Origin of the sequence: Hydrogenophaga sp., assembly GCF_050182545.1 — a bacterium.
Taxonomy (GTDB): Bacteria; Pseudomonadota; Gammaproteobacteria; order Burkholderiales; family Burkholderiaceae_C; genus Hydrogenophaga.
Window position 1 is genome coordinate 1 of sequence record NZ_JBFXCD010000017.1, and the last position, 56,871, is coordinate 56,871.

The 56,871-nt window shown below is 67.9% G+C and carries 51 protein-coding genes (1 of these 51 only partly in view); 31 read left to right on the forward strand and 20 right to left on the reverse strand.

Going from position 1 to position 56,871, the window contains the following annotated elements:
* Window positions 1-115: 115 nt before the first annotated feature.
* The 6 genes from AB7P10_RS15790 to AB7P10_RS15815 form a co-directional block, all read right to left on the reverse strand.
* Entirely contained in the window at window positions 116-1,744 is a 1,629-nt protein-coding gene (locus tag AB7P10_RS15790; protein WP_428294803.1) for an antiporter, read from the reverse strand.
* A 27-nt stretch (window positions 1,745-1,771) separates the two neighbouring features.
* On the reverse strand, window positions 1,772-3,040 hold the full coding sequence (locus AB7P10_RS15795; protein ID WP_428294804.1) for an MFS transporter: 1,269 nt from the start codon (window positions 3,038-3,040) through the stop codon (window positions 1,772-1,774).
* A gap of 162 nt (window positions 3,041-3,202) precedes the next feature.
* On the reverse strand, window positions 3,203-3,532 hold the full coding sequence (locus AB7P10_RS15800) for a cupin domain-containing protein (protein WP_428294805.1): 330 nt from the start codon (window positions 3,530-3,532) through the stop codon (window positions 3,203-3,205).
* A 14-nt stretch (window positions 3,533-3,546) separates the two neighbouring features.
* Window positions 3,547-4,236 (reverse strand): response regulator, encoded by a 690-nt coding sequence (locus AB7P10_RS15805; RefSeq protein WP_428294806.1) that lies wholly within the window; start codon window positions 4,234-4,236, stop codon window positions 3,547-3,549.
* Window positions 4,233-6,134: a type IV pili methyl-accepting chemotaxis transducer N-terminal domain-containing protein gene (locus tag AB7P10_RS15810; protein WP_428294807.1), complete on the reverse strand. Its 1,902-nt coding sequence runs from the start codon at window positions 6,132-6,134 to the stop codon at window positions 4,233-4,235. Before AB7P10_RS15810 ends, AB7P10_RS15805 begins: the two co-directional genes overlap by 4 nt.
* Before the next feature lie 9 nt (window positions 6,135-6,143).
* The gene (locus tag AB7P10_RS15815) at window positions 6,144-6,668 is read right to left on the reverse strand and encodes an Rrf2 family transcriptional regulator (protein ID WP_428294808.1); all 525 of its coding nucleotides are present in this window, start codon (window positions 6,666-6,668) and stop codon (window positions 6,144-6,146) included.
* 111 nt (window positions 6,669-6,779) lie between these two features.
* Here AB7P10_RS15815 and ytfE point away from each other — a divergent pair, with 111 nt between their 5' ends.
* The 3 genes from ytfE (at window position 6,780) to AB7P10_RS15830 (ending at window position 8,379) form a co-directional block, all read left to right on the forward strand.
* A complete protein-coding gene (ytfE, locus tag AB7P10_RS15820; RefSeq protein ID WP_428294809.1) occupies window positions 6,780-7,487 on the forward strand; it encodes an iron-sulfur cluster repair protein YtfE in 708 nt (235 codons plus the stop codon).
* Between the two features lie 68 nt (window positions 7,488-7,555).
* Window positions 7,556-7,963: a SirB2 family protein gene (locus AB7P10_RS15825; protein WP_428294810.1), complete on the forward strand. Its 408-nt coding sequence runs from the start codon at window positions 7,556-7,558 to the stop codon at window positions 7,961-7,963.
* Complete coding sequence (locus AB7P10_RS15830) at window positions 7,960-8,379, forward strand: YbaN family protein (RefSeq protein WP_428294811.1); 420 nt, start codon at window positions 7,960-7,962, stop codon at window positions 8,377-8,379. The genes AB7P10_RS15825 and AB7P10_RS15830 overlap by 4 nt, the downstream gene beginning before the upstream one ends.
* Window positions 8,380-8,427: 48 nt before the next feature.
* Here the strand turns inward: AB7P10_RS15830 and AB7P10_RS15835 are convergent, their stop codons facing one another.
* The 4 genes from AB7P10_RS15835 to AB7P10_RS15850 form a co-directional block, all read right to left on the reverse strand.
* Complete coding sequence (locus tag AB7P10_RS15835) at window positions 8,428-9,624, reverse strand: phosphoglycerate kinase (protein WP_428294812.1); 1,197 nt, start codon at window positions 9,622-9,624, stop codon at window positions 8,428-8,430.
* 63 nt (window positions 9,625-9,687) lie between these two features.
* Window positions 9,688-11,451: a phosphoethanolamine transferase gene (locus AB7P10_RS15840; RefSeq protein WP_428294813.1), complete on the reverse strand. Its 1,764-nt coding sequence runs from the start codon at window positions 11,449-11,451 to the stop codon at window positions 9,688-9,690.
* Window positions 11,452-11,531: 80 nt separating this feature from the next.
* Complete coding sequence (locus AB7P10_RS15845) at window positions 11,532-12,923, reverse strand: histidine kinase dimerization/phospho-acceptor domain-containing protein (RefSeq protein WP_428294814.1); 1,392 nt, start codon at window positions 12,921-12,923, stop codon at window positions 11,532-11,534.
* Complete coding sequence (locus tag AB7P10_RS15850; RefSeq protein ID WP_428294815.1) at window positions 12,920-13,627, reverse strand: response regulator; 708 nt, start codon at window positions 13,625-13,627, stop codon at window positions 12,920-12,922. Before AB7P10_RS15850 ends, AB7P10_RS15845 begins: the two co-directional genes overlap by 4 nt.
* A 102-nt stretch (window positions 13,628-13,729) precedes the next feature.
* Between AB7P10_RS15850 and AB7P10_RS15855 the strand changes: the two genes are divergently transcribed.
* Window positions 13,730-16,405: a sulfatase-like hydrolase/transferase gene (locus tag AB7P10_RS15855; protein ID WP_428294816.1), complete on the forward strand. Its 2,676-nt coding sequence runs from the start codon at window positions 13,730-13,732 to the stop codon at window positions 16,403-16,405.
* A gap of 21 nt (window positions 16,406-16,426) precedes the next feature.
* Here AB7P10_RS15855 and AB7P10_RS15860 read toward each other — a convergent pair whose 3' ends face one another.
* From AB7P10_RS15860 to def, 4 genes are all read right to left on the reverse strand, one after another.
* Window positions 16,427-16,762, reverse strand: a complete 336-nt coding sequence (locus tag AB7P10_RS15860) for an AzlD domain-containing protein (RefSeq protein WP_428294817.1) — start codon at window positions 16,760-16,762, stop codon at window positions 16,427-16,429.
* A complete protein-coding gene (locus AB7P10_RS15865) occupies window positions 16,755-17,498 on the reverse strand; it encodes an AzlC family ABC transporter permease (RefSeq protein WP_428294818.1) in 744 nt (247 codons plus the stop codon). The genes AB7P10_RS15860 and AB7P10_RS15865 overlap by 8 nt, the downstream gene beginning before the upstream one ends.
* A complete protein-coding gene (fmt, locus tag AB7P10_RS15870; protein WP_428294819.1) occupies window positions 17,498-18,478 on the reverse strand; it encodes a methionyl-tRNA formyltransferase in 981 nt (326 codons plus the stop codon). Before fmt ends, AB7P10_RS15865 begins: the two co-directional genes overlap by 1 nt.
* A gap of 93 nt (window positions 18,479-18,571) precedes the next feature.
* Window positions 18,572-19,093 (reverse strand): peptide deformylase, encoded by a 522-nt coding sequence (gene def, locus AB7P10_RS15875; protein ID WP_428294820.1) that lies wholly within the window; start codon window positions 19,091-19,093, stop codon window positions 18,572-18,574.
* A 277-nt stretch (window positions 19,094-19,370) separates the two neighbouring features.
* On the opposite strand from def, the gene AB7P10_RS15880 reads away from it, so the two are divergent.
* On the forward strand, window positions 19,371-20,609 hold the full coding sequence (locus AB7P10_RS15880) for a LysM peptidoglycan-binding domain-containing protein (RefSeq protein WP_428294821.1): 1,239 nt from the start codon (window positions 19,371-19,373) through the stop codon (window positions 20,607-20,609).
* A gap of 14 nt (window positions 20,610-20,623) precedes the next feature.
* A complete protein-coding gene (dprA, locus tag AB7P10_RS15885; protein ID WP_428294822.1) occupies window positions 20,624-21,733 on the forward strand; it encodes a DNA-processing protein DprA in 1,110 nt (369 codons plus the stop codon).
* 28 nt (window positions 21,734-21,761) lie between these two features.
* On the opposite strand, the gene AB7P10_RS15890 is transcribed toward dprA, so the two are convergent.
* From AB7P10_RS15890 to AB7P10_RS15910, 5 genes are all read right to left on the reverse strand, one after another.
* Complete coding sequence (locus tag AB7P10_RS15890) at window positions 21,762-24,167, reverse strand: DUF1631 family protein (protein WP_428294823.1); 2,406 nt, start codon at window positions 24,165-24,167, stop codon at window positions 21,762-21,764.
* Window positions 24,168-24,250: 83 nt separating this feature from the next.
* The gene (secF, locus tag AB7P10_RS15895; RefSeq protein WP_428294824.1) at window positions 24,251-25,201 is read right to left on the reverse strand and encodes a protein translocase subunit SecF; all 951 of its coding nucleotides are present in this window, start codon (window positions 25,199-25,201) and stop codon (window positions 24,251-24,253) included.
* Window positions 25,202-25,216: 15 nt separating this feature from the next.
* Window positions 25,217-27,088: a protein translocase subunit SecD gene (gene secD / locus AB7P10_RS15900; RefSeq protein ID WP_428294825.1), complete on the reverse strand. Its 1,872-nt coding sequence runs from the start codon at window positions 27,086-27,088 to the stop codon at window positions 25,217-25,219.
* 119 nt (window positions 27,089-27,207) lie between these two features.
* Window positions 27,208-27,528, reverse strand: coding sequence for a preprotein translocase subunit YajC (gene yajC / locus AB7P10_RS15905; RefSeq protein ID WP_428294826.1), 321 nt, complete (start codon window positions 27,526-27,528; stop codon window positions 27,208-27,210).
* Between the two features lie 113 nt (window positions 27,529-27,641).
* Window positions 27,642-31,241 carry an indolepyruvate ferredoxin oxidoreductase family protein gene (locus AB7P10_RS15910; RefSeq protein WP_428294827.1) on the reverse strand — a complete coding sequence of 1,200 codons (3,600 nt, stop codon included), beginning with the start codon at window positions 31,239-31,241 and terminating at the stop codon, window positions 27,642-27,644.
* Window positions 31,242-31,423: 182 nt separating this feature from the next.
* Here AB7P10_RS15910 and AB7P10_RS15915 point away from each other — a divergent pair, with 182 nt between their 5' ends.
* The 7 genes from AB7P10_RS15915 (at window position 31,424) to AB7P10_RS15945 (ending at window position 37,347) form a co-directional block, all read left to right on the forward strand.
* Complete coding sequence (locus tag AB7P10_RS15915; protein WP_428294828.1) at window positions 31,424-31,933, forward strand: Lrp/AsnC family transcriptional regulator; 510 nt, start codon at window positions 31,424-31,426, stop codon at window positions 31,931-31,933.
* A 202-nt stretch (window positions 31,934-32,135) separates the two neighbouring features.
* Complete coding sequence (locus AB7P10_RS15920; RefSeq protein ID WP_428294829.1) at window positions 32,136-32,693, forward strand: hypothetical protein; 558 nt, start codon at window positions 32,136-32,138, stop codon at window positions 32,691-32,693.
* A gap of 143 nt (window positions 32,694-32,836) precedes the next feature.
* On the forward strand, window positions 32,837-33,496 hold the full coding sequence (locus AB7P10_RS15925; RefSeq protein ID WP_428294830.1) for a hypothetical protein: 660 nt from the start codon (window positions 32,837-32,839) through the stop codon (window positions 33,494-33,496).
* Window positions 33,493-33,954, forward strand: a complete 462-nt coding sequence (locus tag AB7P10_RS15930; RefSeq protein WP_428294831.1) for a hypothetical protein — start codon at window positions 33,493-33,495, stop codon at window positions 33,952-33,954. Before AB7P10_RS15925 ends, AB7P10_RS15930 begins: the two co-directional genes overlap by 4 nt.
* Before the next feature lie 7 nt (window positions 33,955-33,961).
* Window positions 33,962-34,792, forward strand: a complete 831-nt coding sequence (locus AB7P10_RS15935) for a hypothetical protein (protein WP_428294832.1) — start codon at window positions 33,962-33,964, stop codon at window positions 34,790-34,792.
* 8 nt (window positions 34,793-34,800) lie between these two features.
* Window positions 34,801-36,777 (forward strand): carboxypeptidase-like regulatory domain-containing protein, encoded by a 1,977-nt coding sequence (locus AB7P10_RS15940; RefSeq protein WP_428294833.1) that lies wholly within the window; start codon window positions 34,801-34,803, stop codon window positions 36,775-36,777.
* 87 nt (window positions 36,778-36,864) lie between these two features.
* Complete coding sequence (locus AB7P10_RS15945) at window positions 36,865-37,347, forward strand: hypothetical protein (RefSeq protein WP_428294834.1); 483 nt, start codon at window positions 36,865-36,867, stop codon at window positions 37,345-37,347.
* A gap of 261 nt (window positions 37,348-37,608) precedes the next feature.
* On the opposite strand, the gene AB7P10_RS15950 is transcribed toward AB7P10_RS15945, so the two are convergent.
* A complete protein-coding gene (locus AB7P10_RS15950; RefSeq protein ID WP_428294835.1) occupies window positions 37,609-38,049 on the reverse strand; it encodes a helix-turn-helix domain-containing protein in 441 nt (146 codons plus the stop codon).
* A 340-nt stretch (window positions 38,050-38,389) separates the two neighbouring features.
* On the opposite strand from AB7P10_RS15950, the gene wbaP reads away from it, so the two are divergent.
* The 18 genes in view from wbaP to AB7P10_RS16040 are tightly spaced (at most 40 nt apart) and all read left to right on the forward strand, a layout consistent with a single transcriptional unit that may run on beyond the window.
* Window positions 38,390-39,967, forward strand: coding sequence for an undecaprenyl-phosphate galactose phosphotransferase WbaP (wbaP, locus tag AB7P10_RS15955; RefSeq protein WP_428294836.1), 1,578 nt, complete (start codon window positions 38,390-38,392; stop codon window positions 39,965-39,967).
* A gap of 34 nt (window positions 39,968-40,001) precedes the next feature.
* Window positions 40,002-41,009, forward strand: a complete 1,008-nt coding sequence (locus AB7P10_RS15960; protein WP_428294837.1) for a GDP-L-fucose synthase family protein — start codon at window positions 40,002-40,004, stop codon at window positions 41,007-41,009.
* A 40-nt stretch (window positions 41,010-41,049) separates the two neighbouring features.
* On the forward strand, window positions 41,050-42,198 hold the full coding sequence (gene gmd / locus AB7P10_RS15965; protein ID WP_428294838.1) for a GDP-mannose 4,6-dehydratase: 1,149 nt from the start codon (window positions 41,050-41,052) through the stop codon (window positions 42,196-42,198).
* A 15-nt stretch (window positions 42,199-42,213) separates the two neighbouring features.
* On the forward strand, window positions 42,214-43,536 hold the full coding sequence (locus AB7P10_RS15970; RefSeq protein WP_428294839.1) for a lipopolysaccharide biosynthesis protein: 1,323 nt from the start codon (window positions 42,214-42,216) through the stop codon (window positions 43,534-43,536).
* The gene (locus AB7P10_RS15975) at window positions 43,533-45,128 is read left to right on the forward strand and encodes a GMC oxidoreductase (RefSeq protein ID WP_428294840.1); all 1,596 of its coding nucleotides are present in this window, start codon (window positions 43,533-43,535) and stop codon (window positions 45,126-45,128) included. Before AB7P10_RS15970 ends, AB7P10_RS15975 begins: the two co-directional genes overlap by 4 nt.
* Window positions 45,125-46,072, forward strand: coding sequence for an aldo/keto reductase (locus AB7P10_RS15980; RefSeq protein WP_428294841.1), 948 nt, complete (start codon window positions 45,125-45,127; stop codon window positions 46,070-46,072). The genes AB7P10_RS15975 and AB7P10_RS15980 overlap by 4 nt, the downstream gene beginning before the upstream one ends.
* On the forward strand, window positions 46,060-47,346 hold the full coding sequence (locus AB7P10_RS15985; RefSeq protein ID WP_428294842.1) for an O-antigen ligase family protein: 1,287 nt from the start codon (window positions 46,060-46,062) through the stop codon (window positions 47,344-47,346). The genes AB7P10_RS15980 and AB7P10_RS15985 overlap by 13 nt, the downstream gene beginning before the upstream one ends.
* A complete protein-coding gene (locus AB7P10_RS15990; RefSeq protein ID WP_428294843.1) occupies window positions 47,343-48,353 on the forward strand; it encodes an acyltransferase family protein in 1,011 nt (336 codons plus the stop codon). The genes AB7P10_RS15985 and AB7P10_RS15990 overlap by 4 nt, the downstream gene beginning before the upstream one ends.
* Window positions 48,350-49,459 (forward strand): glycosyltransferase, encoded by a 1,110-nt coding sequence (locus AB7P10_RS15995; RefSeq protein ID WP_428294844.1) that lies wholly within the window; start codon window positions 48,350-48,352, stop codon window positions 49,457-49,459. The genes AB7P10_RS15990 and AB7P10_RS15995 overlap by 4 nt, the downstream gene beginning before the upstream one ends.
* Before the next feature lie 14 nt (window positions 49,460-49,473).
* Entirely contained in the window at window positions 49,474-50,622 is a 1,149-nt protein-coding gene (locus tag AB7P10_RS16000; protein WP_428294845.1) for a polysaccharide pyruvyl transferase family protein, read from the forward strand.
* Window positions 50,619-51,194 carry a putative colanic acid biosynthesis acetyltransferase gene (locus AB7P10_RS16005; RefSeq protein ID WP_428294846.1) on the forward strand — a complete coding sequence of 192 codons (576 nt, stop codon included), beginning with the start codon at window positions 50,619-50,621 and terminating at the stop codon, window positions 51,192-51,194. Before AB7P10_RS16000 ends, AB7P10_RS16005 begins: the two co-directional genes overlap by 4 nt.
* Window positions 51,187-52,143, forward strand: coding sequence for a nitroreductase family protein (locus AB7P10_RS16010; protein ID WP_428294847.1), 957 nt, complete (start codon window positions 51,187-51,189; stop codon window positions 52,141-52,143). The genes AB7P10_RS16005 and AB7P10_RS16010 overlap by 8 nt, the downstream gene beginning before the upstream one ends.
* Window positions 52,144-52,153: 10 nt before the next feature.
* Window positions 52,154-53,125 (forward strand): glycosyltransferase family 2 protein, encoded by a 972-nt coding sequence (locus AB7P10_RS16015; RefSeq protein ID WP_428294848.1) that lies wholly within the window; start codon window positions 52,154-52,156, stop codon window positions 53,123-53,125.
* 14 nt (window positions 53,126-53,139) lie between these two features.
* Window positions 53,140-54,051 (forward strand): hypothetical protein, encoded by a 912-nt coding sequence (locus AB7P10_RS16020; RefSeq protein ID WP_428294849.1) that lies wholly within the window; start codon window positions 53,140-53,142, stop codon window positions 54,049-54,051.
* The gene (locus AB7P10_RS16025; RefSeq protein ID WP_428294850.1) at window positions 54,048-55,289 is read left to right on the forward strand and encodes a glycosyltransferase WbuB; all 1,242 of its coding nucleotides are present in this window, start codon (window positions 54,048-54,050) and stop codon (window positions 55,287-55,289) included. Before AB7P10_RS16020 ends, AB7P10_RS16025 begins: the two co-directional genes overlap by 4 nt.
* Complete coding sequence (locus AB7P10_RS16030) at window positions 55,286-55,765, forward strand: VanZ family protein (RefSeq protein WP_428294851.1); 480 nt, start codon at window positions 55,286-55,288, stop codon at window positions 55,763-55,765. The genes AB7P10_RS16025 and AB7P10_RS16030 overlap by 4 nt, the downstream gene beginning before the upstream one ends.
* Entirely contained in the window at window positions 55,762-56,475 is a 714-nt protein-coding gene (locus tag AB7P10_RS16035; protein WP_428294852.1) for a polysaccharide biosynthesis/export family protein, read from the forward strand. The genes AB7P10_RS16030 and AB7P10_RS16035 overlap by 4 nt, the downstream gene beginning before the upstream one ends.
* Before the next feature lie 15 nt (window positions 56,476-56,490).
* On the forward strand, window positions 56,491-56,871 hold the 5' portion of the coding sequence (locus AB7P10_RS16040; protein WP_428294853.1) for a GumC family protein. It continues 2,028 nt past the right edge of the window; only the first 381 of its 2,409 coding nucleotides appear in the window; it begins with the start codon at window positions 56,491-56,493; its stop codon lies beyond the right edge, outside the window.

The following is a 56,871-nucleotide window of genomic DNA, read 5'->3' on the forward strand; positions in this document are numbered from 1 at the left end:
CGTGGCGCTCGGCTGCGTTTGGTAACGGTGGAGCCCACGCCGTGGGCGGGGGACACGAACGAAGCGGCGCGCCACGCCGTCCTGAGTCCCGAAGCAACCGTGGAGCGAAATGTCTTCATGGGTTCTTGATCTCCGCGCCCTTGCGCAGGTAGAACCACCAGTTCAGCACCAGACAGACGGCATAGAAAATCGCGAAGCCGTACATGGCGAACTGCGGTGTGCCGGCCTTGATCTGCGCGCCGATGACCACCGGCGCGACGAAGGCCCCGTAGGCGGCGACGGCCGAGGTCCAGCCCAGCACCGGGCCGGCCTGCTGGCTGTCGAAGATGACGCCGATGGTGCGGAAGGTGGAGCCGTTGCCGATGCCGCTGGCCACGAACAGCACGATGAACAGGCCCAGGAAGGCGGGAAAGTACTGCTCGGGCGTGGCCGAGCCGTAGGCCTGCATCATCACGTAGCCCACCGCGCCCGAGGCCAGCACCATCACCGCCGAGATGACCTGGGTGACGATGGAACCACCGACCTTGTCGGATATCCAGCCCCCCAGCGGCCGCACCGCCGCGCCCACGAAGGGCCCGATCCAGGCGTAGGTGAGGGCCGAGGGTGCGTTGGGGTTTTTCAGCGTGTGCTGCATCACACCGGCCGCGTCGGCCACGTGCTGGAAGCCGAAGATCACCGTGATGGCCAGCGGCAGCACCATGGAGAAGCCGATGAACGAACCGAAGGTGACGATGTAGAGCGCGGTGAGCGACCAAGTGTGCTTGTTGCGGAAGATCGCGAACTGCCTGGCAACGCCATCCTTCATCGGGCCGAAGGCGGCCAGACGCATCACGGCCAGCGCCAGCGCGATGTCCAGCGGGATCGCGACCCACATGTTGAGCAGCCCCAGGCCGGTGGGCGCCGGCAGGTACAGGTACACGATGAAGATCGCGGGCACGAAGGCCAGCGTGTAGAGGTAGGTGACCTTGGCAAACGCCGCCACGGGGTGGCCGGCGTCGGGCGAGACGGTCTTGAGGTTGTTCATGCCGAACCAGCACAGCGCGCCCAGGGGAATCAGCGAGAGCACCCAGGCGAAGCCGGCGTTCTGGATGTAGGTGGGCGTGCCGGCGGCGATCTTGCCGAAGATCCAGCCGCTGTCCTTCACCAGCGTCATGGGCTCGCCGCCGAAAGCGCCGAAGATGCCCACCGTCATCACCAGCGGGATCACGATCTGCATCGTGGTCACACCGAAGTTGCCCAGGCCGGCGTTGAGGCCCAGCGCCGTGCCCTGCAGCCGCTTCGGGAAGAAGGTGCTGATGTTGGACATGCTGGAGGCGAAGTTGCCGCCGCCCACGCCCGACCAGAGCGCGAGCAGCTGGAACACCCACAGCGGCCATTCGGGGTGCTGCAGCGCGATGCCGGTGCCGATGGCCGGCGCCAGCAGCATGGTGGTGGTCAGGAAGATGGTGTTGCGGCCACCGGCCAGGCGCACCAGAAAGGACGCCGGGATGCGCATGGTCGCGCCCGAGATGCCGGCGATGGCGGTCAGCGTGAACAGCTCGGCCGGCGCGAACGGGAAGCCCAGGTTGAGCATCTGCACCGTGATGATGCCCCACATGCCCCAGACCGCGAAGCCGCACAGCAGGGCCGGCACGGAGATCCAGAGGTTGCGGTAGGCGATCTTCTTGCCGGTGCTTTCCCAGAACTTCTGGTCTTCGGGGCGCCAGTCCACGATGTCGGCGCCACTTCGGTTGGGGGTGATCATGGATCGGGCTTTCAGGAAGAAGAGGGTTCAGTTCTGCAGCGAGAACGGTTTGGCGTTGGCGCCCATGACCTCGGTCTGGCGCACCTCGGTCCAGTACATCCAGATGAGCGAGACCCAGACCACGCCGTACATCAGCATGAAGGCACTGGAGCGGATGCCGGTGAGGTCCATCAACGCGCCGAACAGGATGGGCAGCACGAAGCCCCCGAGGCCGCCGGCCAGGCCGACGATCCCGCTGATGGCGCCGATGTTCTTCGGGTAGTCGTCGCTGATGTACTTGAAGACGCTGGCCTTGCCGAAGGCCCATGCGATGCCCAGGATGAACATCAGCGCGGTGAAGACGTAGACGTTGAGTCCGATGTGGAAGGTCTTCGGACCGTTGACCGTGAGCACGGTGAAGTCGGTCTGCGGATACGACAGCAGGAACAGGCAGATCCAGCTCACCCACATCACCCACCAGGTGACCTTGTGCGCGCCGAATTTGTCCGACATCACACCGCCCACCGCGCGCAGCACGCCACCGGGCAGCGAGAAGCAGGCCGCCAGCAGCGCGGCCACGCGGATGTCCAGGCCGAACTCGCCCACGTAGTACTGCACCATCCACAGCGAGAGCGCCACATAGCCCCCGAAGACGATGCTGTAGTACTGGCAGTACTTGAGCACCTTGGGGTCCTTGAGCGACTTGAGCTGGTCCATGAAGGACACGTTGCTCGGCACCAGGTGCGAGGGATCGCTGTGGCTGAACAACCAGAACAGCACCACCGTGCCCAGCATGATGGCCGCGTACACCTGCGGCACCATGGTCCAGCCGAAAGCCACCAGCAGCACCGGCGCGACGAACTTGTTGACCGCCGCGCCCGAGTTGCCCGCGCCGTACACGCCCATGGCCATGCCCTGGCGGTGCCGGGGGAACCAGCGCGCCACATAGGGGGTGCCCACCGAGAAGGAGCCACCCGCCAGGCCGACGAACAGACCGATGGCAAGGAAGTGCCAGTAGGCGGTGGCGTAGCTCATGAGCCAGATCGCCGGCACGGTGATGGCCATGAGGATGGCCATCATGATGCGGCCACCGTAGCGATCGGTCCAGATGCCCAGCGGCACACGCACCAGCGAGCCGGTGAGTACGGGTGTGGCCATCAGCAACCCGAACTGGGTGGCGTTGAGGTCCAGCGCCTTCTTGATCGGAATGCCGATGACGCCGAACATCATCCAGACCATGAAACACACGGTGAAGGCCAGCGTGCTGACGATCAGCACCGACCACGCCTTCTTGTCTTGGTTCAGTTCAGGGGCCATGTTGTGTTCTCCACGCGGGACATGGCATGACTGTCGGCGCTGCGGGCGCGGCTGCCTATCCACCGGCCGGCTTGCCGGTCGCGGCGGAAGAACGATGGCGCGAGGACGCGGCGCGTCCGGAAGAACTACGGCCGCCGGCTTTCGGCTGTCACTTGATCTGGATCAAGGTGCCAGGACGATCGTGAGCAGCACGCTGGCGTCTTCCACCGCGCACAGGCCATGCGGCACGCCGCCGCGCAGGAAGAGCAGTTGCCCGGCCTGCAACCGCCGCACGCCCTCGGGTGTCTCGAAATCGATCGCGCCTTCCAGGCATTGCACCGTGATCTCGCCCGGGACCTGGTGCATCGGCATGGCCTTGCCCAGCGGCAGCCGCAGGCGGATCACTTCCAGTTGCCGCGACTTGAACAGGGCAACGGTCTGCATGCTGAGCGCGTCGCCGCCCTGGTTCGCGAGGGTGGCGATTTCGCCCGATTCGAGGTGGTGCAGGGCCATGGCGTTTCAGGTGGCTAGGGGGCGTGGCGGGCAGCGAACACCGCTGCCTGCACGCGCGAGGTGATGTGGAGCTTGCGCAGGATGTGCTGCACGTGGATCTTGACCGTGGTCTCCGCGATGTCGAGCTTGCGTGCGATGTGCTTGTTGCTGTCGCCGTGCGCGATCAGATCGAGGATTTCGCGCTCGCGCGCGGAGAGCAGGGCAAGTTCGGCCTCGGCTGCGCTCCGAGCCGCGACGGGAGCCTCCTCCAGCGCCTGCCGCCCGGGAGGCTGCGCACGCAAGGCCGCCACGAGCTTGGTGGTCATCTCGGGACTCACCACCGATTCGCCCGCCAGCACCTTCAGGATGGCTTCGCACAGCTGGTCCGACTCCACGGTCTTGAGCAGGTAGCCGTCGGCGCCGGCCTTGAGCGCGGCCACCAGGTCGGCCTCGTTCTCGCTCACGGTGAGCATGAGGATGCGCGTGCCCGGCGCAGCCTCCCGCAGCGCGGGGATGGCGTCCACCCCGAGCACGCCCGGCAGGTGGTTGTCCAGCAGGATCACGTCCGGGCGCTGCCGGGCCACGTAGCGCAGCGCCTCGCCCACGTCGCCGGCCTCGCCGCTCACCTGCAGGCGTTCGTCCTGCGACAACAGCGCCGTCAGGCCGCGACGGAACAGGGAGTGGTCGTCGACCACAAGCAACTGGATGGGAGGGGGCGTGGTCATGCGGTCGTGGCAAGGGCGGATGGCGCGGGTGCGGCCACGGGATGGGGAGGCAGCGTGAGCGTGACGGTGGTGCCCTGGCCGGGCTCGGAGCTCACGTCCACGCGAGCGCCGATCAGTGTGGCGCGCTCGCGCATGATCTTCAGGCCCACGTGGGACTGGTCCGGCAGGTCGCCGGCATCGAAGCCTGCGCCGTCGTCGCGGACGCGAAAGCACCATTGCGGCCCCTTGATCACGTCCAGCTGGATCTGGCTGGCCCCGGCGTGCTTGCGCACGTTGGAGAGCGACTCCTGCAGCACGTGCAGCACCTGCACCTGCACGTCGGCCGGCAACGGCAGGCCGTGGCCCTCGACGTGCAGGCGCGAGGCCAGGCCGGTCTGGTGCTGGAACTTCTGCAGGGTCTCCTGCAGCGCTCGCTCGATGTCGTCGGTGTTGGTGCGGGTGCGGAAATGCACCAGCAGTTCGCGCACGTCGTTGATGCTCTCGCGCAGCCCCTCGTCGAGTTCGTCAAGCGTGAGCCGGACCTGCGCCGACTGCTCCTTCTGCACGGCGGTGCGCAGCAGTTGCACCTGTATCTTGAGGAAGGCCAGCGACTGCGCGATGGAGTCGTGCAGCTCGCGCGCGATCAGGGCCCGCTCCTCGCCCACCGCGGCCTCGCGCTCCAGCGCCGCCGCGCGCAGGCTCTCAAGTGCGTTGGCCAGGTGGCTGGCGAGGGCATCGAGCAGCTCGATCTCGCCCGCGCCCAGGGTGGTGGGCGAGCGGTAGAACAGGTCGATCTCGCCGATGAGCCGGTGCTGCAGGCGCACGGGGACGCTCACCAGCGTCTCGTAGCCCGCGCGCGCGCAATGCCGCACGCCGTCGGCCTCGTGGCTGTGGATGGGGATGACGCGCGTGCGGGCATCGGGTTGCAGGTTGCCGCAGGCGCAGGCGCCCGCCAGCAGGCTGCGCTCTTCCTCCACCATGTCCTGCGGGAAACAGTCGGAGGCCAGCATCAGGTAGCGCTGGTTGGCCTCGTCGCTCCAGCGGATCGCCACCGCGTCCGCCCGGACCACCGCGCGCACGCGCTGTGCAAAGCCGCGCGAAAGCTCCTCGATGCTGCCGGCGTCGACCAGGAAGGCGCTGACTTCGTAGAGCGTCTCCAGCCGCGCGCGCTGCGCCTCGATGTGGCGCGTCTTGGTCTCGACCTGTGACTCCAGCCCGGCGTACATGGACTGCAGGGTGGACGCCATGCGGTTGAAGCCCGCGGCCACCTGGCCGAATTCGTCGTGCGTCTCGACATCCACACGCGCCTTGAAGTCGCCCGACTCCAGCCGTCGCAGGCCCTGGCTCAGCGTGGCCAGCGGGTTGATGACGTACATGTAGCCGGTGTAGAGCATCACCACCGCGCCACCGATGGCCAGGGCCATCATGAGGAACTGGAACAGGTTGAGGATGGCGGTGAAGGCCGAGAGCTGCTTCTCGATCGCCAGCACGAGGCGGTCGATGGCATCCACGAAACGGTCGGCCGTGCCCAGGGCCTGTTCCGCCGGTGGCGCGCCTTCCTGCAACCAGATCGCGCGCTGGCTCTGCCAGAGCGCCTCCACGTTGGCGAACTCGCGGCTGACCGCCTCGTCCCGGGGCACGAACAACGGGCGGCTGGCGTCGCCGCTGCGCAGCAGGCCCAGGCTCTGGTCGAACTGCCCCACCAGCGCCGCCACCTCGGCCATCGGGCGCTGCGCCTGCACGGCGCTGGTGAGGCGCCAGGTCTGCATGCGCATGCGCCCGGCCTCGTTGACGGCCGCAGCGCCGCCTTCGAGCTGCCAGGTGACCCACAGCGTCAGGCCGATGGAGGCCAGGGCCACGATGAGCAGGCCCGCGCCGATGCGCACGAGCTTGGTCGAGAGCGAGGCGGTGGACTGCATGGCGCGAGGCTATCGGCTTTTGCCGTGAGCCGATACCCGCGGCCGTCGGATCGGCCCCACGGGCGGCCCCGGCAAGCCGGGCACCAGCCGCAGGCGATGCACCGTCCGTTCGCCTGGAGCGGTTTCCATGGGCGCGACCAGATCGGCCAGCGTCAGGCCGTCGAGCACCTCCAGGTAGCGTTCCATGGCCAGGCCCAAGGCGCCCTTGAGGCGGCAGTGGCCGTCCAGGCGGCAGGTGTTGTGCGCCGCGTCGAAGCACTCCACCAGGGTGAAGTCGCTCTCGGTCTGGCGGACCACCTCGCCCAGCACGATGGCCTGCGCCGGCTTGAGCAGGCGCAAGCCACCGCCACGCCCGCGCGTGGTCTCCAGCAAGCCCAGACCGGAGAGGGTCATCACGATCTTGGTGAGGTGGCTGCGCGAGATGCCGTGGGCCTCGGCGATCTCGCCGATGGTGGCGGGCTGCTCGCGCTGCGCACTGGCGGCGCAGTACATCAGCACGCGCAGGCTGTAGTCGGTCCATTGGGTCAGTCGCATGGCACATCCTCCTCATGACCGATGGTCGGCTGGCCGTTTGAAATATTCATGTCACGTGCATTTTATGCGCTAATATGTTCATCTCATATGAATGTTTAAAGGAACCACGCCATGAACCAGATCGCCGACCGCCCCGACACCCTGGCCCGCGCCACGCAACCGATCGGACAGATCGCCGTCGACCTGCCGGGCGCCACCGCCGTCTTCCGCCGCCTCAAGCTCGATTTCTGCTGCGGTGGCCAGATCGCCCTGCAACAGGCCTGCGACAACAAGGGCCTGGCGCTGGACGCGGTGCTGGCCGAACTGGACCGGCTGGAGCGGCTGGAGCGGCCCGATGCACCGGTCGCGCCGCAGACACCGCACGACATGATCGACCACCTGCTCACGCGCTACCACGCGGTGCACCGCGAACAGTTGCCGGAGTTGATCCGCATGGCGCGCCGGGTGGAGGCGGTGCACCGGGATCACGCCGAGGTGCCCGCGGGACTGGCGGACCACCTCGAGACCATGGAAAGCGAACTGCTCGACCACATGGACAAGGAAGAGCAGGTGCTGTTCACGCTGCTGCGGGCCGGTGGGCGCGGCATGGCCGCGATGCCGATCGGCGTGATGCGGGCCGAGCACACCAGCCACGGCGCGCAGCTCGAACGCCTGCTGGCCCTGGCGCACGACACCACGCCGCCGAAGGGCGCCTGCAACACCTGGCGCGCGCTGTACGCGGGCATCGCGCAGTTCCGCGACGACCTGATCGCCCACATCCACCTGGAAAACAACCTGCTGTTCCCGCGCTTCGAACCCGCGCGCGCGGCCTGCTGCTGAGGCGACGCCCACGGCGGGAGCGACTATGCTTGTGGCGTCACCCCTGAACGCCACACCCGCCGCCACCCATGCCCGTTTTGGACATCGCCTGGGCCTACCCGCTGCTGCTCAAGACGCATGTGAGCCTGGTCGCGGGCAGCGTGGGCCTGTTCGCGCTGCGGGGCATCGGCGTGCTGTGGCGCCACGCCTGGCCGATGCGGCCGCTCTGGCGCCGCATGAGCGTGGTGATCGACAGCGCGCTGCTGCTCGCCGGCGCCAGCCTGTGGTGGCTGCTGCAGCTCAATCCGCTCCACCAGACCTGGCTGGGCACCAAGCTCGCGCTGCTGCTGGTCTACATCGCCCTGGGCACGATGGCGCTCAAGCGCGCGCGCACCCCGCGCTCGCGCGCGCTGTGCCTGCTCGCCGCGCTGGCCTGCGTGACCTTCATGGCCTCGGTGGCCCTGGCGCGGCACCCGATGGGGTGGTGGGCGCCGTGAGGCCGGCGCGCATCCCGCCGCCCACGAGCGCCGAGCTGCACCGCTCGCGTGTGGTGCGCGGGCTGCTGTGGCTGGCCGGCAGCGTCTCGCTGGCCCTGGGCCTCGTCGGCGTGGTGCTGCCGGGACTGCCCACCACGCCCTTCGTGCTGCTGGCCGCGGCCTGCTACGCCAAGGCCTCGCCGCGCCTGCACGGATGGCTGCTCCAGCACCGCTGGATGGGGCCGATGATCCGCGACTGGGAAACCCACCGCAGCCTGACTCGGCGCACCAAGACCGTGGCGCTGGCGAGCATGGTGCTGATGGTCGGCCTCTCGGCCTGGGGGTTGCGCCACCAGCCCGCGGCGCTGGCAGCGCTGCTGGTGGCGGCCCTGGTCGGTGTCGTGGTCGTGGCGCGCATTCCGACGCGCAAGACCTGAGGCCACGATGAGCCGCTGGCGCGCGGCCCGGTGGCGGATGGCGCGGAATCAGCCCGCCGCGCGACGAGCGAGCACCTCGAACGCCGGCAACGTCTTGCCTTCGAGCACCTCCAGGAAGGCGCCGCCACCGGTGGAGATGTAGCCCACGTCCTTCTCGATGCCGTACTTGGCGATCGCCGCCAGCGTGTCGCCACCGCCGGCGATGCTGAAGGCGCTGCTCTTCGCAATCGCCTGCGCGATGGCCCTGGTGCCGCCTTCGAAGGCTGCGAACTCGAACACGCCCACCGGGCCGTTCCACACGATGGTGCCGGCCTGCATCAGCTGCGCCGCCAGCTTCGCCGCGGTCTCGGGCCCGATGTCCAGGATCAGGTCGTCGTCCGCCACCTCGGTGGCCTTTTTCACCGTGGCCGGCGCGTCCGCGCTGAAGGCCTTGGCGGTCACCACGTCGGTGGGGATCGGCACCTCGGCGCCGCGCGCCTTCATGGCCTCGATCACCGCTTTCGCCTCGTTCACAAGATCGGCCTCGGCCAGGCTCTTGCCGATCTTCAGGCCGGCGGCGAGCATGAAGGTGTTGGCGATGCCGCCACCGACGATGAGCTGGTCCACATTGCCGGCCAGGCTCTTCAGGATGGTGAGCTTGGTGCTGACCTTGCTGCCGGCCACGATGGCCACCAACGGGCGCTTCGGGGCCGCCAGCGCCTTGGCGATGGCGTCCATCTCGGCGGCCAGCAGCGGGCCGGCGCTGGCGATGGGGGCGGTCTCGGCAATGCCGTAGGTCGTGCCTTCGGCGCGGTGCGCGGTGCCGAAGGCGTCGTGCACGAAGATGTCGCACAGGCTGCCGAGCTTTTTCGCCAGCTCGGGGCTGTTCTTCTTCTCGCCGACGTTGAGGCGGCAGTTCTCCAGCAGCACGACTTCACCGGGCGCGACGGAGAAGTCGCCTTCGATCCAGTTCGACACCAGACGCACCGGGTGGTCCAGCAGTTCGCCCAGGCGCGCGGCCACCGGGGCCAGCGAGTCCTCGGGTTTGAAGGCGCCTTCGGTGGGGCGGCCCAGGTGGCTGGTGACCATCACCGCAGCGCCGGCGTCCAGCGCCATGCGGATGGCCGGGATGCTGGCGCGGATGCGGGTGTCCTCGGTGATGCGGCCGGCATCGTCCTGCGGCACGTTGAGATCGGCGCGGATGAAGACACGCTGGCCCTTGACCTGGCCACGGGAACAGAGATCGGAGAATCGGATGAAGGACATGTTGGGCGGGCGCGCGGGCGCCGGAACGGCTGGCGAAGCCCGCATTGTAGGAAAGCCGCCGGCTCACATCGCCCGGGTCGCCCCCGCTGGCCGCGCGCCCGGTGCCTGGGCCAGCGCCGCGGCGCTGCAAGGCATCACAGCGTCCAGCGCAGGCGCGTATGCGCGGGTCTGCACGTCCAGCAGGCCCAGCACGGTGTGAAAGAAGTGGTCGTGCGTGATCGGATCGGCCGCGTGGTCGCGCAGACAGCCCATCGACAGGCCGGCGCGCTGGCGCAAGCCCGGCGAGAACCAGGCCACCATGGGCACGTGCGTCTGCTGATCGGGCGCGATGGCGTAGGGCACGCCATGCAGGTACAGGCCGTTCTCCCCGAGCGATTCACCGTGGTCGGAGACGTAGACCAGGCCCGTGTCTTCGGTGCCGCTGACCGCGCGCGCCTGCAGCCACCGCAGGGTCTGGTCGAGGAAGTGGTCGGTGTAGGCAATGGAGTTGTCGTAAGCGTTGACCAGCTGGTCGTGCGGACAGTCGGAGAGGGTGACGCTGCGGCATTCGGGCAGAAAGGGCTTGCGGTTCGCTGGCGCGCGGTGCGAGTACGCCGGCCCATGGCTGCCCATCTGGTGCATCACCACCACCGTGCCGCGCGCGCGCCGCTGCGGATCCAGCGCGGCCAGGCGCTGGTCCAGCCCGTCGAGCATGGCCTCGTCCAGGCACTCGGCACCCGCACAGAAGCCGGAGGCCGGGTGGTCGCCGGCGCGGGCATGGGGCACACGGTCGCACACGCCCTTGCAGCCGGCCTGGTTGTCGATCCACAGCACGGCCAGGCCCGCGCGCTGCAGCACGTCGAGCAGGTTCTCGCTCTCGGGCGCCTTGTCGCCGCCCTGTTGCCGCGTGAGCGGCGAGAACAGGCAGGGCACGGAGACCTGGGTGTTGGTGCCGCAGGCGTGCACCTCGCTGAAGTTCACCAGATCGCCGCGCGCCTGCCAGCGCGCGAGCGCGGGCGTGGTCTGGCGCGCATAGCCGTCGAGCCCGAAGTTTTGCGCGCGCGCCGTCTCGCCAATCACCAGCACCAGCAGGGGCGGGCGTGCCTGGCGGGCGTAGCTCGCACCCAGGCGGGCGTCCTCGCCCACCGGGCGCAATGGCTGGACCTGGCGGGGCAGCTGGTCGACGGTCAGGCGCACACCCGCATAGACCGTGTTGAGCGGGTTGGCCATGTAGCGCAGGTCCTTGTGGTTGCGCATCAGGGACGCCAGGCCCTGGTAGCCCAGCAGGGCGGCCAGCACCACCAGCGACAGGCCGGCCAGCACACCCGCGGCGTTGCGACCGGCCTGCGCGTGCCAGCGCCGCGGCGCCAGGGGCCGGCGCCACAACCACCACAGCGGCAGGCCCGCGACCGCCAGCACCGTGCCCGGCAGCGACCACGACAGCAGGTCGCGCACCTCGTTCACGTCGGTGTGCAGCACGTTGGCCAGCATGGTGGGGTCGATGACCACGCCGTACTGGCGCATGAAGTGCAGGTTGAGCGCGCTGACGAGGAGCAAGGCAGTGGCCACGGGCCGCCAGAGGCGCGGCCAGGCCGCCAGCGACAGCAGCGCCGCGGTGGCGCCCAGCAGCACCCCGCCCAGGCTACCGATCAGCGCCAGGCGCTGGGCGGCCGAGCCGCCGAGCGCGTCGATGCGTTGCCACAACGCCAGGTTGCCCACGCTGGCGAGCCACAAGGCCAGGCCCCACACCGCCAGCACGGGCGGCGTGGTCCTGCGCGCACGCGCGCTGCGCGCTGCGGTCGGGTTGCGCGAGGCGGGAAAGAACGGGGGCGACAACGTGACCAGCATGGGCAACATCCAGGGGCCGGCACACACCGGCACCCGGACTGTGTCGGGCCGGCGTTAAGCGAACCTTATGGGTCTTGCCATCATGGAGCGGACGCCCCGCCCGTTCCACCGGTTGGCGACGCTGGCCAGCGCAGCGAGAAGCGCGTGGTCATCGGCGCTTCGCCCTGATCGGTCACAAGGCGAGCGCCGAGCTGGTCGGCAATGCGTTCGACCAGACGCAGGCCCAGCCCCAGGCCTCCCGAACCGGCTGCGTGGGACGCAACGCCCTCGGACCTGCGTCCGTCGTCGCTGACCGAGACCCCGCGTTCGTCTGCGGTCTGCCAGACGTCGATCACGACCTGTGTGCCTGTCGGCGTGTGGCGCAGCGCGTTTTCGATCAGATTGCGCAAGGCCAGCTCAAGCAGCATGGACTGGCCCGCCACGAACACCGGCTGATCGGGTTGCTGCAGCGAGAGTTCGTGCCCGCTGGCATCGGCCCCGGGCGCATGCGTGGCGATCAGGCGCGCGGCGAGCTCGCCGAGTGCCACGCGTTCGGGTTTCGGCACCACCATGCCCGCGGCACCACTGCGCTGGGCGCGCGCGAGGTCCAGCAACTGCTGCAGGATGCGGCCCGCGCGCAGGGACTCCTGCTCCAGCCGCGCCAGGCGGTCAGGGGACGGATCGTGTTGCGCCGCGCGGGCCTGCAGCGCCATGGCCGCCAGCGGCGTGCGCAATTCATGCGCCACGTCGGAGGCGAATTCGCGCTCGCGCTGCGCACGGGTCTGCAAGGTGTCCACCAGCGCGTTGATGGCCGTGACCGTGCTGGTGAATTCGCGGAACCGGTGCCGGGTGTCCAGCCGCTGTCCGGCAAAGCCATCGAGCGCGGCCACCTCGTGCGACAGCTGGTCCAGCGGTCGCAGGCCGCGGCGGATCGCCCACCACAACAGCAGGGCCACCAGCGGCAACACCAGCAACGCGGGTTGCGCCACGTGCTCGGCAATGTCCTTGCCCAGTTCGTGGCGCTGGCGCATGTCGGTGAACACCACCACACGGCGTTGCTGCGCCCCTTGCCCAGTCTGCACAGAGAACACCCGCCACTGCGGCGCGCGGCCGGCGGCATCGATATCCACCGTGGCGAATCCCTGTGCCGGCAGCATGGCCATCTTCAGCCCCGGCACCAGCCCATGCGTGTCGGTGACGAGATGCCCGCCCTCCCAGGCCACCACCGCCACGTCCTGCAGGAACTCGTGCGACAGTTCGGGCAGGGGCTGCGGTGGCCCGTTCGCGGTGGTCGAAGGCGCTGCAGTCAGCCACAGCTGGGCCACGGCCACCATCTGTCCGTCGGAAAACTTGCGTGCTTCTCGAAACGCGGTGTACCAGGCCAGCGCGACCACCAGCAACCAGATCACCAGCAGCACGCCCAGCGCCCAGCCCAGCAGGTAGCGCCGCAACAGTCGCGGGGACGGCGCCGCGGCCTGGGCATCAGCGCTCATTGGCGAACCGGCTCCTGCGTCGGCACAAAGTACCCCACCCCACGCACGGTCTTGATCAGCGACTCGCCAAGCTTGCGGCGCAGGTGGTGGATATGGACCTCGATCGCGTTGCTCTCCAGCGCCTCGCCAAAGCCATACAGCGCCGATTCCAGTCGGGACTTTGACAGCACCTGCGGGCGCGCCTGCAGCAAGGTGAGCAGCAGCGCGAATTCCTTGCCCCCCAGCGCCACGGCCTGGCCCGCGCGCAGCACGGTGTGGGCGGCCGGGTCCACCACCAGGTCGCCGTGCTCGATCACCGGACTGCTGCGCCCGCCCGCGCGGCGCAACATGGCACGCAGTCGCGCCAGCATCTCGTTGGCGTCGAAGGGTTTGACGATGTAGTCGTCCGCACCACTGTCCAGACCGCTGATGCGGTCGCTCACGCCGTCGCGTGCGGTCATGATCAGCACCGGCATGTCGCTGTGCGGCAGCGATGTGCTGCCCGGGGCACGTGCAGGCTGACGGCGCAACCGCGCCAGCAGGTCCAGGCCTTCGCCATCGGGCAGCCCGAGATCGAGCAGCATCACGTCAAAGGGTTCGACCGCCAGCGCAAGCCATGCCGCATCCAGCGTGGCGCACTGATCCACCGCATAGCCCGCCTGGCGCAACGACGCCTGCAGGCCGCTGGCAATGCCGGGGTCGTCTTCCACCACGAGAGCGCGCATGTTGATGAGGTTTGGGCCGCAGGGGCAATCGACCCATTATGGGTTCGAGCCTTAGCACCGCCTTAAGGCACTGTTAATCCGCGCCAACCACAGTGCCGGCCCATGCATGCACTGTCCCTGCGGCTGGCCCGCCCCAGCCTCCAGCGGCCGACGCCAGCGTCCTGGCTGCTCGGTCTTCTCCTGCTCACCCTGCTCTGGGACGCCTCCGGCCTGGACCTGGCGGTGATGCGGGCCATCGGCACTCCGCAGGGCTTCGTCTGGCGCGACGCCTGGCTCCTTGAGCGCGTCCTGCACGACGCAATGCGCACGGTCATGACGCTGGCCTTCGCCCTGATGTGCGCGTGGGCGCTGTGGCCAGGGCTGGCGATGCCCCGGCGCGAACGCGCGCTGGTGGTGATGCTGACCACGCTGTCGCTGCTCGCCGTCAACCTGATCAAGAACGCCAGCCTGACCAGTTGCCCCTGGGACCTGCAGGCCTTCGGCGGTACGGCCCGCGCCGTCTCGCACTGGTCCTGGGGCGTTGGCGACGGCGGCCCCGGGCGTTGCTTTCCGGGCGGTCACGCCTCCGGCGGCTTCGCCTTTGTGGCCATGTGCCTGCCGTGGCTGTTGCCCCCCGATGGCGTGACGCGGCGGCGCGTGGTGGGGTTGCGCTGGCTCGCTGCCGCGCTGCTGAGTGGGGCGCTCGCGGGCGCGGTTCAGACGCTGAGGGGCGCCCACTACCCCAGCCACACGCTCTGGACGCTGCTGATCTGTGCCAGCGTGTCGCTGACCGGATGGCGGCTCGCGCTGCCGTGGCTCGCGGCGCAAGGGCGCACCGCACGTGCGGGTGGCGCACCTTCGCGCCCCTCGCCCATGGCTCAGGTGCTCACGGTGCTGCGTCCCCTGGTCGTGCCCGTGGTCGGCACGCTGGTCGTGTTGTCGCTGTCCCGGCTCGGGCTGGCATGGTGGCAGGCCGGGCGCATCACCCAGGCGCAGGCCTGGTCTCAGGTCTGGCTGCAGGGCCTGCGGTTCGACGCATTGCTCACCGGCATGATCTGGGTGTTCCCTGCCGCGATCACGCCCTGGATGGCCCTGAACCGGCGCAGCCAGCGCGGGTGGTGGGCCTTCCTGCGCTGGTACGGCGGGCTGGCCCTGCTGCTGGTGGCGTTCATGGAACTGGCCACGCCGGCGTTCGTCGCGCAGTACGACAGCCGGCCCAACTACCTGTTCGTGGAATACCTGGGCTATGCGAAGGAGGTCAGCGGCACCTTGCTGAAAGACCACTGGCCCCACCTGCTGGCGACATCGCTGCTGCTGCCGGCCATGGCCTGGGCCTATGCCCGACTGAGCCGCCCGGCACAGGCGCCCAAGACCGTTCGCGTCTGGGTGGCGCTGCCGCTGTCGGTGCTGTTGTTCGCCGCGCTGGCACTCTGCGCGCGCGGCGCGCTGGGACACCGCGCGGCCAACCCGGCCAGCGTGGCGGTGACCAGCGACCACCTGGTCAACGAACTGCCACTGAATTCGCTCTACACCGTGGCCTATGCCATCTACCAGTCGCGCAAGAGCGAGGCCGGCGTGGTGTACGCCGAGTTGCCGCGCGCCCAGGTGATCGACATCGTGCGCCGCGAGTCTGGCCTGCCCGAGGGCGCCTTCGTGGACGACCCTGCATCGCCCACGCGGCACAGGCAGGCCAGCCTATTTCCACGGCAACGTCCGCTGAATCTCGTCATCGTGCTCGAGGAGAGCCTCGGTGCCGAATTCGTGGGCAGCCTGGGCGGTCTCCCCCTCACGCCCAACCTGGACCGGCTGGCCACGCAGGGCCTGTGGTTCGAGAACCTCTATGCCACCGGCACGCGCTCGGTGCGCGGCATCGAGGCGGTGGTGGCGGGCTTTCCGCCCACGTCGGCGGTGAGCACCGTGAAACTGGCGAAGTCGCAGCGCGACTTCTTCACCCTGGCGGGTTTTCTGAAAGCGCGGGGCTACGAGTCGACCTTCTTCTACGGCGGCGAGTCGCACTTCGACAACATGCGCAGCTTCTTCATGGGCAACGGCTTCGACCACGTGGTCGAACAGAAGGACATGCCCGCGGGCGCCTTCATCGGCACCTGGGGCGCGTCGGACGGCGACCTGTTTGACATCGCACACCAGCACTTCAGCCGGCAAGCCAAGGACAAGCCCTTCTTCGGCCTCGTCTTCACCTCATCCAACCACGCGCCATTCGAATTCCCGGACACCGCGATCGAGTTGTACGAGCAGCCCCGCGGCACGGTGAACAACGCGGTGAAGTACGCGGACCATGCGCTGGGCCGCTTCTTCGACAAGGCCAGGCAGTCCGCCTACTGGGACAACACGCTGTTTCTCGTCGTGGCCGACCACAACTCGCGCGTCTACGGACCGTCGGTGATTCCGGTCGAGCGCTTTCACATCCCGGGCCTCATCCTCGGCGGTGCGGTGAAGACGCCCGAGCGCATCACCACCGTGGCCAGCCAGATCGACCTGGCGCCCACGCTGATCTCGCTGATGGGGCTCAGCGGTGAACATCCCCTGATCGGGCGCGACCTGAGCGATCCGGTGCAGCGCGCCCGCCCGGGCCGCGCGATCATGCAGTTCGACAGGATCCAGGCCTACATGGAGGGGTCGGAAGTGGCCGTGCTGCAGCCCGACGCGCCGGCCCGGCTGATGCGCTACGACAAGGGCCAGTTGCTCGACCGCAGCGACGGCGACCCCGGCCTGATCGCGAAAGCACAGGCACATGCCCGATTCGCCCAATGGGCGTACCAGGAAGGCTGGCACCGCTGAACGCGGTGCCCCGGCTGCGCGCTACCAGCCCAGGCCGAGCCGCAGTGGCAGGTAGACCGCCATGCCGCAGACGATGGTGCCCAGCACGCCACGCTTCCAGAAGAACCACGCCATGCCGGCGGCCGCGGCGAACAGCCGCGCGTCCTGCCAGGTGGTGATGAGCGCGCCCTGACTCATGACGATCTCGGGCACCACCACCGCGGAGAGCGCGGCGATGGGTGCGTATTGCAAGCCCCTCTGCGCCCAGTGCGGCAGACTCCAGGGCTTGCTGGAGATGAAGAAGAAGCCGCGCGTGATCACGGTGATGCAGCCCAGCAGCACGATGGTCAGCAGGGTCCAGAGGTCGAGGTCAAGCATGGCGCGCGCCCTCCCCGGGGCCGGCGGGCCTGAACTTCTCCAGCACCAGGCACAGGGCCACCGCGCTCGCGATCGCCACAAGGATGTTGAGCTTGAGCGGCAACGCCCAGGCCGCCACGGCCGCCGCACCGGCGATGCCGGCCGAGACGACACGCAGCTTCGAGGACGCGAGTGAGCACAACACGCCCAGCAGCGCCAGGATGCCGGCAAAGCCCAGGCCCCAGGCCACCGGGATGGCGTTGGCCAGCGCGATACCCAGCAGGCTCGCGCCCATCCAGGCCACGTAGTTCACCGCGCAGTTGCCCATGAGGTAGGCCTGCTGCTGCAGGAGTTCGTCGGGCGTGGCGCCGGGGTGCGGGTAGCGGCGCGCGAAGAACACGTAGCTCAGGTCGCCCGTGATGTAGCCCTTGAGCAGGCGCTCCCAGCGCGGCAGGTGCATCAGGTACGGCCGCAGGTGCGCCGAGAACACGACAAAGCGCAGGTTGACGCAGAAGGCCGCGGCCAGGATCACCCACAGCGGCGCACCGGCCGCGATCATGGGCACGGCGGCGAGCTGGGCGCTGCCGGCGTAGACGATCAGGGTCATCAGCACGGCCTCCAGCGCGGACAGGCCCGACTGCACCATGGCCACGCCGGTCATCAGGCCCCAGGCGCCAATGCCCATGGCCACCGAAAACTGGTCGCGCACGCCCTCCCAGTACTCGGGCCGCTCGCGGTAGATGCGCCGGTGAAACATCAGCGCACCTCCTTCGAGGGCACGACGGCATCCAGCACCTGCCCGGGCGAGAGCGCAAAGCCGCGCAGGAAGTCCCCCGCCGCCAGGCGCTTGCCCCCCGCGCGCTGCAGCTCGGTGAGCACCAGCGCTCCCTGGCCCGTGGCCACGTGGATACCGTCCGCGTTCGCGGCCAGCACTTCACCGGGCGCGCCATCGGCCGACGCGGCGCCAACGTGCGCGACCCACACCTTGATGGCGTCGCCACCCAGCGAGGTGGCCGCACCGGGGAAGGGGTTGAAGGCGCGCACGCGCCGCGCCAGCACGGTGGCCGGTGCGGTCCAGTCGAGCGCGGCCTCGTTCTTCTCGATCTTGTGCGCGTAGGTCACGCCCTCGTCGGGCTGCGGCTCGGGGTGCAGGCCACCGCAGGCCGCGATCTCCAGCGCCTCCACGATCAGACGCCCGCCGAGCACGGCCAGCCGGTCGTGCAGGCTGCCGGTGGTGTCGTCGCCACGGATGGTGAGCCGCTCCTTCAGCAGCATGGCGCCCGTGTCCAGGCCGGTATCCATCTGCATGATGGTCACGCCGGTCTCGGCGTCGCCGGCCTCGATGGCGCGGTGGATGGGTGCCGCGCCGCGCCAGCGCGGCAGCAGCGAGGCATGGATGTTGAGGCAGCCCAGGCGGGGGGTATCGAGCACCCACTGCGGCAGGATCAACCCGTACGCGGCCACGACCAAGGCATCGGCCTGCGTGGCCTCGATGGCAGCGCGAGCGGCGGCCGCGTCTTGCGGGTACTTGCCATCCAGGCGCAGGCTGCGCGGCTGCGCCACGGCGATGTGCCGCTCCAGCGCGAGCTGCTTCACGGGGGAGGCCTGCAGTTTCATGCCGCGGCCGGCCGGCCGGTCGGGCTGGGTGAGCACCAGCGGCACCTGAAAGCCGGCGGCCAGCAAGCGCTCGAGCGCGGCGCGAGCAAAGTCCGGCGTGCCGGCAAAAACGATCTTCATGGATGACGAGTTAGGTGAACGGGGCCGCCGATGTCGGGCGACCACGCGGATGCAGGCGTCAGTATCCGACGTGCCCGCATTCGTCGATGCGCGTCACGCGCGCAGGGCCTCGCGCTGGGCTTTCACCAGCTTGGACTTGATGCGCCCCTGCTTGAGCGGCGAGAGGTACTCGACGAACACCTTGCCAAGCAAGTGGTCCATTTCGTGCTGGATGCACACGGCCAGCATGCCCTGGGCGTCGATCGTGCGCTCCGCGCCTTGACCGTCGAGCGCGCGCACTCGCACCGCGATGGAGCGCTCCACGCCGTCGTAGATGCCGGGCACCGACAGGCAGCCTTCCTCGCCCTTGCGCTTCTCGGGGCTGGCCCATTCGATCTCGGGGTTGATCAGCACCAGCGGTTCGTCGCGCGTCTCGCTGACATCGATGACGATCAGGCGCTCGTGCACGTCTACCTGCGTGGCGGCCAGTCCAATACCGTTGGCGTCGTACATGGTGGCAAACATGCGCTCGATCAGCGTACGGATGCGCTCGTCCACCGCCTGCACGGGCCTGGCCACGGTGTGCAGGCGCGGATCGGGGTAGCGCAGGATGGGCAGAAGCGAAGGCGGATTCATGACGGTCGGCGGTGGTTTCAGGTCCGTTGCGGACAGGGCATCCACTGTACCCGGGCGACGGCTGGCGGCGTGCCGGTGACAGGCGGATGGCGATGTCGCTATTTTCGCGACTTTTGCGACGACGCGTGTGAGCCCACCGCCATAAACATTGCCTAATCAAAGGCTTGGGCGCAAAATCAAAAGCGACTTGTCAAGACACGAGCGCCGTCGGCGACCGGCTGTGGGTTCCCCGGAACGGCAGTCTGGACACCGGTGGTTGCCGCCCAGGGGCCACCTCATGCCATTGAAATCCAGCCAGTCCGTCCTTCCATTCCAACCCCTGCGCACGCTGCGTCCGCTGGCTTGTGCCACCGCCGTGCTGGCCACCCTGATCGCCAGTGGCGCTTCGGCCCAGAACTACCCCATCACCCCCGGCCAGCGCGCCATTGCCGACCAGGTGGCGCAGGCCGGCGTGCCCTTGTCCGAACTGGCGCCGAATGCGCCCGACAGCTACACCATCAAGCGCGGCGACACGCTGTGGGCGATCTCGGGCGTCTTCCTGAAAACGCCATGGCGCTGGCCCGAGCTCTGGGGCATGAACCGCCAGGACATTCAGAACCCGCACCGCATCTACCCCGGCCAGGTGCTCTACCTCATCAAGTCCGGCGACCGCGCCATGCTCAGCACCCGGCCCGGCGGCAATGGCGACCCGGCCACTGTGCGCGTGACACCGCGCACCCGCTATGAGAGCCTGGGCGATTCGGCGATTCCGCCGGTATCGCTGCAAGCCATCGAGTCGTTCCTGACGGAGCCCATGATCGTGGACGAGGCCACCTTTGCGCGTGCACCGCGCATCGTCGCCACGCAGGAGAACCGTGTCCTGCTCACGCGCGGCGACCGTGCCTACGCTCGCGCCCTTTACAGCGACAGCGCCCAGGGCGAACCGCTGACGGTGGTGGAAGGCCAGTCGATCGACTACCGCGTGTTCCGCAACGCCACACCGCTGCGGGACCCTACCACCAACGAGATCCTGGGCTATGAGGCGCAGTACGTGGGCAAGGCGCAACTTGTCGACGGTGAAACCAGGCGCGCGGCCGCCGACGACAAGAACGCCACCGAACTGGTGCCGGCCAAGATCGACATCGTGTCGGCCAAGGAAGAGATGCGCATTGGCGACCGCCTGCTGCCCGAACCCGAGCGCGAGCTGAGCAACTACGTGCCGCGCGCGCCCGAGTCGGCGCAAAGCGGCCAGATCGTTTCGGTCTATGGCAACGCCGTGCGCTATGCCGCGCAAAACCAGGTCGTCACGATCAACCGGGGGCGCGAACATGGCATTGAACGCGGCCACGTGCTCGCCCTTCAGCGCGAGAGCAGCCTGGTGACCGACACCACCGACCAGGCCCGGCCGCAGTTGCGCCTGCCCGGTGAGCGCAACGGCCTCATGATGGTGTTCCGCACCTTCGACAAGGTGTCCTACGCGCTGGTGCTGCAGATCACCGACGGCGTGAAGGTCGGCGACCGCTTCGTCAATCCCTGAGCCGCGCAATCGCGATGCTCCGGCCCGAGCTGGCCGCCTGGATGCGGCTGCTGCTCACGCCCGGCGTGGGCCTCGAATCCGCCCGAAAGCTGCTGGCGGCATTCGGGCTTCCCGAGGCCGTCTTCGCCCAATCGCTCGACGCTTGGCAGACCGTGCTGGGGACCCGCGCGGCGAACGCCCTGGATACGCCACCTGAAGACCTCGACGCTCAGGTGGACCGGTTGCAGGCCTGGCTGGACGGCAGTGCCGACCGGCATGTCCTGACCCTGGAGGATCCACTCTACCCGGCCGAGTTGCTGCAGATGGCCGACCCGCCACTGATGCTGTACGTGCTCGGCAACGTGCAAACGCTGCACCACCCTCGCCGGCTGGCCATCGTCGGCAGCCGCAACCCCACCCCTCAGGGCGAGGCCAATGCGCGCCAGTTCGCCCAGGCGCTGGGCCAGGCCGGTGTTTGCGTCGTCTCGGGCATGGCGCTCGGCGTGGACGGCGCGGCCCACGATGGTGCGCTGCTGGGCGGCGCCCCCACCGTGGCCGTCGTCGGCACCGGGCTGGACCGTGTTTATCCCAAACGCCATCTGGCCCTGGCGCACCGGATCGCCCAGAACGGCGCCATCGTCAGCGAGTACCCGCTGGGCACGCCGGCTCTGGCGCCCAACTTTCCGCGGCGCAATCGAATCATCGCGGGGCTCTCGCAGGGCACGCTGGTCGTGGAAGCCGCAGTGAAGTCGGGCTCGCTGATCACCGCACGACTCGCCGCAGAGCAAGGGCGGGAGGTGTTCGCCATACCGGGCTCCATCCACGCGCCGCAGGCGCGGGGATGCCACGCACTGATCCGCCAGGGTGCGAAGCTGGTGGAGTCGGCACAGGACATCCTTGAGGACCTGCGCTTCGCTGTGCCGGGAACACCTGACAAAGCCACCGCGGAGGATGGTGGCAACGCCACGCCCGATGAAGACGCCCTCCTGAAAGCGATGGGCTACGACCCGGTGAGCCTGGACGCGCTGCAAGCCCGCACGGGGATGGACACCGCGCATCTGCAGGCCCGCCTGCTGGAGCTGGAGTTGCAGGGCGACGTGGCGCGGCTTCCCGGAGGCTTGTTGCAACGGTTGGGCCAGGGCTGACCGCCCTGTCGCACCCGCCCCGAGGCTTTTAGTTCAGCAAGCGCTCGGGGTTGGCCTCGAGCTTGGCCATGGCGTCGCGCGTGGCGCGCACGGTGAGCGCCTCTTCCTCGCTTGGCACGAGCAAACCCGCCTGCAGGTAGGCCGCCACCCGCGTGGCCTGGATCAGGAAGCAGCGCCCGCCATTCGTCACAAAAAGGTAGAGCTGGCCGCGCTCGCTGCGCCAGGCCAGTTGCACGCTGTTGAGCTTGCCGTTGTGGTCCAGCCCGAACCAGGAACCGATCTGCAGCTCCACGGCCCACGAGCGCATGGCCTCGTTGGGCTGGCTGCCACCCTGGTTGATGACTTCGATGTTGCTCGCGTCCACCCCGGTGATCATCTCGATGCTCTCCGTGTCCAGGTCGAGGTCGCCCACGCCGTTGGCCGGCAGGTAGTCCTCGAGATTGGCCAGGCGTTCGGACAGGTTGTCCAGGCTTTCCTGCGAGATGGCCTCGGTGCGCGACATGAAGGCGTCGGCCAGCGTGTCGCTGACCGACTTGATGTGCTGATCCTGCAGCAGGGTCGGAAAGCCCAGCAGGCTCATGCCCTGGCGCAGGCGTTGCAGCAATCCTGGCAGTTGCTGGATGACACGCGCGCGGTCGTTGCGATTGGGTTTGGCGCTGGCGGCCCACAACAGGTCGGAGGCCACCTGCTTGAGCGCGGTGGTTTCCTCGTGTCGCAAGCCGTGCTTGACGCTGGCCACCGCGAGCACGTCGACCCAGACCTTGAACAGGAAATCGCGAACCTCGTCGCGCACCGGCACGTCGTCGAGCAGCTTGCGCAACTCGATGGTGTACTGCACCGACAGGGTCTCCTTTTGTTCCACCTGCTGCGCCACGCTCACGAAGCGGCTGGCGCTGCTCTGCTCGCTGAGGTATGTCGAGAGGAATTTCTGGAACTCGTCGAACACCAATTGGAACACCCGGCGGCCGGTCTCAGGGTACTGCTCGATCACCTGCACCACCCGCTTGATCTCGGCCTCCAGGGCTGCCGAGCCCACATTCGACTCAAAACCCATGACGCAAGAGCCCATGCGGTCGATCAGGCGGCGTGCGGGATGCTGCAGGGCGCTGAAGAACTCGGGTTCGGCCAGCGCGACGCGCAGCACCGGAATCTGCAGGCGCGCGAACCAGACCCGCACACTGGGCGGGATACGCTCCTCGGCCAGGATGCTCTGGAACATCAGAGCCACCACCTCGATGGTGGCCTTCTCGGTCGGCGTGCTGGCCGCCTGCTTGAGTTCGGCCGTGCGCTGGCGAAGCGATGTGGCCGCACGCTCCACATGGCCGGCATCGACATACACCGCGCCGGCGCCCGACGCGCCGGACACATACAGACCCGCGCCCACGCTGGGCGATGCAATCTGGTGCTGGATCGCCTGCTGCAGCCGCGGCGAGGGAGGCAGCAACTGGGTGGCCTCGAAATCGCCCCCGACCCGATCAATCAGCATCCGTTTGAGACGGCCGACCACACCCTGAGCGCGCATGCGCGCCCGCGCCAGCGGCGAAGTGCCGGTCATGAGCCGGGTCTCGTCGTGCACGCCCATGCCAGATGAATGCGGGCCGGCGCGGCCTGGACCCCCACCCGTGCCGGGCATCGCTCCCTGGCTGGATGCGGAGCCGAAGCCCCCCCCTGTCCCCATGCCCGAAGAGGGGCCACCCGAGGCCGGATGGGAACCCGCCGCAGCGGGACGAGGACCTGCCGCGGAGGCGTCGCGCCGGGGCACCGGCATCGCGTCGCTGCGGCTACCGGGCACCCGCCTGACCAGTGCCTGCAGGTCGATTTCCTTCATGACGCCGCTGGCCACGAGAAACTCGTTGGCGGCCTTATAGGCCTCGTGCAGCTTGCCGGCAAGGATGGGCGACATGGCGTCCTGCACCAGCGCCCAGGCTTCGCGGGTCATGTGCGCGTCAAGCCATTGATCGACCAGGATGCGTGCGGTCACGTCGGGCAACAGCACGTCGCCACGCGGCAACTCCTGTCTGCCCTCCAGATGCTGGATGCGCAGGCGCAGCTCGTTGAGTTCGGTGGACGACTTGTCGAGCACCTGCATGGCCAGGCGCGAAGCCAGGATCTGGTCGTCGATGGCGCCCTCGGCCACCAGCTCGAGCTGCCCGGACACGCTGGTCGGGCTGCCCGAGTTGGAGAATCGCGGCAGCAGGGTGCGCTGCAAGGACTTGCGGGTTTGGTTGAGCCAGGTGGTCTGGTTCTTCTGGAAGCCGGTCCAGGCGTCGCGGCGCACCTGCATCTCTCGCGCCGGGCCCGCCTGATCCAGGATGGACGTCAGACGCGTGTCGCAGGCCTTGACCAGTTCGGGAAGTGCGCGGCCCACGTGAACCACGAAGAGTTCACGTGCCTGTTTGGCCAGGGAGGAAACGTGCTGATCGGGCGGCGACACAATGCGTGCAGTATGACACGGTTGGCGTCAACGCCCGGTCGCCAGCGCCCCGAACGCCGCCATCCCCACGCCCATGTTCGCGCTTATACGACAGCGCCGGCGTTCGGGTCGTCCGGATCGCCGTCCGTCCTGGTGGCCTTGACCAGGTCCTCGCGCTTGATGCCCAGCCACATGGCCACCGCCGCGCCGACGAACACCGACGAGTAGATGCCGAAGCAGATGCCGATGGTCAAGGCCAGGGCAAAGTAGAAGAGGGTGGGGCCACCGAAGATGAGCATGGACAGCACCATGGCCTGGGTCGATCCGTGGGTGATGATGGTGCGGCTGATGGTCGAGGTGATGGCATGGTCGATGACCTGCGGCGTGCTCATCTTGCGCTGGCGCCGGAAAGTCTCGCGGATGCGGTCGAAAATCACCACCGACTCGTTGACCGAGTAGCCCAGCACGGCGAGCACGGCCGCCAGCACGGCCAGCGAGAATTCCCACTGGAAGAAGGCGAAGAAGCCCAGAATGATGACCACGTCGTGCAGGTTGGCGATGATGGCCGACACCGCGTACTTCCACTCGAAGCGGAACGCCAAATAAATCATGATGCCCACGATCACCAGCGCGAGTGCCTTGAGTCCGCTGGAGACCAGTTCCTGCCCGACCTGCGGGCCGACGAATTCGGTGCGACGCAGCGTCACCGTCGGGTCCTGCGCCTTCAGCGCCGCGAGCACGGTCTCGCTTTGCTGACCGGACGATTGACCTGCCTGCGCGGGCAGGCGCAACAGCACGTCGCGCGAGGTGCCGAAGTTCTGCACAGGCACGTCGGCGTACCCCAGGGAATCGATGACCTTGCGCACCGCTTCCAGGTCAGCGGGTTGCTCGTAGGCCACTTCCATGACGGTGCCACCGGTGAACTCCACCGAGAGATGCAGGCCGCGCGTGGTCAGAAAGAACACGGCCGCCAGGAAGGTGATGAAGGAAATCGCGTTGAGCAACAGCGCGTTCTTCATGAACGGGATGTCACGGCGGATGCGGAAGAATTCCATGCTGCTGATCCTTGCTCAGTCGGCCTTGACGGCAGGGGCCTGGCCATCGGCGCGCCACACGGTGCCAATGGCGACCGTCTTGAGTTTTTTCTGCCGGCCGTACCAGAAATTGACCAGGCCGCGCGAGAAGAACACCGATGAGAACATGCTGGTGACGATGCCCAGGCAGTGCACCACCGCGAACCCGCGCACCGGACCGGTGCCGAAGATCAGCAGCGCCAGGCCGGCGATCAGGGAGGTGACGTTGGAGTCCAGGATGGTGCCCCAGGCGTGGTCGTAGCCAGTGTTGATCGCCACCTGCGGGGAAGACCCACGGCGCAGTTCCTCGCGCACCCGTTCGTTGATCAGCACGTTGGAGTCGATCGCCATGCCCAGCGCCAGCGCCATGGCCGCGATGCCCGGCAGGGTGAGCGTGGCCTGCAGCATGGACAGCAGTGAGACCAGCAGCAGCAGGTTGAAGCCCAGCGCGATGCTCGAGAACGCGCCGAACAGCATGTAGTAGGCGCACATGAAGATCACGATGGCGACAAAGCCCCAGACCACGCTGTTGAAGCCCTTGGCGATGTTCTCCGCGCCCAGGCTGGGGCCGATGGTGCGCTCTTCGATGATTTCCATCGGCGCAGCCAGCGAGCCCGCACGCAACAGCAGCGCGGTGTCGTTCGCCTCCACGGTGGTCATGGCTCCGGAAATCTGCACCCGACCGCCACCGATCTCGCCGCGGATCACCGGCGCCGTGACGACTTCGCCCCGGCCTTTCTCGAAAAGGATGATGGCCATGCGCTTGCCCACGTTCTCGCGCGTCACGTCGCGGAAGATGCGCGCGCCCTTGGCATCGAGCGTGAGGTGCACCGCCGCTTCCTGGGTCTGGCTGTCGAAGCCGGCCTGGGCATCGGTGAGGTTCTCGCCGGTGAGCAGCACCTCGCGCTTGACGATGACCGCCTGGCCATTGGGCTCGGGATAGCGTTCCGAGCCAAAGGGCACCGGGCCGGTACCGCGCGTGGCGGCCTGGGCTTCCACGCTTTCGTCGACCATCCGAACTTCCAGCGTGGCCGTGCGGCCGAGGATGTCCTTGGCCTTGGCCGTGTCCTGCACGCCTGGCAACTGCACCACGATGCGGTCGGCGCCCTGCTGCTGGATCACCGGCTCGGCCACGCCCAGTTCGTTGATGCGGTTGTGCAGCGTGGTGATGTTCTGTTTGAGTGCCTGCTCCTGCACCTGGCGCGCGGCCTCGGGCGCGAAGGTCGCCACCAGCCGATCAGCAGCCTCACTCACCTGGAGGTCCGGAAACTGCTCGCGGATCAGGTCGCTCGCGGCTTGCAGGGTCTGGGCGTCGGCGGCGCGCAGTTCGATGCTCTGACCGTTGCGGCTGATGCCACTGTGGCGAACGCCCTTCTCACGCAGCAGGGTGCGCAGGTCGGCGGTGAGCACGTCGGCGCGGCGCTGCAGGGCCGCAGCCATGTCCACCTGCAGCATGAAATGCACGCCGCCGCGCAGGTCCAGGCCCAGGTACATGGGCGAGGCGCCCAGCGCGGCGAGCCACGCCGGCGTGCGTGGCAGCAGGTTGAGCGCGACCACGTACCCAGCCGCGTCGGCCTGGGGGTTGAGCGTCTTCTCAAGGGCATCGCGCGCCTTGAGCTGTTGATCGGTGTTCTCGAAACGGGCCTTGACCGAGTTGGCGTCAAGCTGGATCAGCGCGGCATTGATACCCTGCGCTGCCAGCGTCTGTTCGACCTGCGCGACCGTGCCACTGTCAATGCGCACTGTGGAACGGGCCGCCGACACCTGCACGGCGGGCGATTCGCCAAACAGGTTGGGCAGGGCATAGATGGCACTGATCAGCAGGGCGACCAGAATGATCGCGTACTTCCACAGCGGGTATCGGTTCATGGTGGCTCTCGGCGCAGGGGTTCCATATCGAGAACGCGGCGGAACCGGCTTTGCCGGGCCGCTCGCGTTGCCCCTTGAGGGGGAACGGGCCGGCGTCAGCCGGCCCGTTCAGGGTGGGTCTACTTGATCGTGCCTTTGGGCAGCACCTGCACAACGGCCGTGCGCTGCATCTGGACTTCCATTCCGTCGGCCAGTTCCACGCCGACATAGATTTCGCCGATCTTGGACACCTTGCCCAGCAGGCCTCCGGCGGTAACGATCTCGTCACCCTTGGCCAGCGCCTCGACCATGGCCTTGTGCTCCTTCTGGCGTTTGAGCTGGGGGCGGATCATCACAAAGTACAGCACCACGAACATCAGCACCAGCGGCAGCAGGCCCAGGATGGTGGATTGGGTGTCGCCACCGGCGGCGGCCTGGGCATAAGCGGAGGAAATGAACACGGGGGTCTCCAACAGGTTCAGGGGTCACGACAATGCCGAAGGCCCGGGACGCACCAAGCGTCGCCGGGCGCTCCGGACTCAACCCGGGATTGTATGCCGGGGGTCCCGTCCGCTCAGGCAGCGCGGGCCAGGTCGCTCGTGGGCGCTGGCTCGCGCCATTGCTGCAACAGGCGCTCGCGGCGGGTTCTGGCCGCGGCCAGGTGACGCGCCTTGACATGTCCGAAGCCCTTGATCTGCTCGGGGACGTTGGCGATGTCCACCGCCAACGCGTGGTTGTGGGCATCCAGCCCCGACAGGAGCCTCTCGACATCGGCGCGGTACTCGCCAATCAGGGCACGCTCGGTGCGGCGCTCCTCGGTGCGACCAAAGACATCCAGCGCCGTGCCGCGAAGCCCCTTGAGGCGCGCCAGCACCTTGAAGACCGTGAACATGCCGGGGCCGAAGGGCTGCTTGACCAGCTCGCCTCGCTCGTTCTGCTTGGCGATCAGCGGCGGTGCCAGGTGCAGCTTGAGCTTGTAGTCGCCCTCGAACTGGCTGGCCAGTCGGGCGTGGAAGGCCGGATCGCTGTGCAGGCGGGCCACCTCGTACTCGTCCTTGTAGGCCATGAGCTTGAACAGATAGCGCACCACCGCTTCGGTCAGCGCGGTCTTGCCCAGCGGGGCTTCGGCCGCGCGCACGCGTTCGACGAAAGCGCGGTACTGCGCGGCATAGCCGGCATTCTGGTAGCCCGTGAGGAACTCGACGCGCCGCGCGATAAGCTCGTCCAGCGAATCGCGCTTCCTGAACTGGATCACCTGCTCACCGCCGCCGGCCTTCTGCCAGAGTGCGGCCACAGCCTGCGGGTCGTGCGCGGCACGGCGGCCCCATTCAAAGGCCGCCTTGTTCTTCTCCACCTGCACGGCGTTGAGTTCGATGGCTAGCATCAGCGATTCGAGCGTCAGCGGCAGCCAGCCCTTCTGCCAGGCGTAGCCCAGCATCATGGGGTTGGTGTACAGGCTGTCGCCCATCAGGCGCGTGGCGGCGGTCTCGGCGTCGAAGGTGCCCACGGCATCGGCGCCCAGGCTGTGCACCAGCGCGTCCACGCAGGCCTGCGCGGGGTTCTGCCAGTCGGGGTTTTTCACGAAAGCCGCGGTCGGCGTGGCATTCACGTTGAGCGCGACGTGCGTGCGCCCCGCGCGCAGGCGTTGCCAGGTCTCCTTGTTGGCGCTCACGATCGGGTCGCACCCCAGGACCAGGTCGGCCGAGGCGGCCGAGACGCGTGTGGTGCGGATGTCCTCCTGCCGCGCGCCGATCAGCACATGGCTCCACGTTGCGCCCCCCTTCTGGGCCAGGCCGGCAGCGTCCTGCGTGACGATGCCCTTGCCTTCCAGGTGCGCGGCCACGCCCAGCAACTGGCCGATGGTGATCACGCCCGTACCACCGACACCGGCGACGATCACGCCCCAGGCTTCCGCGCCCAGCGCAGGCAGCGCGGGCTGGGGCAGCGTGCCGCCGGTCCATTCGATCTTTGCACCACCCTTGTCCTTCTTGCGCAACTGGCCGCCTTCGACGGTGACGAAGCTCGGGCAGAAGCCCTTGAGACACGAATAGTCCTTGTTGCAGGTGCTCTGGTTGATCGTGCGCCTGCGGCCGAACTCGGTCTCCAGGGGCTCGACCGACAGGCAGTTGGACTGCACGCCGCAGTCCCCACAGCCTTCGCACACCAGCTCGTTGATGACCACGCGCTTGTCCGGATCGACCATCGTGCCGCGCTTGCGGCGGCGGCGCTTCTCGGTGGCGCAGGTCTGATCGTAGATGATGACCGTTGTGCCCTTGATCTCGCGGAATTCGCGCTGCACGGCGTCCAGCGTGTCGCGGTGCTGAATCGCAATGCCCGCGGGCAAGCCGGTCACGCTTTCATACTTCTCCGGTTCGTCGGTCACGATGGCGATCTTCACCGCGCCCTCGGCGCGCATGCTTTGCGCGATCTGCACCACGCTGTGGCCTTCGGGCCGTTCGCCCACCTGCTGCCCGCCGGTCATGGCCACGGCGTCGTTGTAGAGAATCTTGTACGTGATGTTCACGCCGGCTGCGATGCTCTGGCGCACCGCCAGCAAACCACTGTGGAAATACGTGCCATCGCCGAGGTTGGCGAACATGTGCTGATCGTGGCTGAACGGTTGCTGGCCGACCCAGGGCACGCCCTCGCCCCCCATCTGCGTGAAGCCCACGGTGGCGCGGTCCATCCAGATGCTCATGAAGTGGCAGCCAATGCCGGCCATGGCGCGCGAACCTTCGGGCACCTTGGTGCTGGTGTTGTGCGGGCAACCCGAGCAGAACCAGGGCTGGCGCTCGGCACCGGCCACGCCCTGGGTGAGCAGCGTCTGCATCGACTGCTCCTGCGCGGTGAGGATGGCCAGTTGCGCGTCGATGCGCGCCATCACGTCCTCGGGCACCTGGCCCATCTTCTTCAGTCGTTTCGCGATGGCGCGCGCAATGATCGCGGGGGACAAGTCGGCGTTGGCGCGCAGCAGCGTGTGCGTGCTCGGGTTGGGCACGCTCCATTCGCCACCGGTGAAATCGCCCTCACCCTCGTCGAACTTGCCCAGCACGTTGGGCCGCACGTCGGGCCGCCAGTTGTAGAGCTCTTCCTTGAGCTGGTATTCGATGACCTGGCGCTTCTCCTCCACCACCAGGATTTCGCGCAGGCCGGTGGCGAACTCGCGCGTGGTCTGCGCTTCCAGCGGCCAGACCACCGCCACCTTGTGCAGGCGCAGGCCGATGCGCTGGCAGGTGGCATCGTCCAGACCCAGGTCCAGCAAGGCTTGGCGCGTGTCGTTGTACGCCTTGCCACTGGCGATCAGGCCGAGGCGGTCGTTCGGCCCGGCGATCACGTTGTGGTTGAGCTTGTTGGCGCGGATGTAGGCGAGCGCCGCGTACCACTTGAAGTCGAACAGGCGCGCCTCCTGGTCCAGCGCGTGGTCGGGCCAGCGGATGTGAACGCCGCCCGGCGGCATCTCGAACTCCGGAATCGCGATGCGCACGCGATCGGGATCGATGACCGCCGTGGCACTGGACTCGACGATCTCCTGGATCGTCTTCATGCCGGCCCACACACCGCTGAAGCGGCTCATGGCAAAGGCATGCAACCCCAGGTCGAGGATGTCCTGCACCGAGGTCGGGAAGAACACCGGCAGCCCACAGGCCTTGAAGATGTGGTCGCTCTGGTGCGCCGCGGTGGAACTCTTGGCCACATGGTCGTCGCCAGCCACCGCGATCACGCCACCCCAGGGCGTGGTGCCGGCCATGTTGGCGTGCTTGAACACATCCGAACAGCGGTCCACGCCCGGGCCCTTGCCGTACCAGATGCCGAACACGCCGTCGAACTTGTTGGTACCTGGGGGTGCAAAGCCCAGTTGCTGCGTGCCCCAGAGCGCGGTCGCGGCCAGTTCCTCGTTCACCCCGGGCTGGAACACGATGTTCTGCGCCTTCAGGTAGGTCGCGGCCTTCTGCAGCGCCTGGTCATACCCCCCCAGGGGCGAGCCGCGGTAGCCACTGACAAAGCCGGCAGTGTTCTTGCCCACCAGCGCGTCGCGCTGTCGCTGCAGCATGGGCAGCTTCACAAGCGCCTGCACCCCGCTCATGAAGGCGCGGCCCTGGTCGAGTGCGTACTTGTCGTCAAGCGTGACGGTTTCCAGCGCGCGGCGGATGTGGTCGGGCAAGGGGGCGTTCATCGGCTTGTCTCCGTGGGGGATGTGGGGCCTGCTTTGTGGGCGGGTCGTGAACAAGGCGTTCGCCGGATAGGCTCACGCCCTCAGTGTGGCGCACAGTGTATGCCCCGTTGCACGATAGGTGTTTGCGTTTCATGCCCGTTTTATCGATGATTGAGAAAGATTCATTCCCAAAACTGGCAATCATGGAAACACTGGACAAGTTTGATGTCGCCATCCTGCAAGAACTGCAAAACGACGGACGCCTGACCAACGCCGAACTGGCGCAGCGCGTGGGCCTGTCCGCAGCGCCCTGCTGGCGGCGTGTGCGGGCCCTGGAAAAGGCGGGTTTCATCACCGGCTACCGAGCCGAACTCAACCGCGAGAAGATCGGCCTGGGCGTACTGGCCTTCGTGCGCCTGGACGCCGAGCGCAACAGCGGCGACGCGCTGGACCGAATGGAGAAGGCCATCCGCGACATCCCGCAGATCGTGGCCTGCCACTACATCAGCGGCTCGGGCACCTTTGAATTGCAGGTGGTTGCGCCCGACTTGGCCGAGTTCAGCCGCTTCGCGCGCGAGGTGCTGATCCATCTGCCCAACGTAAAGGACCTGCACACCAGTTTTTCCCTGGGCGAGGTCAAATCCGGCAGCGCGCTGCCCCTGTCTCACCTGTCAACCAGAAGTACCACCACGGCAAAAGCAGTCCGAACTTGAGCGCTTTTTTCGCCGTTCATCTTCTGTTTTTAACCGTTGACTAACAATGTCTCTGTAAGTTGTTGAAATGTGTGAATTTTTTCCCACGCCAATCTTGTCGATGCAAGTGACTTTCCGTAACATCGCGCCACCAACAACCCGTGGGCCGCGTACCGAAAAGTGCACAGACCACATTTTTGCACCCACTTTTGAAGGAAACGCCGTGAAGAAAGCCCTGCTGCTCAAGTCCGCCCTGGCCGTCGCCCTGGCCACCCCGTTGCTGGCCTCGGCCGAATCGCAACTCGTCAGCGGCAGTGGCACCGCCACCGCCCGCCTGAACCTGCAGGTCGTGATTCCAGGCTTCATCGCCCTGAAGGTCGGTACCGGCGCCATCCTGTCGAACACCGCCACGGTGGATCTGGTGGACTTCGTGCTGACGGATCCGCAGGCCAGCGCGGACGGCAACGTCGCGGCCACCTCGGGTGGCGTGGTTCCGGTGCAACTGCTCTCCAACATCGGCAACGTGAACTTCTCATCGGCCGGCGCAGCACTCACCGACGGCACCGAATCGATCCCGCTGTCGCGCATCGCCGTCGCATCTGCCGGCACCTTGCCCCACCCGACCTTCGGCGCAGCGGCGACCACGGTGACCCCCACGTCGGGCCGCATCATCAACCGCACCAGCAACTGGACGTTCAGCTACAACCACCAGGGCGCCACAGCGCCTGTGGGCGCCGGCACCTACCAGACGCAGGTAACCTACACCGCCGTGGCCCCTTGACTCGCGGGTGAATGCAGACCGGCCAGACGGTGACCCTGGCCGGTGCGACGGAGGGGCCGCGGACCGCGACCCTCCGTTTGCTTTTGGCGTCACAGCCAAGCCCATCGGAAACCACCAGAACACACCTTGGCCGGAATGACGCCATGAAGCGCACCCATCGCCCCAGCTCACCCCGACAGCTCGTCGGTGCCTGCCTGGCGCTCCTGTGCGTGGCGGAGATGGCGGCCGCACATGCCTGGTCGCTGACCATCAACTCCGGCTCCCGTCGGCTGTTCCTCCACGTCGGCAACGGCGCCCTGAGCGGCTCGCAGGGCACGCTCAATGGCTCCACGGGCCGCAGCGGCATCGTCAACACCGTGCAGGTGGCGCCCACGGTGGCCCAGCTGATCAGCGGTACCGCCCTGGCCATGACCAGCGACAGCACCCAGAACATCAGCCTGTACGGCGACGGCAACAACACCTGCCCGACGCCGGCCAGTCAGGTCATGATCGGCGCGGGCTATCGCCGCAACAGCGGCGCGGCCAGTGCGACGCTGACGGTCGCATCTCCCACCACGCTCACCAACCTGGCCACGGGTGACACCATTCCGATCACCCAGATCAGTTGGACCGTCTCCGCTCCCGGCAGTGGCGTTCCGAACGTGATCCCCGCGGGAACCTTCACCGGGGGCACCCAGACGCTGGCCACCGTGCCGGGCAACACCTACATCGAGAACTGCCACACCTTCAGCTACGCCAACAGCGCCGTGCGGGGCGCGGGCACCTACACCGGCCAGGTCACCTATACCCTGGCCAGCCCATGATGCGGTTCAACCCTCTTTTTGTGGTGATCGTGTCCATGTGGATGGCGACGGCGGCCGTGGCCAACCCGCACCGGCTGGACGACTCGCTGAGCCACACGGTGCCGCCCAACGTGCAGATGCAGTGGCTGCCCTTGAAGTCAGGCCAGGCTTTCGCGGGAGGCATGGAGGCCTGGGTGCGCGTCAACATCCGCATCGACACCCGCGACTGGGTGGGCCGAAGTGGGCGCATCTACATGGTGCTGCCCCGTGACCAGGCCTCCGACATCGAGGCCGTCTGGACCACCCAAGGGCGCCTGCAGCCCGGGCGCCTGGTGTCGGGCGAACGCACCCTCGTCTTCGCAGGTACCATCCCCGCGGCCACCCTGGAAGACCAGATGCACGTGCGGCTGCGCTCGAACGCCGACTGGACATCCAGCAGCCGGCGCCTGAACTTCCACTTTGAACTCGACGTCGACTGAACCCGTCATGCCCATTGCGTCCTCAAAGTCCCTGATCCGCGCCTCGCGTGCCCGGCTGGGCTGGGCATGCACCAGTGTTCTGGCCTGCCTGCCTGTCGTCTCGCAGGCGCAGGGCTTCGCGGCCTACATCACGCCACCGCGCTTCGAGGTGCGCGCCACGCCCGGAGAGCCGCTGCGCCAGGTGCTGGAGATTCAGCACGTGGGGCAGCAAGCGGGCCGCTTTCGCATCTACACCAGCGACTGGACGCTCAATCCCGACAACTCCGTCACCTTCAGCACCGATCTCGCCGCAGACAGCTGCCGGCCCTGGGTGGCCATCGAGAAGCGCGAGCTGGTCATCGAACCCGGCGCGCGCTACCGCTACCGATTCGAAATCACCCCGCCCCCGGGCACGACGGCGCGCGAGTGCCGCTTCGCCCTCATGATCGAAGGCCTGGACGCCGCCAGGGCACAGGGCAGCCTGGACCTGCCCGTGGGGGGGCGCATCGGCGTCGTCGTGTACGCCGTCGTCGGCGATGCAGCACCGCTGCTGGAAATCGCGGCCACCAGGGTCGCCATGGTCGATGGCAAACCCACCGCCGTGGTCGAGGTGCGCAACCGCGGCAACGCCCACGGGCGGCTCGAAGGCTTCGTCAACGGCACCGATGCCTCCGGCGCGCGGTTCGAGATGGCGCCGGCCGACCTGCCCATCTTGTCTGGCGAGACCCGTGGTGTCGCGATCACGCCGGTCGCCGAAGAGGGCAAGCCCACGCCCGAGATCCGCTTCCCGCTCACCATCAAGGGCAATCTGGAGTGGGGCAAGAACCGCCTGCCGCTGGACGCCAGCTTCTCCCCATGAGGGGCGGGGTGAGACACCCATCCCGTTGCCTGTTGGCCTTGCTGGGATTCCTGATCCCGCTGCCAGGGGTCCTGGCGCAGGGTAGTACCCCGGCGCCATCCGGCGCCAGCGAACCGGCCCCCGCCTACGTGGATCGGGTGATCGAGAACCTGCCGCCCGAAACCGCCATCGACGGCGAAGCCTATGTCTACGACCGCGAGGGCCTGCCGCGTTTTCTGCGCCTGGAAACCCGCCTGGGCACCGAGCCGTTCGACCAGCGGCACGCCACCCGCATCGGCTACGGCATCTACGGTCTGCTCGAAACGCCCAACCACGGCACACTGTCGATCGATGGCACTTACGCGCCCCGCGGCAGCAGCGGCAGCATCACGCTGCGCCAGCGCGCCATGCCCCTGCAGGGTGGCTGGCTGACCAGCAACGAGCTTGGCGTGATCAACACACCCGCCCCGGCCATGACGCGCCTGCCCTCTCGGGTGTATGTTCCCTCGGCCCTCCTGCAAGGCGTGAGCACCGAATGGGAAAACCCGGGCCAGGGCATCCAGTTGCAGGCCTCCGCCGGCGAACCCGGGCAGCTGGGGTTTCTGCCAGCGAGCAGTTTTCGCAGTTTGCCGGGGCGACGCACCACGTTGGGAGGTCAGTGGCGGATCAACGCGGCAGAAGCCGACCCGCTGTCCCAGGAGGGCTGGACGCTGGCCATGAGGCACGAGGACGCGCGCGGCGTGTCCGTCTTCGACAGCCCGCAGCAGCCCGGTGACATCGTCGATGTGGACTCGACCCTGTTGGCCCTGAGGCACGAGGGCGCGCAACACCGCGTCCAGGGTCAGGTGGTGAGCACCCGGGCGAGCCAACTGAGCGGTGGCCGAAACGGCTTCTGGATCGACGGCGAATGGGACGACGGCCCGCGCAAGCATGGGGCGGGCGCGTACCGCCTGGAACCCGACCTGAGCTGGGCGCAGTTGCCGCTGGCGAACAACGTCGTTGGGGCCTACCTGCGCTCGAGCTGGCGCACGCGCCAGTGGTCGGCGGAAGGCTCGGTCGACTGGCTTGATTCCATCGTCGGCGGTGGCGGCAGCGGTTTCTTCGCAACAGGATCGGCGCGCTGGCGGCTCAACCGCGACCACTCGCTGGGCGCGGGCACAGCGGTGCGCCAGTTCAATGGCAAGGCCTGGAGCACCTACGGTGACTGGCGTTTCCGCAACGGCTGGGGTTCGAGTGGCCTGCGCCTGGAGTTCACCGGCGACGACAGCCAGGCCGACTCGCGCGGATTGACCTGGGACCAGGATTGGGAGGTGCCGCAGGGCTGGGCACTCTCCACCAGCCTGGGTGCCACCGCCTATTCCGCCACCGAGTTCCAGTCGGCGGAAACCGCGTGGAGCGCAGCCATGAGCCTGGCAGCGCCGCTGAGCGGCAAGGCCAGCATGCGCGGCAACCTCATCACCGAGCGCAGCAACGCCGGGCGCACGCGCCACAGCCTGAACCTCGGTGCCCAGTGGCGCATGAATCCGCGCTGGAGCCTGGAGGGCAACTACTACCGGTCCACGGGGCGCAGCCGAGTGAGCCGCACGCTCGACCCCTTGGCACCGGTGCCGCAGACAATCGCGGATTCGGACCGCTCGTTCTATGCCGTGCTGCGCTACGAATTCGAAGCCGGCAGCCGCAACGTGCCGCTCGGGGGCAAGGCGTCCGACGGCGGCGGCCGCATCGAAGGCACGGTGTATTTCGACGCCAACCGCAGCGGCACCCAGGAAGCCAGCGAAACCGGCGTGCCCAATGTCACGGTGTACCTGGACAACCGCTACGCCGTGCGCACCGACAGCCAGGGCCGCTTCGAGTTCCCGTTCGTCGCCCAGGGCCCGCGCACGGTAAGTGTGCGCAGCGACACCCTGCCGCTGCCCTGGAACGTCGTCGACGAAGGTCAATCCCGGGTGGACGTGCGCCTGCGCGAGAGCGTCAGCCTCACCATTCCGGTGCAGCGCAGCGAGTGACCGGAGGCCTCTTCGGGGCGCGCCGCCCCCCGCAGGCCTACACGAATCGGGGATTCAAGTTCGGGTGGGAGGGGCCGATAGTGGTGCATGAGCGCCGCAAAACACCCTCTTTTCCTCGCTTTGGCCGCCAGCGCCCTGGTGCTGGCGCCGTCGACCAGCATCGGTGAAAGCGTGCTGGCCAGCACGGGAAAAGCCAGCGCGACGCTGGAGCTCCGCATCATCATCCCGCCCGTCATGCAGGTGCTGGAAAACAGCCACCCCTTGCGCATGGACGCCGAAGCCAGTGGCGACTGGAGCGCCGAGCAGCGGCTGGTGGTGGTCTCCAACATGAAGCGCGGGTTCTGCGTCACCCTGCGCATGAGTGCCCCGGAAGTGGAAGCCTGGCGCCTGAACACGCCGAAGACCGGGGGTGTCACGCTCAACCCGGTGAGCGACGGCTATCGGCTGTGCGCGCCCCGCCCAGGTCGGTACACACTGCTGCTGCAGCACGAATTTGCCGCCGCCACCACCCAGCGCACCAACACGGGCGCCCTGCGCTGGCCGGTTCAGACCGACATCACCGCACTCTAAAGTACTCGTTCGTGGTCGCTCGCCCACGTATCCAGTGTCGGGATGTAAACCTTCGCGGGGTACCGCCGCGCATGTGAGCCCCAAAAAATGCTGCACTGCGCCATTTTGTTCTGTACTTAACGCCAGCCCGGACCCAGAGCGGCCGGAACGCTGACGAGACCAGGGGCATCAGCGGTCCAGAAGGACCGCGATAGCGCCCTCATCGCGTGCCCGCGAGGCCCTGCGCATCACCGACGCGGCGCTTTCACGAAGACCGACACATCAGCCATCGAGACCGTCGCTCAAGTGCGGCTGGACGCCGTTGCGCTGCCACACACGGCGGATGGTGGTGGCACTCAAACCGAGATGCGATGCCAGGCTGCGCGTGCTCCATTGCGCGGCGGAAACCGGCTGCTCATACAGCGTCGTCGCAAGGATGCAGGACTCGACGGCTGAGGTCACGTTCGGTACACGACCCGAACGCTCCGCGTCGTGCAGCAGCGAAGCAAGACCGCCATCGAGAAAGCGTCTGCGCCACAACGCCACCTGCCGACGGTCAAGCTTGACCTCGATGGCAATGTCCTTGTTCTGCCAACCCTGGGCCGCCAACAGGATGACGGTGGCGCGCTGTTGGACGCGCGCCTCCACCCGACGGCCCTTGGCCAGCGAGCGCAATTCGCGTTCGGTTTTCGTGTCCAGTTTTATCGCTTCGGCAACCCGCATCGCATGAACCTCCTGCGCCTCTAGAACCCGTCGACTCACATAAGTTCAATCAATTTCGGCGCACTCAATCGTTGCACTGTCAGACAGCGCATCCTGCCTGTGTCCATCCATTGCAAGCCTTGTTTGCGAACTCATGGTTCGTTACATGCAGGACTTTGAGCGTGTTCTAAAAATAGAAACACACACGCAGAGTTGCATGACTGCGTGACATCAACGAACTCAGAGAGGCCATGTATGTCGAGCTTCAGTCACTGCGCGCCAGCGCGCCCCAACGGGGTGCATTCGATGGCAACACACGGACCGCCATCACGGCCCGATGGCCCACGCAACGGGCGCTGACATGGCCCGCGCCCACGCACAAGCGCTTGAAGCGCAGCGCGCGCCGTCGGCCAATGCCCCGGGCACCGTCGTTCCGCTTTACAACGAACACGACCTCGCGCGCAGCCTCGCACCTTGGGCAGACCTCACGCAACGTCAGCAGAAGGCGAAGGTGTGGCTGGTGTTCACCGACCTGAGCGTGCTGGCGTTCTGCTTCGTTGCAGGGCGCATGCCCGCCTGGTTCCGGGACGACGTGAGTCTTCTGCAGACTGCCAACGTCTGGTGGGCCAACAACGGACACTTGCGCACCACGCTGTTCGCCGTCGTGGCGCTGGCCATGGTGAGCTGGATGGGGACGGTGCAGGGCCACTACTCGGCGCACCGCCGCAAGCCCTGGTGGGATGAGGCCCGCGAGATGATTCAGGTCGTCGTGCTCGCTGCGTTGCTCGACGCGATGGTCATCTACCTTGCCAAGTGGCCGCTCTCCCGCTTGTGGACAGGCGCCACCTGGGGCCTGGCGTTCATCTGTCTGCCGCTGACCCGTCTGATCGTGCGGAACTGGTTGCTGCGCGCGGGCCTGCTCACGCAGCCCTATGTGCTGATTGGCCACCCGGAAGACGTGGAAAAAGCTGCAGCGGCGCTGGCCAGCGAACCACTGCTGGGCTACCAGCCGGTGGCGGTGGTCGCCCCGGATCCGGGTGCGCGAATGGTCCGGCTCGGCGACGGGCAGGTGGCCGCACCCACCGCCCTCACGCCCGGTGTTCGCGAGTTTCTCGCGCGACCCGGTCCGCATCAGTTGGTGGGCGTGCTGGGTGTGCGGGACAACAACTGGCTGCGCGAGCTCGCGCAGGAACTCATGCTCACCCGCGACGACCTTGTCATGGTCCCCGCGATCGGTGGACTGCCCATCTACGGCATGGAGGTGTCGCACTTCTTCAGCCACGACGTGCTGCTGCTGCGCGCCCGCAACAACCTCAACCGCCGTGGTCCGCAGGTGATCAAGCGCGCACTGGACATCGTGGGCGCCGCCACCTTGCTCGTGCTGCTGTCACCCCTGTTTTCCTGGGTCGCGTGGCGCATCAAGCGCGACGACGCCGGCCCGGTTTTCTTCGTTCAGAAGCGCGTGGGCGCGGACGGCCGGCTTTTCAACTTCATCAAGTTCCGCAGCATGGTGATGGACGCCGAAGCCGCGCTGGAACGCTGGAAGACCGAGAACGAAAAACTCTATGTCCAGTACCTCGCCAGCAATTTCAAACTGGCCAAGGACCCGCGCATCACGAACATCGGCCATCTCATCCGTCGCACCAGCATCGACGAGCTGCCGCAGCTCATCAACGTCCTTCGCGGCGAAATGAGCCTGGTGGGGCCACGGCCTTTGCTGGCCCGGGAACTGGGCGAGTACGGCAACAGCATCGCCGCGTACGGCAAAGCCCGCCCGGGCATCACCGGCCTGTGGCAGATCAGTGGTCGCAGCGCCAGCACCTTCCAGCACCGCATCAACATGGACCTCTGGTACGTGCGCAACTGGTCGCTCTGGTACGACCTCGTGATCATGTTGCGCACCGTGCGGGTGGTGATCAAGCAAGAAGGCGCCTGCTGATGCGGCGCTCCCTCAACACCGAAAGCCACTCGTCATGAGCACTACCGACACCATCTACGTTGCAGGTCACCGGGGCATGGTGGGCTCCGCCATCGTGCGCCAGTTGCGGGCCGCCGGCCACCCGGCCGACCGTCTCGTCACGCTCACGCACGCCCAACTGGATCTGACCGACCAGGCGGCCGTGCGCACCTTCTTCGCGAAGGCCCGGCCACAACAGGTCTACCTTGCCGCCGCCAAGGTGGGGGGCATCCACGCCAACAACGTGTTTCCCGCCGACTTCATCTATCAGAACCTGATGATCCAGGCGAACGTGATCGAGGCCGCCTTCTGCAACGGCGTGCAGAAGCTGCTCTTCCTTGGCTCCAGCTGCATCTACCCGCGGCTCGCGCCACAGCCCATGAAAGAGCGTGCCCTGCTCACCGGGCCGCTGGAGGCCACCAACGAGCCGTATGCGGTGGCCAAGATTGCCGGCATCAAGCTGTGTGAAAGCTACAACCGGCAGTTCGGTGCCAGCCACGGTGTGGACTACCGCTGCGTCATGCCCACCAACCTGTACGGGCCGGGCGACAACTACCACCCGCAGAACAGCCACGTGATCCCCGCTCTGATCCGGCGGTTTCACGAAGCCAAGCTGTCAGGGGCGCCCGAGGTGACCATCTGGGGCAGCGGCACGCCAATGCGCGAGTTTCTGTACATCGACGACATGGCCGCCGCCTGCCTGCACGTGATGAACCTGCCCAAGGCCACCTACGAGCAGCACGTCCAGCCCATGCTCAGCCACATCAACGTGGGTTGTGGAAGGGACATGACCATCGCCGAACTCGCCGACCGGATCGCTCACGCCACCGGCTTCGAGGGCGAGATCCGTTTCGACGCCGACAAGCCCGACGGCGCACCCCGCAAGCTCATGGACAGCAGCCTCCTGGGCCGGCTGGGCTGGAAAGCCAGGGTCGATCTGTCGTCCGGACTGGCCCTGACGTACCAGGACTTTCTCAGGCAGCAACCCGTCGCCACCCTGCGCCAGCTCGAGACCGCGCTGTGAAGAAGTCCCCATCCATCCCACCTACCCGGAGATCCATCCCATGACCAAGAACCCGCTCTTCAAAGTCTGGCCGAAAGTCGCGCTCATCACCGGCATCACCGGGCAGGACGGTTCGTACCTTGCGGAGCTGCTGCTCGCCAAGGGCTACATCGTGCACGGCATCAAGCGTCGCAGCTGCCAGTTCAACACCCAGCGCGTCGACCACCTCTACGAGGACCCGCACATCAACAATGCGCGCTTCCACCTGCACTACGGCGACCTGAGCGACACCAGCAACCTCATCCGCATCGTGCAGGAAACCCAGCCCGACGAGATCTACAACCTGGGCGCCCAGAGTCACGTGGCCGTGAGTTTCGAGAGTCCGGAATACACCGCCGATGTGGACGCCCTGGGCGCTCTGCGCCTGCTGGAGGCCATCCGCATCCTCGGGCTGGAGAAGAAGACCCGCTTCTACCAGGCCAGCACCTCCGAACTGTTCGGGCTGGTGCAGGAAGTACCTCAGAAGGAGACCACCCCGTTCTATCCGCGCAGCCCCTACGCCGTGGCCAAGCTCTACGCGTACTGGATTGTCGTGAACTACCGCGAGGCCTACGGCATGTACGCGTGCAACGGCATCCTGTTCAACCACGAGTCACCCCGCCGCGGTGAAACCTTCGTGACCCGCAAGATCACGCGCGGCCTGGCCAACATCGCCCAGGGCCTGGAGGACTGCCTCTACATGGGCAACCTGGACTCGCTGCGCGACTGGGGCCATGCCAAGGACTATGTGCGCATGCAGTGGCTGATGTTGCAGCAGAAAGAGCCAGAGGACTTCGTCATCGCCACCGGCGTGCAATACAGCGTGCGCCAGTTCATCGACATGGCCGCCCGGGAGTTGGGCATCACGCTGCGCTTCGAGGGTGACGGCGTGAGCGAGCGCGGCATCGTGCAGAGCATCGAGGGAGACAAGGCCCCGGCGCTGCAGCCTGGCGACGTCATCGTGAAAGTGGACCCCCGCTACTTCCGGCCCACCGAGGTGGAAACCTTGCTGGGCGACCCCGCGAGAGCGAAGAACAAGCTGGGCTGGGTGCCGCAGATCGCGCTGCAGGAAATGGTGACCGAGATGGCGAGCGCCGATCTGAACGACGCACAGCGCCACGCCCTGCTCAAGCACCACGGTTACGCCATCGCGGTGTCGAGCGAACACTGATCCTCCTTCATCCCCATGGCCGAATCTCACCTCTTGCGCACACCCGCCGTGGGCGCTTCGTCCATCGCCCGACGCATCGCGTCGGGCGCGGGCGCATACGGCTATGCGCAAGTGGTGAGCATCGGAACGCAACTGGTTTCGCTGCCGCTGTTCCTTTACCACTGGGACATGGCCACCTACGGCTACTGGCTGGCACTGACAGCGCTGCCCTTCTACCTGTCGCTGGCCGACGCGGGCATCTCCACCGCATCCTGCAACCTGATGATCGGCCTGATCGCGCGGGGCGAGAAGGCCAGGGCCGCCGACGTGTTCCAGAGCGCGGTGGCGTTCCTGCTGCTCGTGGCGCTGCTGGTTCTGGCCACGGTGGCGCTTGCGCTGTGGTGGCTGCCCGCGACGACCCTGCAGGCCCCGCAATGGAAGGCGGTGCTCATGCTGCTCTCGGTCACGGTGGTGCTCACCCTGTTCTGCAGCCTGTCCGAAGTCATCTACAAGGCCACGGGCGGCTATGCGGCTGGCACCTACCTGGTCACCACCGGCCGCCTGGTCGACACCCTGGGCGGGCTGACCGGTCTCGTGCTCACGCAAAGCTTCATCGGGGTCGCCACGGCCATGCTGCTGGCGCGCCTGGGCTACACAGCGCTGTGCATCAGGCTGAGCCAGCGGCGCACCGACTTTCTGCGCTGGGGTGTGCGGCGCGCCAACCGGCACGACATACGGCAGGCCGCGGCACCCGGCGCGCTGTTCTTCTCGCTCACGCTGACCAACGCCCTGAGCCTGCAGGGCTTCACCTTGCTGGTGACGGCCACGCTGGGCCCGGCCGCCACCGCCGTGTTCAACACCTACCGCACCCTCTCCAGGATCGTGGTGCAGATCGCCAACGCCCTGAGCAATCCGCTCTGGCCGGAGCTCACCGCGCTCAAGGGCCACCAGGGAGACGGCCCCTTCTGGGCGCTGTACCGCCGGGCCAACCGCCTGGGCCTGCTTATCGCTGCAGCGGGTGCGCTGCTGGTGTACCTGGTGGCTCCCTGGCTGCTGGAGGTCTGGACCCATGGGCAGATCCCTTTCGTCGCCGCGAGCATGGCGTTGTTCCTGCTCTATGCCGCGGTGTGTTCGGCCACGCAGGTGCCGCGCGTGGTGCTCATGTCCATCAACCGCCACGCCGGTCTGGCCTGGCAGAGCCTCCTGGCCGCCGTGGCCTCGCTCGTGGTGGCGTGGCTGATCTGGCCCGCCACCGGCATGACGGGCATGGTGGCCGCCATGGTGCTTGGCGAGGCACTGGTCTGGCTCACCGCCACGCGCGCGGTGCGCCACCTGCACTCAGCAAGGGCAGCGGCATGATCGTCGACCTCAACCACACCTCGCCACCCGATGTCGCGCACGACGTCGTGATCGTCGGTGGCGGCACAGTGGCCCTGTTGCTGGCGGTTCTGCTGGAGCGCCAGGGCCAGCGCGTGCTGGTGCTGGAAAGCGGTGGAGGTGGTTTTGAAACACCGGCCCAGGAACTCAACGACGCCACCGTCATCGGCCGGGCCCACACCGGCATCGCGGTGGCCCGCGGGCGCGCCCTGGGCGGCACCTCCAACCTCTGGGGGGGCCAGCTCACGGGTTTCGTGCCCTCCGACTTCGAGGCGCGCGCGGGCGTGTCCGACACCCCGTGGCCCATCACCTACGCGGATCTGCTGCCGTGGTACGAGGCCGTGGCACGGGAACTGGGCCTGGCCGACGTCCTCGACGAACACACCCCCCAGGCGCGCAAACTCTTTGGCAATGCCTACCCCGAGATTCCCGGGTGCACGCTGTTTCTCACGCGCTGGCTCAAGGAGCCCGCCATGGCGCGGCATTTTGGCGAACGCCTGCGCAACGCGTCCGGCCTCACCGTTCTGCTGCATGCGCACGCCACAGGGCTGGAACTGGCGCCAGGTGAGGGCCGTGTCACCTCGGTGCGGGTGGCGCGGGCCGATGGCACGGCCACTGCCCTGCGTGGCCAGCGCTTCGTGCTGGCCAACGGCACCATTGAAATCGCCCGCCTCCTGCTGGCCTGCGCGGCCGAACAGCCAGGCGCGCCCTGGGCGGACAACCGGTGGGTGGGCGCCGGCTTCCAGGACCACCTCGAAATGCGCGGCGGCCGGGTGCACCTCCTGGACAAGCCGCGTTTCCTGCGCACGTTCCAGAACATCGTGCTGGCCGGCCACAAGTACCAGCCCAAGCTGCGGCTGAATCCGGACGCGATCGATGCGGGCGGCGGTGCGGCGCTGCAGGTCACGGGCTACTTCGCGTTCGAGTCCAGCGTGGCCGAACACCTGCAGCACCTCAAGGTGCTGGCCCGGTCTCTGCTGCGCGGCGGTGTGCCGCGGCAAAGCCTGGGCGAGATGCTGCGCCACGCCCGGGGCATGGGCCGCGCCTGGATCCCGATGATCGTCCATTACCTGCGGCACCACCGCATCTACAACCCGGCCGACCGCGGCGTGTGGCTGGTCCTGCACGCCGAACAACTGCCGCGCAACGACAGCCGCATCACGCTCGATGCCCAGCGCAGGGACCGCTTCGGCATGCCGCTGGCCGCGCTGGACTGGCGCATCGGCGGCCAGGCCGAGGTGCGCGCCATGGCCGCCTTTGTGCGCCGGGTCGGTGACAGCCTGCAGGCCGCCGGACTCGCCCGGGTGGACATCGACGCGCTGCTCGCCGCCGAAGACGCCCGCGCGCTGGACCGCGCCACCGACACCTACCACCAGTGCGGGGGCGCGCGCATGGGACACCACCCGCGCGACGGCGTGGTCGACAGCGACCTGCGCGTCTTCGGCACGACCAACCTGTACGTGGCGGGTGCCGCGGTGTTCCGCACCTCGAGCTACGCCAACCCCACTTTCACCGCCATGGCGCTGACGGCCCGGCTGGCCGACCGCCTGCAAGCCATACCGGCCACCGCATGAAGATGGACAGCCACACCGACTTCATCTCCCGGCGACTGGGCTTTGGCTGCGGCCGCCTCAAGGGGGGCCACGAAAAGGCCAATGCCCTGCGGCTGGTGCATGCCGCGCTCGACATGGGCATCCGGCACTTCGACACCGCACCGCCCTATGGGCTGGGCATGTCCGAGGCCGTGCTGGGCGAAGCCTTGCGCGGCCGTGTGGAGGCGGTCACGGTGTACACCAAGGCGGGGTTGGGCCGACCGGCGTCGCCGGGTCTGCTGCGCACGGCCCGGGCCGTGGTCAGGCCGGTGGCCAACCGCATTCCAGGGCTGCGCCAGGCCGTCCTCAAGGGCATGGCGCAACGCGCGGCACCCGGCAATTTCAACCCCGACTTCATCGCGCGGTCGTTCGATGCCAGCCTGCGCGCGCTGCAACGTGAGCGGGTCGACGGTCTGCTGCTGCACGAGGCACGGGCCCACGATGTCCTGGCCCCGCTCGAACCCATGCTCGCACGCTGTGTCGCCGAAGGCCGGCTGGGCGCCTATGGCAGCTCCACCGGCGAAGGGCCGGACCGGCTGCCCCGCTTCGGCACGGTCCTGCAGTACCGCTGCCCCGGCCCGGAGGCCGCCGACACGCGCCCCGCGCCCGGCGACGTGCTGCACGGTGCCGTGCGGTTCATCGCGCCGGCCATCCCGCAGGCCATCGCGCGGGACCGCCAGCTCGAGGAAGAACTCGCCAGCCTCCTGCCGGGCGGCATGAACCCGGCGGCTGCCAGCGGCGCACTCGCGCTGGCCTACGCGCTGGCGCGCTGGCCCAACCGCCTGCTGTTTTCGACCAACCAGCCCGATCGCCTCGTCCACACGTTGCAGCAGACCCTGCACGCGACGGGTGCACCGGGGTGGCGACCGGCCATGCAATCCCTCCATGCGGCCTTTGCCGGCGCGGGTGTCCCATGCATGCCCTGAGCACACAGTTGTCGCGCTGGCTGCTGGGCGCGTCGATCTACCTGACGGGGTGGTACTACGAGGGACCGGCCCTGCAGGTCGCGCAGATGGGCGCCATCAGCCTGCTGCTGCTGGCGGGGTTCTTCGCTGTGCTGTCCGGCCACACGCTGCGCGTGCGGCCCAGTCTGGTCGAGTGGGTGTTCGCCTTCGCCTTCCTGTTCGCCATGCTGGTGGCCTGGGTCACCAACAACTGGCTCTCCACCCTGTATGGCGCCATGCTGCTGCTGGTGCTCGCAAGCGTGGCCCTCCTGGTGCGCCAGAGCGGTGCGGCCCGCCTCGCCACCGTGTTTCGCTGGGCCTACGTCGCACTCATCGCCACGCTGCTGGTGCTGGAGCCTGCCGCCCTGTTCGCGTCGCTGGGCGGCAGCGTGGAATACGGTCTGGGCCTGGTGCGCTACCAGCCGCTGGGCATGCACCCCAATCTGAGCGGCCTGGTGTACGGCGGAGGCGCCCTGCTGTTCTTCCAGCGCTGCCTGGCCGCAGACACAACCGCGCGCAAGCTGTTCGCGCTCGCGATGGCGGGGCTGTGCCTGTCGGTCCTGCTGGCGGCTTCGGCCCGCGCGGGCCTGTTCGCGCTGGCCTTCACCGGGCTGACCGGCGTCGGCCTGATCGCCTTGCGCGGTTCGCGCCGCGCGCGCCTGTTTCTCTTGCTGGTGGCGCTCGCGGGTGTGGTGGCCATTCTCGTCAACTGGACGGACATCAAGGCGTATCTGTCGCTGATCCTGGACATCGATTCGCCCACCCGCGGGCTGGAATCGGGCGCGACGGGGCGCACCGACATCTGGCGCGAGGGCGTCGAACTGGTGTTCTCCGACGGCGCGCTGCTGCTGACGGGCCGGGGCATCCGGTCGGCCCTGCCCGAGGTCATCGGGTTTCCGGTCGAGAGCTCCTACATCAACCTCGCGCTCGAACATGGGCTGTTCTTCGGAACGCTGATCCTGCTGGCGTTCGTCGTTACCGCCTGGCGCGCGCTGCGGCAGGGTCTCGAGCCCGGCCAGCCCCGTTACCAGCTCTTCATGGCGGGCCTGATGCTGGTGTTCATCCTGGCCCAGTCCATCTTCAACCGCTACCTCATTGGCGTGGGCAATCCCTATTCGCTCTGGGCCATGGCGCTGGTGCTTCAGCTCAACCTGCCAGCGCTCTCCCGGCGCGTGCCTGCCGGGGTCTATCGAACGGTTCTCAGCAGGCGGCCCCTGGCCTCTTTTTCGGCCCCCAAGGATCGGAGCTTCACATGACACGCAGACACACGGACACCACCCTGATGCTGTTCCTGGCCACGGCATTCATCACGCTGTCGCATCTGGACGCCTTCGTTCCCGATCCGCGCATCGCCACCGGCGGCGCCATTGGCAACGCTTTCTTTTTCTTCCTGTCGGGCTTCGGGCTGACCATGAGCCTGAACGCCCCCGCCGACGGCACCAGGCCGTCGCTGCTGAACTACCTCCGCAAGCGGTTCCTGCGCCTGTATCCCGCCGCGTGGATCGTCGCCTGTGCCCTGCTCGCGACGTCGATGATCGACATCACGGGCGTCGCCGACCTGGCGAAGATCTTCGTCTGGCCCACCCCCTTCTGGTTCATCTCCGCGGTGGTGGTGTTCTATGTGCCGGTGTATTTCCTGGCGCGGCTGGCGCCGCGGTACCTGGTCATGGCCATGGCCGCCCTGCTGGTTCCCTACGCGATCTTCTACAGCCAGCTCGATCTTTCGGAGTTCGTGGTCGAAGGCGACGACTACTTCAAGTGGATCAACTACTTCGGCATCACCCTCATGGGCTGCCTGGTGGCCCGTCTGAACCGGCCACCGGCGTTCAGCCTGCTGGCGGTCGCAGCGCTGGGTGCCTCGCTGCTGCTGTTCCTCGCGACCAAGCTGACGGTGTTCCGGTACGACCTGGGCCACCTGCAGTTCCTGATGCATGTGTGGCTCTATCCCATCGTTTATTTCAGCTTCCGGATCTTCGCCTCCGAGACCGTGCTCAGGCCCCTGCGGGCCACACCCCTCTTTCCCGCCATCGCCCTGCTGGCCGGCCTGACGCTGGAGATCTACCTGTGCCTGACAGGGTGGCTGTACTGGCTGGAGGACCAGAACTACCCCTTCGATTACGCCGTCCTGCTGCTGCTGGCACTGGTCCCCCTGCTCGTGTTCGCGCTGGCGACGCAATGGCTGTCCCGCCGGCTGACGGCGGGTGCGTCGCGCCTGCTCGACCCGCACGGGAATGTTTCACGACAACAAGGCCGTCTGACATGACATTCGTTTTCTGGCATTCCTATCTGATGTTTCACCAGGCCGCGTACATCCGCGCCCTGGCGGCGGTGCCGGGCAACACCGTGCACTGGTGCGTCTCGCAGGCCCTGCCCGCGCACTACCGCGAGCGCGGCTACCCGGTCCCCGAGACCGGCCACGTCCAGGTGCACATCGCGCCCACGCCGCAGCAGATCGCCGGTCTGGCCACGCTGCCCGGTTCGGTGCAGGTGTTTTTCGGCCTGCGCGGCTTTCCCCTGCCACTGGCCGGTTTCCGCGCGAGCCGGGGCGCCGCGGTGCACCGCTTCCTGATGACGGAGAACCGGTACGAACCCGGCGCACGCCTGCTGCCGCGCTGGCTGGCCTACACCGCCGATGCGCTGCGCTACCGGCGCCACCTCAGCGGGGTGTTCTGCATCGGGCACGGGGGCCGCCACGGCGGTGCGCGCTTCTTCGCCGCCTGCGGCTACCCGCGCGAGCGCATCGCGCCCTTCGTGCACGTGGTGGAGCGCTCGGCGGTGCCGCCCACCGCCGCCGCGGCGCGCGACCACTGCGAGATCCTCTACGTGGGCCAGCTGATCCCGCGCAAGCGCGTCGACCTGCTGCTGCAGGCATTCAGCGCGCTCGAGGCGCCCGCCCGGCTGCGCCTCATCGGACAGGGCCCCGAGGAGCGGCAGTTGCGCGAACAGGCGGCGCAACTGGACATTGCGGATCGCGTCAGTTTCGAGCCAGGCATGCGCAACGCCGACGCCGTGGCCGCCATGGCGGGTGCCGACGTGCTCGTGCTGCCCAGCCGCTTCGACGGCTGGGGCGCGGTGGTCAACGAGGCGCTGCAGGTGGGGACCCCGGTGATCTGCAGCAGCCGCTGCGGCGCGAGCGACCTGATCGACAACGGCCGCAACGGCTATGTGTTCGAAGCGGGCGACGCGCGCGCCCTGCTCGAACGCCTGCAATGCATCTGTGACGGCTTGCGCGCAGAGCGCGCCGAGCTGGCGGCCAGCGAGAGCGCCCGCCTGGACGGCGCCGCGGTGGCCGCGCGCTTCCAGCGGCAGGTCGGCCAGTGGCTGGCACCACGGACATCGCCGGGTGTGCCTGCGGTGCAATGGGACTGATGGGGCGACAGGCCATGAACGTCGGCATCCTGACCTTCCACTTCAGCGACAACTACGGTGCCGCGCTGCAGGCCTATGCCTTGCGCCGCTGGCTGCTCGAACAAGGCCACCACGCCAGCTTCATCGACTACCGGCCCGCGCACATCGAACACGGCGGGCGGCTCTGCCTGCCGACCTCGCCCGCCCGGTTCAAGGCCAACCTGAAGGTGGTGTACCTGGCGCTGTCGGCGTTCTGGAACGAACACTTCGGCAACCGCGGCCAGAAGGAGAAGTTCGCGCGCTTTCGCGAGCACTTCCTGGGCCTGCCGGGCACGCCCGCCCCCCCGGACAACCGCGCCTCGCTGGCAGCGGCCGGCTCCTTCGACCTGATCGTCGCGGGCAGCGACCAGATCTGGAGCCCTTCGCAGCATTTCGGCTTCGACCCGAACTACTTCCTGGCGTTCGCGTGCGCCTTTCGCGCGCGCAAGATCTCGTACGCGGCAAGCTTCGGCCGCGACCGCGTCGGCGACGAGCAGGCCGATCAGCTGCCCGTGCTGCTGCGCCACTTCGACGCCATTTCGGTGCGCGAATCCTCGGGTGTGGCGCTGGTCGAGCAGGCCACCGGGCAACCCGCGGCCAACGTGCCCGACCCGACCCTGCTGCACAGCGACTACCCCGAGTTCACCCGCGAGGCCAACGGCGCCGCCAGCGAGCCGTATGTCTTCTGCTATGGCCTGCGCTCGCCTGACAACATCCGCGAGACCACCGGGCTGGTGGCACGCGCCCTTGACTGCCGTGTCCTCTCGCCGCACAACCCGCACCGGCGCTGGGCCGAGATCGGCGAGACGGTGTACCCCGGCCCGAGCGAGTGGGTCGTGCTGTTGAAGAATGCGCGCTTCGTCGTCACCAATTCGTTCCACGGCACGGTGTTCGCGCTGCTGATGCGCAAGCCGTTCATCGTGGCCGGCCTGACCGGCGACAAGGCGCCCGCCAATGCGCGCGCCCTCAACCTGCTGCGCGCGGTCGGCCTGGAGAGCCGCTTCTCGCCGGCGTTCTCGGCGCGCGACACCGAGGCCCTGATGAACAGCGACATCCCCTGGAGCGCGGTGGAACAGCGGCTGGTGGCGCTGCGGCAGAACGGCCAGGGCTTCCTGAGCGCACAACTGAAAGCGGTGGCCGCATGAGCGACTCTTTCAGCGACTTCGCCGCGCTGCGCTACCGCAGCGGCATCAGCGCGCCGGCCCGGCTGCGCCGCTTCGTGTGGGAAGTGGTCTGGCTGCTGGCCTTCCGCCCCACGCCGCGGTGGGCCCTGCATGGCTGGCGGCGCTGGCTGCTGCGCCGCTTCGGCGCGCAGGTGGGCGAGGGCTGCCGCATCGCACCTTCGTGCCGCGTCTGGGCGCCGTGGAACCTGGTCATGGGTGCGTATTCAGCGCTGGGGGACGGCGTGGACTGCTACAGCATGGACCGCATCCGCATCGGCTCGAAGGTCGCGGTGAGCCAGCGGTCCTTCCTGTGCACGGGGTCGCACGACGTCCGCTCGCTGTCGCGCCCGCTGACCACCGGGCCGATCACGATCGAGGACCACGTCTGGATCGCCGCGGAGAGCATGGTGCATCCGCATGTGACGGTCCACGAGGGCGCCGTCATCGGCGCACGCTCGGTGGTGCTCCAGGACATGCCGGCCTGGTCGGTCTGCGCCGGCCACCCGTGCCAAAAGATCAGGGACCGTGTGGTCCAGGAGGCGAGCCATGCTTGACAAGGTTCGCAAGGTGGCCGGGATCTTCAGCGAGGCGCTGCGCGACGCCACGCTGTTCCTGCGCTTCAACGCCTATTCCCCCTTCGTGCAGTCATCCAAGCGGGCCTTCTACAGGATCCTCATCGAGGCCCACACGATCGAGAAGGGCCTGTCGCTGCCGCAGACGCGGCCGCTGTTTGGCAAGGACAAGGTTCGCTTTGTGATGCATGCGCTCTCGCGCTATGACATCGCGCACTCGGTGCTGCCGGCGCACATGTCGCTCGGCGCCCTCGATGCCTACCTGAAATTCCACACCACGGCCGGCACCGTCGATCCCCTGCTCGACGAGATCGCCGCCTTCCTGCGCACCTGGGAAGCGAAGGTGCCGCGGCCGTGGAAGGGTGGCACGCGCGACTACAGCTTCGACGACCAGCCCGCCAGCGACCTGCAGCAGCTCATTGCCAGCCGCTCCAGCATCCGGACGCTGCGCGCCGAGCCGCTGCCGCCCGAGCGCATCCACGAGGTGATCGCGCAGGCTCAGCTGGCGCCCTCGCAGTGCAACCGCCAGGCCACCCGCGTGCACGCCTACCAGGACCCGGCGCAGATCCAGGAACTGCTGGCGCTGCAGGGCGGCTCGCGCGGTTTCGCCCACCACGTGGGCAACCTGTTTGTGGTGAGTTCGGAGATCTGCGCCTGGGGCGGCCCCGGCCAGCGCAACCAGGCCTACGTGGATGGCGCGCTGTTTGCCATGTGCCTGATGTTCGCATGCCGCTCCATGGGCTGGGGTGCCTGCCCGCTGAACCTGGCGATCGACCACCGCACCGAAGCGGCGATCCGCCGCGTTGGTGGCATCCCGGCCGGCGAGCGGCTGATTCTGATGATCGCCTTCGGCGAACCCATCGCCGCCCACACCCGCGTCGCCTTCTCGCCCAGAAGGCCGGTGGCCGAGATCGCCACCCTGCACGCCTGAGGACCCCCACATGCGCATCACCGCGATCATCCTGACCCACAACGAGTCCCTGCACATCGCGCGGGCGATCCGCTCGATTCAGCCCTTTGTCGACCAGATCTGCGTGGTCGATTCGGGCTCCACCGACGGCACCACCGACATCGCCGCGCAACTCGGCGCGGAGATCCACACCCACCCCTTCGTCAACCAGGCCCGCCAGTTCCAGTGGGCCCTGGACACCCTACCCATTCGTGGCGACTGGATCCTGCGGCTGGACGCCGACGAGCTCATCGAGCCCGACCTCGCGCACGAAATCGCCACACGCCTGCCGACGCTGCCGGCCGATGTGGTGGGCGTGAACCTCAAGCGCAAGCACATCTTCATGGACCGCTGGGTGCGGCATGGCGGGCGCTATCCGCTGGTGATGCTGCGCCTGTGGCGACACGGGCATGGCCGCATCGAGGACCGCTGGATGGACGAGCACGCGGTGGTCTGGGGCGGGCGCACGGTGGTTTTCGAGGGCGGCTTTGCCGACCACAACCTCAAGGACCTGGGCTATTTCGTGCAGAAGCACAACCAGTACGCCACGCGCGAAGCCATCGAGGTGCTGAACCAGCGCCTGGGCCTGTTCTCGCGCCGCGAGGCCCTGACCGCGCGCAACACGTCCTGGCGGGTCGCGGCCAAGCGCTGGGCCAAGGAACGCGTCTACAACCGCATCCCGTTCACGCTCAGTGCCGCGTCGTACTTTGCATGGCGCTACCTCTTCCAGCTCGGCTTTCTCGATGGCCGCAGCGGCCTCGTCTACCACTTCCTGCAGGGGTACTGGTACCGCTTCCTGGTGGGTGCCCGGGTGATGGAGCTCGAACGCGCCGTGGCCCACCTGAGCGACAAGTCCGCCATCTGCGCCGAACTGAGCCGCCTCACCGGACACAAGCTGGTGGCGCAGAGCGCGCCCGCCACGGACCTGGACGTGCGCGACGAGCAACTGGCCCCGCGGCATTGAAGGGAGGACACGGCATGCACGCGCTTTCCCGTTCCACCTGGCACCTGGGCTTGCTGGCCGCCCTGTGCCTGACCGGCCAGGCCCGGGGCCAGACCGACGGCGCGCTGATCTGCGAGGACGCCACGCCGCCGCCGGGCGCCCGCCAGGTGGACGCAACGCAACCCTTGTTCCGCGACTGCCCGCGCATCGGCGACGTGGACTTCACCGGCAAGGCCGACGCGCGCAAGTACTACAGCGGTGTCTCCTTTGCCCCGCTCAAGGGGTCCGGCCTCTACGAGCCCGCCGCCGACGGCGTGCGGATCAAACGCGGAGGCTTGCTGGCCACCGCGAAGCCCACCGCGCATCCGGGCCAGTTTCCCCTGCTCAGGGGCGACCGGCCGTTCTACATCGAGGCCCAGGTCGCGCTCTCGTCCAACCACCGCGACCACTTTCCCGCCGTGTGGCTCATGCCGATCGAGCACAACCCGCGCATGGAAGACGTCTACCCGCCCGACCCGAAGGGGTTCGAGCGCTGGTTCGAGCTCGACATCGACGAAGGCGGCTTCGGCCCGGGCGGGCACCACACGGCCATCTCCTGGACCGGCATCTACCCCAACTACAAGAAGATCCAGAACCCCAACCCGACCTCGAAGGAGCCGCTGGACCGCACGCGGCCCAATGTCTTCGGGGTGTCCTACTCGCCCGACACGCTGACCGTGCGCTGGTGGCTCAATGGCCGCCAGGTGCTGGAGGCCGCGCACCCCTACGTGCCCGAGATCGCGCGACGGCAGAACTTCTACCTGATCGTGTCCGCACAAAGCCACAAAAACGTCAGCGACTACCAGATGACGTTCATGGGCGTGCGCGCCTTCGCGGGGGATGTCCCACCGCCTTCCCGCGGCGCGGCGCCCCTCAACCGCCCAACACCAACAGGAGGTCTCCCATGAAGCTGCTCTTCTATGGCATCAACTTCGCCCCGGAACTCACCGGGATCGGCAAATACACCGGCGAGATGGCGCGCTGGCTGGCCAATGCGGGACACGAGGTTCGCGTCATCACCGCCCCGCCTTACTACCCGGCGTGGCAGGTCAGCGAAGGCTACAGCGCCCGCCAGTACCGCACCGAATCCTGGCGGGGCGTTCGGGTACGGCGAACACCTTTGTGGGTACCGCACCAGCCGGGCGGACTCAAGCGGGTTCTGCATCTGGCGAGTTTCGCGCTCGGCAGCCTGCCGGTGCTGTGGGCCCAATGGCGCTGGAGGCCCGACATGGTGTGGGTGGTGGAACCCGCCCTGATGTGCGCGCCAGCGGCGGTGGCGTTTGCCTCGCTGCGCGGTGCCCGCAGCGGGCTGCATATCCAGGACTACGAAGTGGACGCGGCGTTCGATCTGGGCCTGATCAAGGGCAACACGCTGCGCCGCTGGGTACAGGCGGGCGAGCGCTGGCTGATGCGCCGCTTTGACTGCGTGACCACCATCTCCGGCCGCATGGTGGATCGCGCCCGGAGCAAGGGCGTGCCGGCTGCGCGGGTGGTCCACTTTCCCAACTGGGTCGACATCAAGCGCGTCACGCCATTGACCGGACCCAGCGTCTACCGGGCCGAGCTGGGCCTTGCGCCCGACACCGTGGTCGCCCTGTACTCCGGCAACATGGGCAACAAGCAGGGGCTGGAGACGCTCGTGGAAGTGGCCCGCCTGCTGCAGGACGATCCGCGCATCCTGCTCGTGCTGGCTGGTGACGGCACAGGGCGGGCCAATCTGGAGGCGCTCAGCGCCGGATTGCCCAACGTGCGCATGATGGATCTGCAGCCGCCGGAGCGACTGAACGACTGGCTGGGCCTGGCCGATGTGCACTTGTTGCCCCAGCGGGCAGATGCGGCGGATCTCGTGATGCCCTCCAAGCTCACCGGCATGCTGGCCAGCGGCCGAGCCGTGGTGGTGGCCACGCCACCTGAAACCGAGCTGTACCGCGTGGTGGCGCAAGACGCCGCATGCGGCGTGGTGGTCCCACCCGAGAACCCCGCCGCCATGGCCGAGGCGCTGCGCGCACTGGCAGCCGATCCCGCGCGCCGCGCCGATCTGGGCGCCAACGGTCGCCGCTACGCCGAAGCCGAATTGAGCCAGGACGCGATCCTGCGCCGGTTCGAGACGCAGTTGCAGTCGTTGGTGCAGGGAGCGCCCACGTGAACCCAGCGGCACTCCATCGCTTCGCCTGGGTGGCCGTGCTGCTCGCGGCAGCCTATGCGCTGGCGCTGTGGGAACCCGTGCGCGACGGGTACCGCGACGTGGACAAACTGGCCCACGGGCTGGTGTTCGCCGGGGTGTACGCGGCGCTGGCCTGGGCCTTGCGATGGCGTCCTTCGGCCCTGGTGGCCCTCGCATGGGCCCTGGGCGCGGCAGTGGAAGTGCACCAGCTTTTTCTGCCGGGTTATTCCGCCAGTTTGAACGACTGGCTGGCCGACGCGCTGGGCATCGGCCTGGCCTGCGGCGCTCATCTGGCGTGGCGGGACTGGTACGTGCCCCGCAAGACACGAACACCGGACATCCGGTTGCCGCTGCTGGCGCTCACACCGCCGGACATGGCACATCAGGCACCGGAGGACCCGTTCTTTTCCCCTCTTCAGAAAGGAAAGGCGCCCTGCGCCAGGAGGTACTCATCATGAACACGCCACATTGGGCCCTTTGGGGCATCGGGACGTTGGCACTGGCCATGACCCTGCCACTGCAGGCGCAGCCGGCCACCAGCGCCGTGGCCACACCTGCTTCGGCGGACGCACGCAGTCTCACCTCACCCCTGGATTCGCCGTCCGCGGTGGACTCCAACTACCACATCTCGCCCAACGACCTGATGGAGTTCGACGTGTTCGGCGTGCCCGACATGAAGCGCGACCTGCGCGTGAACGCTTCGGGCGAGGTGTCCCTGCCGCTGATCGGCCAGGTTCGGGTGGCGGGGTTCACCACGCAAGGCGCGGCGCAACACATTGCCGCGCGATACGAGGAAAAGTACCTGCAGGACCCGCAGGTGTCGCTGTTCATCAAGGAGTTCACGACACGGCGCGTCGCCATCGAAGGCGCGGTGCTGCGGCCCGGTGTCTACCCAATGGCGGGCGATCTCACGCTGCTGCGCGCCCTGGCCCTGTCGGGAGGGTTTGCGCCGTACGCCGACATCAACCAGATCGTCGTCTACCGCAACGGGTCTGGTGGCGAGCGCGAACAGTTCACCTACGACCTGGACAAGGTGCGCGCGGGCAAGGAAGTGGACCCCAGCATCCGGTCGGACGACGTGATCGTGGTCCAGCGAAACGCCCGACGCACTGCGCTGAGGGATTCGCTATTCAGCGACATCCTGAGCACGCTCAACCCATTCAAGTGAGGGAGGTGCCCCACCATGGCTTCCACGGACCGACATCCCTTTCCAGCCCTGCCCGGCCAACGGGGCCCATTGGCCTTGCGCGGCGAGGCCGCCCTGTCCGAGCCGGTGCTGGTCACCGGCGAACGGGGAGCGCTGGCGGAGGACCGCATCGACATCAAGGCGCTCTGGAGCGCCGTCGCGCGGCACAAGGGCACCATCCTGGGCACCGCCGCCCTGTGCACGCTCGCGGCCGCCGTGTACACCCTGCAACTCACACCGCAGTACCGCAGCGCGGCGCTGCTGCAGATCGACCGCGCGGCACAGAAGGTGGTGGGCTTCAACGCCGAGGTCGAGGTGGACGAAGGCCCCCTGGCCGATCAACTCCAGTTGCGCACGCAGATCGAGCTGATCAGGAGC

Excerpts from the sequence above, each read along its gene's own strand:
- AB7P10_RS15950 (WP_428294835.1), bottom strand. The coding sequence starts at position 38,049 with ATGCGGGTTGCCGAAGCGATAAAACTGGACACGAAAACCGAACGCGAA.
- secF (WP_428294824.1), bottom strand. The coding sequence starts at position 25,201 with ATGGAATTCTTCCGCATCCGCCGTGACATCCCGTTCATGAAGAACGCG.
- AB7P10_RS15850 (WP_428294815.1), bottom strand. The coding sequence starts at position 13,627 with ATGCGCGCTCTCGTGGTGGAAGACGACCCCGGCATTGCCAGCGGCCTG.
- AB7P10_RS15980 (WP_428294841.1), top strand. The coding sequence starts at position 45,125 with ATGAAGATGGACAGCCACACCGACTTCATCTCCCGGCGACTGGGCTTT.
- AB7P10_RS16005 (WP_428294846.1), top strand. The coding sequence starts at position 50,619 with ATGAGCGACTCTTTCAGCGACTTCGCCGCGCTGCGCTACCGCAGCGGC.
- AB7P10_RS15970 (WP_428294839.1), top strand. The coding sequence starts at position 42,214 with ATGGCCGAATCTCACCTCTTGCGCACACCCGCCGTGGGCGCTTCGTCC.
- fmt (WP_428294819.1), bottom strand. The coding sequence starts at position 18,478 with ATGAAGATCGTTTTTGCCGGCACGCCGGACTTTGCTCGCGCCGCGCTC.
- AB7P10_RS15910 (WP_428294827.1), bottom strand. The coding sequence starts at position 31,241 with ATGAACGCCCCCTTGCCCGACCACATCCGCCGCGCGCTGGAAACCGTC.
- AB7P10_RS16015 (WP_428294848.1), top strand. The coding sequence starts at position 52,154 with ATGCGCATCACCGCGATCATCCTGACCCACAACGAGTCCCTGCACATC.
- AB7P10_RS15855 (WP_428294816.1), top strand. The coding sequence starts at position 13,730 with ATGCATGCACTGTCCCTGCGGCTGGCCCGCCCCAGCCTCCAGCGGCCG.
- AB7P10_RS15880 (WP_428294821.1), top strand. The coding sequence starts at position 19,371 with ATGCCATTGAAATCCAGCCAGTCCGTCCTTCCATTCCAACCCCTGCGC.
- AB7P10_RS16020 (WP_428294849.1), top strand. The coding sequence starts at position 53,140 with ATGCACGCGCTTTCCCGTTCCACCTGGCACCTGGGCTTGCTGGCCGCC.
- ytfE (WP_428294809.1), top strand. The coding sequence starts at position 6,780 with ATGAACCAGATCGCCGACCGCCCCGACACCCTGGCCCGCGCCACGCAA.
- dprA (WP_428294822.1), top strand. The coding sequence starts at position 20,624 with ATGCTCCGGCCCGAGCTGGCCGCCTGGATGCGGCTGCTGCTCACGCCC.
- AB7P10_RS16025 (WP_428294850.1), top strand. The coding sequence starts at position 54,048 with ATGAAGCTGCTCTTCTATGGCATCAACTTCGCCCCGGAACTCACCGGG.
- AB7P10_RS15995 (WP_428294844.1), top strand. The coding sequence starts at position 48,350 with ATGACATTCGTTTTCTGGCATTCCTATCTGATGTTTCACCAGGCCGCG.
- AB7P10_RS15840 (WP_428294813.1), bottom strand. The coding sequence starts at position 11,451 with ATGCTGGTCACGTTGTCGCCCCCGTTCTTTCCCGCCTCGCGCAACCCG.
- AB7P10_RS15825 (WP_428294810.1), top strand. The coding sequence starts at position 7,556 with ATGCCCGTTTTGGACATCGCCTGGGCCTACCCGCTGCTGCTCAAGACG.
- def (WP_428294820.1), bottom strand. The coding sequence starts at position 19,093 with ATGAATCCGCCTTCGCTTCTGCCCATCCTGCGCTACCCCGATCCGCGC.
- AB7P10_RS15975 (WP_428294840.1), top strand. The coding sequence starts at position 43,533 with ATGATCGTCGACCTCAACCACACCTCGCCACCCGATGTCGCGCACGAC.
- wbaP (WP_428294836.1), top strand. The coding sequence starts at position 38,390 with ATGGCCCGCGCCCACGCACAAGCGCTTGAAGCGCAGCGCGCGCCGTCG.
- AB7P10_RS15990 (WP_428294843.1), top strand. The coding sequence starts at position 47,343 with ATGACACGCAGACACACGGACACCACCCTGATGCTGTTCCTGGCCACG.
- AB7P10_RS15960 (WP_428294837.1), top strand. The coding sequence starts at position 40,002 with ATGAGCACTACCGACACCATCTACGTTGCAGGTCACCGGGGCATGGTG.
- AB7P10_RS15865 (WP_428294818.1), bottom strand. The coding sequence starts at position 17,498 with ATGTTTCACCGGCGCATCTACCGCGAGCGGCCCGAGTACTGGGAGGGC.
- AB7P10_RS15935 (WP_428294832.1), top strand. The coding sequence starts at position 33,962 with ATGCCCATTGCGTCCTCAAAGTCCCTGATCCGCGCCTCGCGTGCCCGG.
- AB7P10_RS15945 (WP_428294834.1), top strand. The coding sequence starts at position 36,865 with ATGAGCGCCGCAAAACACCCTCTTTTCCTCGCTTTGGCCGCCAGCGCC.
- AB7P10_RS15915 (WP_428294828.1), top strand. The coding sequence starts at position 31,424 with ATGGAAACACTGGACAAGTTTGATGTCGCCATCCTGCAAGAACTGCAA.
- AB7P10_RS15810 (WP_428294807.1), bottom strand. The coding sequence starts at position 6,134 with ATGCAGTCCACCGCCTCGCTCTCGACCAAGCTCGTGCGCATCGGCGCG.
- AB7P10_RS15985 (WP_428294842.1), top strand. The coding sequence starts at position 46,060 with ATGCATGCCCTGAGCACACAGTTGTCGCGCTGGCTGCTGGGCGCGTCG.
- AB7P10_RS16010 (WP_428294847.1), top strand. The coding sequence starts at position 51,187 with ATGCTTGACAAGGTTCGCAAGGTGGCCGGGATCTTCAGCGAGGCGCTG.
- AB7P10_RS15795 (WP_428294804.1), bottom strand. The coding sequence starts at position 3,040 with ATGGCCCCTGAACTGAACCAAGACAAGAAGGCGTGGTCGGTGCTGATC.
- gmd (WP_428294838.1), top strand. The coding sequence starts at position 41,050 with ATGACCAAGAACCCGCTCTTCAAAGTCTGGCCGAAAGTCGCGCTCATC.
- secD (WP_428294825.1), bottom strand. The coding sequence starts at position 27,088 with ATGAACCGATACCCGCTGTGGAAGTACGCGATCATTCTGGTCGCCCTG.
- AB7P10_RS15790 (WP_428294803.1), bottom strand. The coding sequence starts at position 1,744 with ATGATCACCCCCAACCGAAGTGGCGCCGACATCGTGGACTGGCGCCCC.
- AB7P10_RS15815 (WP_428294808.1), bottom strand. The coding sequence starts at position 6,668 with ATGCGACTGACCCAATGGACCGACTACAGCCTGCGCGTGCTGATGTAC.
- AB7P10_RS16035 (WP_428294852.1), top strand. The coding sequence starts at position 55,762 with ATGAACACGCCACATTGGGCCCTTTGGGGCATCGGGACGTTGGCACTG.
- AB7P10_RS15845 (WP_428294814.1), bottom strand. The coding sequence starts at position 12,923 with ATGAGCGCTGATGCCCAGGCCGCGGCGCCGTCCCCGCGACTGTTGCGG.
- AB7P10_RS15930 (WP_428294831.1), top strand. The coding sequence starts at position 33,493 with ATGATGCGGTTCAACCCTCTTTTTGTGGTGATCGTGTCCATGTGGATG.
- AB7P10_RS15835 (WP_428294812.1), bottom strand. The coding sequence starts at position 9,624 with ATGTCCTTCATCCGATTCTCCGATCTCTGTTCCCGTGGCCAGGTCAAG.
- AB7P10_RS15860 (WP_428294817.1), bottom strand. The coding sequence starts at position 16,762 with ATGCTTGACCTCGACCTCTGGACCCTGCTGACCATCGTGCTGCTGGGC.
- AB7P10_RS15800 (WP_428294805.1), bottom strand. The coding sequence starts at position 3,532 with ATGGCCCTGCACCACCTCGAATCGGGCGAAATCGCCACCCTCGCGAAC.
- AB7P10_RS15925 (WP_428294830.1), top strand. The coding sequence starts at position 32,837 with ATGAAGCGCACCCATCGCCCCAGCTCACCCCGACAGCTCGTCGGTGCC.
- AB7P10_RS15805 (WP_428294806.1), bottom strand. The coding sequence starts at position 4,236 with ATGACCACGCCCCCTCCCATCCAGTTGCTTGTGGTCGACGACCACTCC.
- AB7P10_RS16000 (WP_428294845.1), top strand. The coding sequence starts at position 49,474 with ATGAACGTCGGCATCCTGACCTTCCACTTCAGCGACAACTACGGTGCC.